Source organism: Candidatus Poriferisodalis sp. (genome assembly GCF_965208485.1).
Lineage (GTDB): Bacteria > Actinomycetota > Acidimicrobiia > Acidimicrobiales > Poriferisodalaceae > Poriferisodalis.
This window is the reverse complement of record NZ_OZ242344.1, coordinates 980418-1038088: the sequence shown is the minus strand read 5'-3', so window position 1 is coordinate 1038088 and position 57671 is coordinate 980418. Positions and strand designations below refer to the sequence as shown.

Sequence of the window (57671 nt, the reverse complement as noted above, 5' to 3'; positions counted from 1 at the left end):
GACACTCAGCGCAGGCGACAACACGATCACGGTCACGTCGTCCTATGACGCCGACGGCGACGCGGACACCGACAACGCCGATGTGCGCACCTATACGGTCACCGTCACCGTGCCCCCCGCAGCCGACGACTGATGAGGTGCCGGGCACATGAGGTGCCGGGCACATGACAACCCGACAAATACACCGGGAAACCAGGCGATCCGTGGACGGCCAACCCACCCGCACCGATCAATCCGCGCTGCCTGTCAAGGCTTAAGGCGCGGCGGACCACACCCCTTGGAACCAACCATCTAGCTCACAGCGTGCGGGCGGCTCAGCCGAAGTTCATGGCGGCGGGGTTGCCGCCGTCGACCACCACGGTCTGGCCGGTGATGGATTCGGCTTGGCACAGCATCACGGTGGCGTTGGCGATGTCGATCGGGCTGCCTACCTAGCCGAGCAGCGCTCCCCGCCGGGCGCCTTCGGAGATCTCGTCGGGCAGGCGTGCGCGCGGAGATCTGGATGATCCCGGTGCCCAGGCCGATGCGCTCGGTGTGACTGCCCCACCACGCCAACGGCGTCAGCGCGTCCGAGCCGTACGCCTCCGCCGTCCAGAACGAATGAAAGCCGAGCTGCTCGGCGAGCAGCAGCGTCTCCAACGCATCCGGCGGCGGACCAGCCGCCCAGTAGCCGACCCCTGTCGCAAGCCTCATGTCACGCCGCCTTGCCGTTCCGCAGGCGTCGCACCGAGAAACCGGCCCGGGTGTGGACCCGGATGCGCCCGTGATCTGGCTCCGCCCGGTTGGACATGACGGCCTGGGGGTCGTAGTCGGCCGCCGCCAGCACGTCTGCCGCTTCGGGCGCCAAGGGGAAGATCGGGTCCTGCACGTTGGACGAGGCATACGTGTCGGGATCCAGGAACACCGCCTCGATGTCGGCCATCCGCGTCACCACGACGTGGCCCATCTCGGCGGCATAGAAAACGGGGTGGTCCTCGCGCAGCTGTGCGGCGATGGGGTACGGATCGGCGTTGCAAGCCCCTGACCTGCGGGTTTGCAACTGGGCACCGCCCGAAAACCGACTTTTTCAGCATCCTGCTAGCTGACGGCCCAGGAGAGCCAGCGTCCGTCGCGTTGCTCGAGCCGGAGCTTGTGCGAGAAGCACTCCGACAGCGACTCCGCCGTCAGCACCTCGTCCAGCGCTCCACATGTCAGCGGCACGCCGTCGCGCAGCAGCAGGCAGTGAGTGAACGACGGCGGAATCTCGTCGGTGTGGTGGGTGACCAGCACAGTCGCCGGCGTGTCGGGGTCCGCGGCCAGCGATTCGAGACTGGCCACGAGCTGCTCGCGGCCGGCCAAATCCAGACCGGCCGTCGGCTCGTCCAGCAGCAGCAGTTCGGGATGGCCCATCAGCGTGCGGGCCAACTGCACCCGCTGCTGCTCGCCCGACGACAGGGTGGCGAACGCTCGATCAGCCAGCCGACCAGCCCCCACCCGCTCGAGGCATGCCCGAGCGTTCGACCGGTCAGCATCGGAATAGCTGTGCCACCAGATCTCCAGCGCAGCGAAACGCGCTGTCACCACGATGTCGAGGGCGCTGATGTCGGGCCGGAACTGGTCTCGCAGCGACGAGCTCGCGAGTCCGATGCGCCGACGGTGCTCGCGCACATCCACCGCACCCCACCGCTCACCGAGCACCTCCACGGTACCGGTGGTGGGAAAGCGGTACAGCGACAGGACCTTGATCAAGCTGGTCTTGCCTGACCCGTTGGGTCCGAGCACGATCCACCGCTCATGTGGTGCGATGTCCCAGTCGAGCGGACCCAGCACGGTGGTGCCGTCATACACGACCGACACGTTGCGCAGCGAAACGGTCGAGCGCTCGCTCACGGGCGACCTCGCCCGCCCTCGCCGGTGTGAGACACCCAGGTGGCGTACATCTCGGCATAGCGACCGCCGAGCGCGACCAGTTCGTCGTGGGCACCCAACTCCAACACGCCGCCCTCGTCGATGACCGCGATCCGGTCAGCACGCATCGCCGTCGCCAGCCGGTGCGCGATCAGCACGGCCGTGCGGCCCTCGAGCAACAGGTCCAGCGCGCCCTCGATCTCGGCCTCGGTGCTGAGGTCCACGCTGGAGGTGGCCTCGTCGAGCACGATCACCCGGGGCCGTGCCACAAACGCCCGGGCCAGCGCCAGCAGCTGCCGCTCGCCGGCTGACAGCGACACGCCCCGCTCGTGCACCTGAGTGTCTGCACCCTCGGGCAGGCTGTCAATCAAGCGGCGCAGACCGACCAGGTCGAGCGCCGCATCGATGTCGGCGTCGAGTTGCGTGTCACTGTCGCGCCCCGCACGCCCGGCACGGTCGCGCATGCCGAACGCCACGTTGTCGCGGATGGTGCCGTGGAACAGGAACGGCTCCTGCGGAACTACCCCCAGCTGGTTGCGCAGCGACGACAGCGTCACCTCGCGCAAGTCCCAGCCGTCGATGGTGATGCGCCCGTCGGTCGGGTCGTAGAAGCGGATGATCAGCTTCGCGATCGTGCTCTTGCCGGCGCCCGTCGGCCCGACCAGCGCGAACGTCTCGCCCGGGCGGATCTCCAGGTCGACCTCGCTCAACACCTCCGGAGGGTCGTCGTCCGCCAGCTCACCTCCCTCCCCAGCCGCACCGCCATCGACGCTGTGAGCAGCTCCCGTGCCGCCGTCATCGGCTCTGCCACCAGCCCCACCGACGCCGTGACCTGCCCCAGAACCGTTGCTCATAGAAGGCATCGCCACCGGATCGAACGCTGCTCCCACGGCACCCGCAGGCATCCTTGCAGCGCCAACGGCACGGGTCCCGCCGTTCCCGCCAGTACCGCCGCTCCCACCCGTCTCGTCGCCGTTCTCCTCAGCTGTCGCAGCATCGTCGTCGTAGGCGAACGACACGTTCTCGAGCCGGATGTGACCGCTGATGGGTGGCAGCTCGGCCGCGCCGGGACGCTGTCGCAGGGTCGGCTGTGTCGCCAGGACCTGGCTGATCTTGCGGAGACCGGACTGGCCCTGCTGGTAGGTGCTGTAGAGCTGCGCGAGCTGCTGGATCGGGGCGAAGAACGTCGTGACATACAGCACGAACGCGCCCAGCTCCCCGACGGTGAGGCTGCCGTCCAGCACCATCGCCCCGCCGATCGCCAGCACCAGTCCCTGTGCGGCAATGCCGATCGCCTCGGTGCTGGGCCCGTAGATCGCCTGCACCCTGGACATGGACAGGTTGGCGTCGCGGAAACGGGCGGTCACCTTGCGGTGCCGCATGGCGTTCTCCAAGCGCCGCCCTGTTGCCGCGATCACCCGGATCCCCGCCAAGTTCTCGGACAGGTCGGCCAGCACGTCGGCGATGCGGTCGCGGATCTCGGCGTAGCCCGCCTCGCTGCGCGCCCGGAACCACAACGTCAGCGCCACCAGCGGCGGGATGACCCCCCCGAGCAGGATCACTGCCAAGAGCGGGTTGTAGGTGAACAGCACCACCGTGACGACGCCTACCGTGAGCACCTGGATCAGCAGGTTCACGAAGCCCTCGTTGATGAGCAGTGCCACGTACTCCATGTCTGAGGTCATGCGGCTGAGCAGCACCCCGGACTTGGACGTCGTGTACCAGTCCAGCGAGAGCCGCTGGTAGTGGCTGAACAGGCGCAGCCGCAGGTCGAACATGACCTGTTCGGCAATGCGCCCGTTCAGGCGTTGACGCAGCCGGCTGAGCACGATGCTCACCGCGACGACGCCCACAAAGATCAGCACGATCATGTTGAGCGCGAAGCGGTCGTCGGCGCGGATGCCGCGATCGATGCCCTGCTGGAAGAGCACTGGCACCGCCTGCATTGCCGCGGTCTCCGCGCAGAGCAGCAGCAGCGCTCCCGAGACGCCCCAGCTGTGCGGCACCAGCAGGTGCCGAAGGCCGAACGGGCGCTCCCGCCGGGGATCGGCGCGCTCAGCCACATGGTCGAACTCGATGTCCGGCTCGAGGTGTTCAGGTTCGAGTTCGAGCAGTCGGTTGGCGCCTTGCTGCATCTCGGTCGGTACACCGGCGAACGGCAATCCGGCCGCCGCGCTTGCCTGCGTCGCGGTCGGCCCCATGTGGCCCGGGCCGCCGACCATCACCATGATCTGCCGCTCCCGAGCGTGCCGTCGTCGGCGGAGGTGAGTGGGGCGAGCCCATTTGTGTTGACAGCCGTGTCGCCTGCTGCAGCCAGCACCTCGGCGTAGCGGGGTTCGGTGGCCAGCAGCTCTGCGTGGGTGCCTTCGGCCGCCGCCCGCCCGCCGTCGAGCAAGATCACCCGGTCCGCCAAGCTGATCGTGGACAGCCGGTGGGCGATGACGATGGTCGTACGGTCGGCGAGCAGCCCGGTGAGGGCGTCGTGGATCCTTGCCTCGTGCGCCACATCGATGGAGCTCGTGGCGTCATCGAGGATCAGCACGGCGGGATCGGCGAGGATCGCTCGTGCAATGGCGATGCGCTGGCGCTGGCCGCCCGAGAGGTCGTACCCGCGCTCGCCGACCACCGTGTCGTAGCCCTCGTCGAGCTCGCTGATGAACCCGTGGGCCTGCGCTGCGGTGGCGGCGGCAACCACCTCGGACCGAGCGGCATCGGGTCGTGCGTAGGCGATGTTGTCGTGAATGCTGGCCGAGAACAGGAACGGCTCGTCGGGCACGAGGCCGACGGCCCGGCGCAGGCTGTCGCCGGTGAGGTCGTTCACGTCGTGACCGTCGACGGAGATCGCGCCGCCGCCGAGGCTGTAGAAGCGCATCAGCAGCCGGGCGAGTGTCGACTTGCCGCAGCCGGTCCGCCCGACGATCGCAACCCGCTCGCCGCCGCCGATGCGCAGGTCCAGCCCGTCGAAGACCAGCGGCGCGTCGCGTTCGGCGCTAGCAGTTCCCGCTACGCCGCCGACCGTCTCGGTGCCGTAGGCGAACCGCACATTGTCGAATCGCACCTCCATGCCCGCAGGCCCGCCAGGCCCTGTTTCCCGTCGCAGAGGCAGATCGACAGCGCTTGGGCGGTCCGCGACCAGCACCGGCTCATCAAGCACTTGGAAGACGCGTTCCGCAGAAGCCTTGGCCCGCTGGCCGAAGATGAACAGCATCCCGATGAAGCGGAACGGCGCCTGCAGGAGCAGGATGTACAGGTAGAAGGTGGCCAGATCGCCGACAGAGAGCGAGTCGCCGATGATCAGGTGCCCGCCGGCCAGCAGCACCATCGCCATCGCCAGACGCGGGAGATTCTCGATGATCGGCGTGTAGTGCGCCCTCGTGTTGTGCTGCAGCATGTTGGCCCAGCGCAGCCGTTGAGCTGCCAGAGCCATCTCGGATACCTGCCGGCCTTCCGCGGCGAAGGCCTTCACGACACGCACACCGTTCACGCTCTCGTGGGTCACGGTGGCGACCTCGGCGTTGCGCGACTGGATGATCCACGACAGCGGGAACATGATGTGGCGCAGCCGCTGGCCCAGCACATAGACGGCGGGCATGATCAGCATCGTGATGGCGGTGAGCGGCAGGCTGATCCACGCCATGACCGAGATCGCCACCACGAAGCTCAGCAGCTGGATCGACACGATCGGTGCGAAGGCCAGATACATCTGCACGGAGCGGATGTCGGAGTTGGAGCGGGAGATGATCTCGCCGGTCTGCACCCGGTCGTAGAACGCGAACGACAGCCGGCTGAGGTGAGCGAAGAGCAGCGTGCGCAGCTGGAACTCCACCCGGTGGCCCATCGAGAAGAGCCCGTTGCGGTAGAGGTAGGTGAAGATGCCGCGGGCGAGTCCGAGCCCCACCAGGACGATGACGAACGCCCACAGCGAGCCCGAGCGGGTGCCGTCGGGACCGGGCACTGCCGCGTCCACGGCGTAGCCGGCCACTCTCGGCGCAACGGCCCCAGCGCCGGTCGCCAAGATGGCCGCGATCACCGCGACGACGATGCGCGCCCGTTGACGTCGCAGCAGCGGCCCGAGCCGCCGGATCCAGCTCAGCGATGAGTCGGCTCTGATCCACTCGGCATCATGCGCTGTGTCGGGATCGGGCTGCGCAGCGGACTCCGCGGGCGCAGTCGGTGGGCCTACCCGCATCCCGGCGAGGCTACCGCCGCCCCCAGAGGCTGAGCCGAGGCGAAGCCGTGGCCCGAGCGGCCCGTGAACCCATATCGGATCGGGATCGGGATCGGGAGCAAGAGCGTGAGACAAGGGTGGCGCAACGGGAACCTCCGTCGATCAGCGCACCTGCCAAGGGCCGAGCCGGGGCGAACCGGTACCGTACACACAGCCACTGGGGCGCTCGGGGGTGCACGGCACCGGCATGACGCTGGGACTCATCGCAGGACTCGGAATCGTCGTCGCGCTCATTGTCTTGAACGGCGTGTACGTGGCAGGCGAATTCTGCCTGCTCGCCGTCGACACCTCCCAGGTCGACGTTCTGGCAGGCCAAGGGCAGCGGCGGGCGCGCGGGGTGCGTGCGCTGCTGCGACGGCTCAACTTTCATCTGGCCGGCGCCCAGCTCGGCATCACGCTCACCTCGCTGGTGCTCGGCATCATCGCGGAGGACACCATCGGCGGCCTGATCGAATGGTCGCTGGGCGGCTGGGGCGAGACGTTGGCATCGGCCGGAGCGGTCGCCGTCGTGGCCATCGCGCTGGCTGCCGCCATCCAGATGGTCTTCGGCGAGCTGCTCCCGAAGAACCTCGCTGTGTCGCGCCCGCTGGGGACCAGCCTGGCGTTGGCGCCGATCCTGCGCCTTTACGGGACGATCGCCGCGCCGATCACGCTGCTGTTCAACGGCATCGCCAACGCCACAGTGCGAGGCCTCGGTCTCGAACCCACCGAGGAACTGCGCATCGTGCGCACCCGCGACGAGCTGGAGTACGTGGTGCGCTCGTCGCGTGAGCGGACGCTCAGCGACAGCCAGGCCGACCTGCTGGTGCGAACCCTGCGCCTCGGTCGCAAGGACGCAGCCGACGCGCTGACGCCGCGCACGGCGATGTCGGCCATCGGCGCCGCAGCGTCCTTGGCGGAACTGGCGGAGCTGGCGCGCACCAGCGGCCACTCTCGATTCCCGGTCCTCGGCACGAGCTCCGACGACGTGCTGGGCGTTGCCGAGGTGCGCGACATCTTCCGCGTCGATGCCGGCGAGCGAGCACAGACATCGGTGGAGTTCATCATGCGCCCCGTGGTGGCCGTGGCCGAGAGCCGCAAGCTCGACGGCGTCCTGGCCGACATGGCTGGGTCCGACTGCCGGCTGTGCGTGGTGGTGGACGAGCACGGCGGCACCGCAGGGGTGCTCACCCGGGAGGACATCGCCGAGGAGCTCGTGGGCGACATCGCCGACGAGTTCGACGAGCCCGCTGCGCTCACCTCCCGGCGACCGGGCCAGCCGGTGACGCTCACGGGCACCGCCACCCTTGACGAACTCGAGGAGGCCGCTGGTCTGGTGGCCCCGCCGGGTCCGTATGAGACGCTGGCGGGCTTCGTGCTGGAGCGCTTGGGCGAGATCCCCTCGGCGGGGGCAGTCGCCATCTGGAACGGCTGGCGCCTCGACGTCACCCGAACCGACGGGCTTCGGGTGGCCGAGGTGCGCGTCAGCCCACCGCCTGAGGCCGCCGGCGACAGCGCAGCCGGGGCGGGCGACGCGTCGTGACCACGCTGGCCATCGCCGTGGGCCTCGTGCTCATTGTGTTCAACGGCGCATTCGTCGCGATCGAGTTCGGCCTCATCGGCGCGAAGCGCGCCGCCGTGGACAGCCAAGCGGCGACCGGCAAGCGCTCGGCGCTGGCGGCGCAGCGCATGCAGTCCGACGTGCTGACCACCCTCGGGGGAGCGCAGCTTGGCATCACGCTGTGCTCGCTCGCCGTCGGGCGCCTCACAGAGCCGGCCATCGCCGGCCTCATCGAGCGGGCAGTGCACGGGATCGTCGAGATCCCCGATGCCGTTCTGCACGCCATCGGCTTCGGCGTCGGGCTGGGCATCGTGACGGTGCTGCACATGGTGTTCGGCGAGATGGTGCCCAAGAACCTGGCGCTCATCGGACCTGAGCGCACGCTGCTCGTGCTGGCCCGCCCCATGGCCGCGTATCTCGCCGTCTTCCGTCCGATCGCTCGGGCGCTGCAGTGGGTGGCGAACGGCTTGACCCGGATGCTGCGCGTCGAGCCGACGACGGAGCTGGCCGATGTGGCGACACCCGCCGAGCTGACGCTCATGGCACGTGATTCGCTGGCCGAGGGCCATATCGCACCGACAGACGTGGCACTGCTGGAGCGAGCCATGCGGTTCGAGGCAGCGAAGGTGAGCGAGATCATGGCCCCGGCGGGCGCAGTCGCCGCCGTGCGCCTGGCTGATCCGGTCACCGAGGTCGAGCAGCAGTTCGCCCGCACCGGCCGGTCGCGGCTGGTTGTGCTCGGCGACGGACCCGACGATGTGCGAGGAATGTTGCACAGCAATGACTTGGCGACGTCAGCCGTGCGCGACGCCCGCGATCTCGCGGAGGCTGACCAAATCGTCGCTGCCGACCGTCAACCTGGACGAGGCTTGGTCCGCCGGATGCTTCGCTTCAGTCCCGACGCAACGCTCGATGAGGCGCTGCGAGTCATGCAGCGCAGGCGTATCCATCTGGCCGTGGTGGCCGACGCAGCGGGTCGAACGCTGGGAGTGTTCGCGCTGGATGATCTGCTGCGCCGCCTGATCGGCGAGCCTGATGACGGCGTCGAAGAGAGGCTGCCTTGACGAGCGGGTCCCACAAGCAGTGTGTTCAGGAAGCTCGGCGAACGGTCCGAGGTGAGGAATGCGTGCAACGGCTGCTCCGTTCAGCTCATGCCGACGATCTCGCCGTCGGCGTCGAGGTCGATGTGGCGTGCGGCGGGATTGCAGCCCGCGAGGCGCTGCTCGCCGCCCAGCTCTCGATGCTGCGGTTCGACAGCCTGCGCTGCGTCGCCGGGCCGCCCGCTCCCAGACCGGTGATCACCCGCACCCGCACCCGCATATTTCAGCATCCTGCTAGGCGCCGATGGCGTGGTAGCCGCCGTCCACGTGCACGATCTCGCCGGTGGTGCCGCCGAACCAGTCCGACATCAGCACCAGCGTGCTGCGGGCCACCGCCTCGCTGTCGTTGATGTCCCACCCCAGCGGTGCACGCTTGACCCAGGCGTCTTCGAATTCGGCGAATCCGGGGATCGACTTGGCAGCCATCGTTCGGATCGGCCCGGCCGAGACCAAGTTCACACGAATGCCTTGGGGACCCAGCGACTTGGCCAGATAACGGGCAGTCGACTCGAGGGCGGCCTTGGCCACGCCCATCCAGTCATAGACGGGCCACGCGACGCTGGCATCGAAGGTAAGGCCCACCACTGATCCCTTTGCTGCGGCCAGCAGCGGTGCCATCGGCGCGCTCAGCCCGGCCAGGCTGTATGCGGAGATGTGCACCGCGGTAGCCACATCGTCCCAAGGGGCATCGAGAAAGCTGCCGCCGAGGCAGCTCTCGGGAGCGAAACCGATGGCATGCAGCAGGCCATCCAGGCTGCCCCAGCGCTGCTCGAGATCGGCGCGCACAGCTTCGATCTCGTCGGGGACGGTGACGTCGCAGGCCAGCACATCGCAGGGCTCGGGGAGCTTGCGAGCGGTGCGCTCAGTCAGCCGCAAGCCCCGGCCGGCGCCCGTGAGCACCACCTCGGCGCCCTGTTCCTGGGCGAGGCGGGCCACGTTGAACGCCAGCGAGGCGTCGGTCAGCACGCCGGTGATGAGGAACTTCTTGCCTGCCACGATTCCGTCTCCGGCCATCGGCGTGCCTCCGCTCCCGTTCACGGCTCAGCAGCCTGACGTGCTGTTCCTGACGTGCATTCCTCCGGGGGACGCTACTGCTGCAGCGCCCGGCGGCAATCGCTCCCGTAACCCAAGAGCACGCCAGTAGCGTGACGGACGTGCCGGCGGATGCGACAGGCAACGGAACTGCAGGCGGGATTGCCGCAGCGGCCTCGGGCACTGTCGGCGAGCCGACCCGTCTCGGCATCATCGGCGGCACCGGCCCGGCCGGCGCAGCGCTGGCGGCCCGGCTGGCCGACATCGGCTGCGAGGTGACCTTGGGCTCGCGCTCGAAGTACCGGTCGATGGAGGTGGTCGACAACATCATCGACCGCTGGCCCGATCGGGATCTCCGCATTCACCCCGGCGCCAACAGCCTCGCCGCCACCGAGCCCACGGTGGTGATCGCGACCCCGTGGGACGCCGCTGCCATCACGGCGCGCGGCGTGGCCGAGCACCTGCGGGGCAAAGTCGTGGCGACGATGTCCAATGCGTTGGCCAGGGTGGATGACGAGTTCGTGCCGCTCATCCCGCCCCGTGGCTCGGTGGCCGCCTCGGTGCAGGCCACCCTGCCCGATTCGCGGGTCGCCGCCGCGTTGCAGCATGTGCCGGCGACCGAGTTGGGCAACCTCGACGAGCCCGTGCACGGCGACATCCTCATCTGCAGCGATCACCGCGAGGCCACCTGGCACATCGCCGAGATCGTCGACCGCATGCCCGGCGCTCGCGCGCTCGACTGCGGGAACCTGTCCAACGCCACGGCCATCGAGGCATTCACCGCGGTGCTGATGCAGCTCAACACCCGCTACCGGACCCGGGTGGCGCTCCGTCTGGTCGGCCTCGACCATGTGCCGATCAGCGTGCTGGGCGGCGGTCCCAGCAGCGCCGAGGCGGCTCCGGCCGCCGCCGAGACCGTCGGGGACTGAACCCGGCGGCTCGGGCTCTGGTTGGGCTCAGAGCGATGGATCTGTACGACACTCAGCAGGGGGCTGTCGTGCCGCTTCGTGCAGTTCCCGGCGAGACCGTTCGGATGTACGTCTGCGGCATCACCCCCTACGACGCCACCCATGTCGGCCACGCCGCGACCTTCCTGGCCTACGACGTGCTGCAGCGGCGGCTGCGAGACCAGGGGGCGCGCACACGCTGCGTGCGCAACATCACCGACGTCGACGACGATCTGCTGGCGCGGGCTCGTGCGGGCGGCGTGCACTACCTGGACTTGGCCGCGGGATCGCTGGCCGCCTTCGATGCGGACATGGACGCGCTCGGCCTGCTGCCGGCCGACAGCGAGCCCCGGGCCACCTCTGCCATCCCGGACATCCGCCGGCTGATCGGCCGGCTGCTCGAAAGCGGCCACGCCTACCGCAGCGGGGACGGCGTGTACTTCGACATCTCCACGGCGCCGTCCTTCGGCAGCCTGTGCCGGCTGAGCCGTGACGAGATGATCCGCACGGCCCGTCGCCGCGGCGGCCGGCCCGACGACCCCCACAAGCGCCACCCGCTGGACTTCGTGCTGTGGCAGCCGGCTGAGCGGGACGAACCGCAATGGTCGTCGCTGTGGGGCCCGGGCCGGCCCGGCTGGCATGTCGAGTGCTCGGCGCTGGCGCTGACGCATCTCGGCGAGACGATCGATGTGCACGGCGGCGGCAGCGACTTGGTGTTCCCCCATCACGAATGCTCCCGGGCACAGTCCGAAGCCGCGACAGGCCACCAGTTCGTGCGCCACTGGATGCACACATCGATGGTGCGCCACGACGGGGCCAAGATGTCCAAGTCGGCCGGGAACCTCGTCTTCGTTGCCGACCTGCGAGAGCGATGGGAGTCCATGGCGGTGCGGCTGGCGCTGCTGGGCGCGCACTACCGCTCCGACTGGGACTGGACCGAGAGCCGGGTTGCCGAAGCGGCTCACCGGCTGGAGCGCTGGCGAACCGCGGGCCGCGGCGACGGCGCTCTGTCACGTGTGCGAGCACGACTCGACGACGATCTGGACGCGCCGGGTGCACTGGCTGAGATCGACGCTGCCGCAGATGCCGGCGAGCCGGTCAGCGACGCAGCGGCGCTGCTGGGCGTCGCTTTGTAGGCTTCTGCACAGAACGAAGTGCCCATTCGTGTCTCGTCATTCAGGAGAGGGCGGGTTCGCTGTGTCGCTTGGCAGAGCCAGCGGGCCAGTCCCTTCGGCACCCTGGTGGCATGTCTGAGGCTTGCTCGCGGGGCACCACCCGTTGTTCGCGCAGTTCAGAGGACCAGCGCATTGTGCAACGAAACCCGCGACGCACCCTAGCGCCGTGCTGCAGTCGGCCCCGGTCGATGTTGTCTCGCTGGCTATAGGGCAGCAGGGCCGACGTGAGGGCGCCGGTAGCGTTGGCCCCGATGACCGAGCCCGAAGAACTCGGTGAGGTGCGCGACGAGCTGCCCGCAGATCTCGACCGGGGCTTCGTCGGCGCCTACAAGTTCCCCGACAATTCCCGCAGGCGCATCACCGGCGCGCTGTGTTTCGCTGCGGGCGTCTGGGCCGCCACGGCGGCGCTGGCTGCTGATTCCGGTGCTGTGCTCCTCAACAGTGGTGTCACCGCCGGCGGTGTGCTGCTCGCGCTCTTCGGCCTCTACCAGTACGCCGCCGGTCGCCGATTCGCCGTCAACGAGAACGAGGCGCTCGTGGCGGCGACGGCCGATGTGGGCTTCGCGGTGGGCCACGCCAGCGCCCAGCTCGGCTGGCGGGGCTGGCTGAGCCGCCCCACATGGCGGGTGCTCGTGTACTCGGCCGAGGATCCGCCGGCACAGCGAGGTCTCGTGCTGGTGGACGCACTGAACGGCTCGGTGCTCGAGCACTGGGTGGAGGACAATCCCGAGACTTGGATCTCCACAGCGTCGGGACCCGTTGCCGATGCCGGTGCTGAGACCGATGCCGATTATGCCGCCGCCGAGGGACAGCCGGGTTCTGACGCCACCACCCCCGACGGGGGCTGACGATGTTCGACGGCATGTTCCGCAAAGGCGTCGACAGCGTCACGGCGCCGATCGGGCGCAGCCTTGCCGCGATCGGACTGAGCGCGGACGTGCTCACCGGGTTCGGGTTGGTGATGGCTGCTGCAAGTGCCGTCGCCATCGGCGCGGGTCGCCTCGTCTGGGGCACCGTGCTGCTGGTGCTCACTGCGCTGTCCGATCTTCTCGACGGGCCGGTGGCCGTCGCCCGGGGGACCTCGTCGAGCCGTGGCGCCTTCTTCGACTCGACGGCCGATCGAGTCACCGACGGGCTGCTGCTCGGCGGCATCGCCTGGTACTTGGCCTCCGAGCACGGCGCGCAGTGGGCAGTGCTGCCGATGGCCGTGCTGGGCGTAAGCGCCGTGATCTCCTACGAGCGAGCCAAGGCCGAGCTGCTGGGTTTCTTGGCCAAGGGCGGGCTGATGGAGCGGGCTGAGCGCACAGTGGTGCTGGCGGTGGCCGTGGCGTTCGAGGTGCTGCTCATCCCACTGCTGTGGGTCTTGCTGGCGCTCTCGACCGTGACCGCGGTGACCCGCTTCGTGAAGGTGTGGCGGCAGGCCAGCGCCGACACATCGAAGTGAGCACCGCGCCACGCCGCTTTGCATGGCGGGACAGGGCTCGTCGCCCGCGAGGGCGGGACAAAGCAATAGTCCTAGGCTACCAACTGGGCTCGGCTGCGGCCCGGCTGGTGCCGCTGCGGCTGGGCGAGCGTGTGGCCACGCTGGCGGGACCGGCGCTGGCCCGGCTGATGCCGACGAAGGCGGCGATGGTCCGGCGGCACCAGGCGAGAGCGCTGCGCTGGAAGGCGAGCCGGACAGGCGACCCTGCGTCTCAGCCGTTCGACGAGCAAGCCATCCAGCGAGCGACGGTGTGTGCGTTCAGCTCCTACGCCCGCTACTGGATCGAGTCGTTCCGGCTTCCGGCGCTGGAATCGGTGACGTTGGATCGCGGCATCGACGTACCGGCGTATTTCCATGTGGAAGAGGCGCTCGAGCGGGGCAACGGCGTCATCTTGGCGCTGCCGCACCTAGGCGGCTGGGAGTGGGCTGGATTCTGGATGGCGACGGTCAACCGGCTGCCGATCACGGTCGTGGTGGAACCCCTCGATCCGCCGGAACTCTTTGAGTGGTTCGTCCGGTTCCGCGAGCGGCTGGGCATGCGGGTGGTGCCGTTGGGTCCCGACGCGGGCCGCGAAGTGCTCGGGGCGCTGCGACGAAACGAGATCGTCTGCCTCCTGTGCGACCGTGACCTGAGCGGGGACGGCGTCGAGGTCACCTTCGGGGATGAGCGCACGACGCTGCCGGCCGGCCCTGCGATGCTGGCACTGCGCTCCGGTGCAGCCCTGCTGCCCACGGCGGTGTACTTCAGGCCCGGCGGCCGGCACCTCGGCACGGTGCGCCCGCCGCTCGATGTCACCCGGCACAGCCGTCTGAGAGAAGACATCGCAAGCGTGACGCAGCAACTCGCCGACGAGCTGGCTGCCCTCATCGCCGAAGAGCCGCACCAGTGGCATCTGTTCGGCCCGAATTGGCCGTCAGACTGATTGCCCTTTCCTCCGACGCATCGGCGCGCCTAGCGTCGCGTCAGCAGAGGAAATCCCTGCGTGGATCGTCTGTGAGGTTCGGCCCATGAGGCACGGTCCGTGAGAATCGGGATCATCTCGCCGTACAGCCTGACCAGTCCGGGCGGCGTGCAGGTACAGGTGCTGGGTCTTGCCCGCGCGCTGGCTGGCCATGGCCACGAGACGCGGGTGCTGGCCCCGTGCGACGGCGCCCCCCCGCAGACCGGGGTCACGCCCCTAGGCGCCAGTATTCCCACGTTCGCGAACGGATCGACTGCTCCGATCGCACCCGACTTCGCCTGCACACTGCGCACGGTCCGGGCATTGCGGGACGAGGAATTCGACGTCCTGCATCTCCATGAGCCCCTGTGCCCAGGGCCGACGCAGACGGCGCTGTTCCTGAATTCGGCGCCCATCGTCGGCACTTGGCATGCAGCGGGGGGCAGCCTCGCCTACCTGGTGCCGGGAACCCAGTGGCTGGCATCGCGAGTCGACGTGCGGGCGGCAGTGTCCGCAGACGCCGCCAAGATGGCCCGCGACGGTCTGGGCGGCGAGTACGAGCTGGTCTTCAACGGCGTCGAGCTGGATCACTTCGACAGCGTGGAACCGGTGCTCAGCGCGGCGCCGACTATCGCCTACATCGGACGTCATGAGCCCCGCAAGGGCCTCACCGTGCTGCTGGACGCCATGGCGCGGCTGCCCGAGGGAATCCGGCTGTGGGTCATGTCGCGCGGTCCCCAGACCGAGGAGTTGCAGCGCCGCTACCAGCGCGACACCCGCATCGAGTGGCTGGGCAGGGTCAGCGAAGCCGAGAAGCTGGCGCGCATCAAGGGCGCCGATGCGGTCTGCGTCCCGTCATTGCACGGCGAGAGCTTCGGTGTGGTGCTGCTGGAAGCGATGGCGGCCTGGACGCCGGTGGTCGCCAGCGACCTGCCCGGCTACCGCAACGTGGCCCGCATCGGGGACGAGGCGGACCTGGTGCCGCCGGGCGATGCGGCCGCGCTGGCCGACGCATTGCTGCGCGTGCTGCAGCGCCCCGATCACGCAGCCGATCTCGTCGCCGCCGGACGTCAGCGTGCCGAGCAGTTCTCCATGGCCCGGTTGGCCGAGATCTACCTCGACATGTACGAGCGCGCGATCGCACGACGCACCGCCAAGTAACGCCGCTCGTCCAATAGGACGCTTCCCGCATCGGAGTGAGCGGCAACTGGTTGTGGTCGCCGTGTGTTGCCGCGCGAGGATGGGCCAGTTGCGCTGGGCGGGTAGGGCTGGCGGTGGGTAGGTACGCTCAGCATTCGCATGCCTGAGTACTGCGTGTCCGAACGGTGACTGCTGCACTCGACCCGTCGCATCTGCCATACCGGGAAGCCGGTCATGAGCAACTTCCTCACGTTGTGCGCTTCTCAGGCGGTCGCAGCTCAGCGATGTTGGTGTTGCAGCTCGCGAAGGACGGAGTCCTCCAGCACGACCGCGGTGATGTGGTGCTGTTTGCAAACACGACGGCTGAGCATCCAGGTACCTATGAGTTCGCTCGAAGTGTGTGCGAGGAGATCGAGACTCGCTTCGGCGTACCGTGCCTGTGGTACGAAGGGTGCGCGGTCGAGGTAGCGACACGATCCGGCTACACCCGTTCGCGGACCTTCAGGTTGGTTCGTCGGGATCCAGCCGACGATCGAGATGATCCACGCTGGCCCGGTTACCGTTCCCGGGGGGAAGCATTCGAAGAAATGGTGTCGTGGACTCGTTTGCCGTCGAGGTGGCGGCGCATGTGCACGACAGAATTGAAGGTTCGACCCGGACACGATCTTGTCGCTGAATGGCTGTACGGCGGGCCCGGGCCGGCGAGACAGGGGCATCATCGGGATACCTCCTTGGCCACCGCTGCCGTTGTGGCAGATCGCTACAGGGGACTGCTGGATCGCAAGGAGCGCGAATCGCGCCTTCGGGCGGCATGTGCTGAACCGTGGGCGCGTCCACAGCAGGATTGGCAGGACTTCACTTCGGTGGACTTGAAGCGTCCGGTAGGCGGTCCCCGGGGCTGGGCTGACATTTGGGGCCGCTTCGGAAATGCACAGCGATTCGTATCGGTGCTTGGCTTGCGAGCGGACGAGGCTGAACGAGTACGGACTGCGATGTGGCGGTCACTCATGGCTGAGGGCGCTGCTGGCACGCATTGCCGCGACCGCATTCAACCCGCTGGGGGAGCTGGTGTATGGCCCGTTGAGCGACGCCGGCGTCACCGAGGAACACGTACGACACTTCTGGTCGAGCCGACCCTATGACCTAGGCATTCCCGACGGAGCTGGTAACTGCGTCTATTGCTTCCTGAAGGGGCCCGCAGCGCTCGCGCGCCTTGCCGCCCAGATGAACGGCCGAGACGACGAAGTCGAGGGCACGCCGGTGGACATTCGTTGGTGGTCGCGCCTCGAGGAAGCGTACGGTCGACCGTCGACGAATCAAGATGGCCGCATCGGCATGTTTCATGACACCGACTACGAGAGCATCATGCGTCGCGCGGCGAGCAGCGACCTCTTGAACACGAACGGTTGTACTTCGGACGGCATCGATCTCCGCGTGCCGTGCTCGTGTACGGACTAGGTAGCTAGCCCTGATTGTTCACGAGAGTTCTGTTGAGCCTCTTTTGGGCGTGTTCTTTGCTCGCTTTTGCGGTCTGGGCGTTTTGGGGTGCTGGTGGGTGCGTCGTGGGTGCGTTGATGGCTGCGGTTGGGGCGTTGGGGCGGGCCGGGTGTGTGTTCGGGCGCGGCGGGGCTGCCCCGCTGGGCGGGGAGCTGTGCTGGCTGGGTGCGCGGAGGGGGTCAGCGGGGGTGTGCGATGGCGAGCAGCGCTCGGGTGCCGGGGTGCTGTTCGGGCAGGCGCAGCAGGGTGCGCCGTGCGCTGGTGCACACGAGCGCTGGCAGGTGCCACATCTGCCGGCGGAGCCGTTTGGGCGCAGCTTTGGCGAGGGCGCCTTGGAGGCAGGCGTTCTGGAACCATCCCACGAGCGCGAGGCTGGTCATGCGCATGGCGGCCCATGCGCTGTTCGCGTTCCACGCGGTGAACGCCATGCGCGACAGGCCGCTGTCCTTGAGGCGGCGCACGGCGTCGGCGTGCGAGCGCATCAGGCGGTCGAGCTGCGCGGTGTCGCCTTGCTGGTCGCTGTAGAACCCCCAGCAGCGGAAGTTGTCGCTTTCGAACAGGCTTCGCTGCGCGCCGGGGTGCCGCGGCTCGCGGCGCACCACCAGCCGTGTCCCCTCAGGCCACCCCGACAGGTCGGCGAGGTCGGTGAGGTCCGCGACCTGAGCGCGGCTGCGTTTGCGCTGCTTGGACCGTTCGGGGCTGTTGTGCCAGCGGCCCGGCTCGCCCACGCAGCGGCCGATCGCTGCGGCGATCGCCGGCGCGGAACGCGCTGAGACCGCGAACCCGACGTTGCGCTTCGCGAGTCCCGCCGCGAGCGTCGCTGAGCAGCCGCCGGCGTCGATGCGCACCACCAGCGGGCGCTCTGCGAGCTCTTTGTCGTCGCCTTCGCGGTGGCCTGCCGCGTCGCGCTCGGGCAGCGTCCCCACGGCCGCGTCGAGCACTTCGAGACGATCGGCGATGCTGTTCGCGGCGGCGTTGCCCGCCCGCAGCTTGACCCACAACGGCTCCCCGTCCGCGGTGGAGCAGATCATCGGATGAAACCCGTAGCCGCGCTTGTAATGCGGCGCCGCGCCGGCTTTGTTCTCCGAGTGGACCACCCGCCAGCGTGGAGTCGATGCCGGCCACCAACGGGCCGCTGCGGTCACGGCCGGCCCACACCGATTCGCGCACCTGCGCTGCGGCGCCCAGCAACGCCTCGGGGCCGTTTGCGCCCAGCCCGGTGATCGTGCGGTACAGCGTCGAGTCCGACGCCACACCGCCGAACAGCTCCCGCTGGGCGCGCAGATGCTCGATGTCGCTGCACGCCTCCCCGCCAGCAGCCACCGTCAACAACGCGTGCACCAGCACCGCGCCCCGGTCATGGACCGGAGCGCGCTCCCCCCACCATGGCACCGCCGCCGACAGCGCGCCGGTCAGCCCGACACCGTCCGCGAAGCCGCCCAAAGCGAACAGTCCCGCGCCCCACACGACCCGGTCCCCGCCGCCTGCCAGACGCGCGTTCGTGACACTGATAGACTTCACCTCGGAGATGCCCCCCTGAACCCGCCGATGCGTTCCTTGCAGACATGCATCGTCACAGGTCAGAGGGGCTTTTCCGCGGACCCCAACAGCCCCGAACACCAGACTCGTGAATAATCAGGGCTAACCCCTTGGAACTAACCATCTAGCAGGATGCTGAAAAAGTCGATTTTCAGGCGGTGTCCAGTTGCAAACCCGCAGGTCAGGGGCTTGCGTTTCCGGCCAGACCTGCATATTTCAGCAGCCTGCTAGACCCCACGCTGTCGGGGGCGGGATGTCATTGAACGAGCGACGGGAGCGAACCGGGATCTCATGGCTGGCACGACCGTCCGATGACTGGCTGCCGCGCTCATCGCTCAGTGATTCTTCTGGCAGCACCGCAAGTTCGGCATCACAGGGGGGCGGCGAACACCTATGTTGGATCCGCGTCGGTGACCGGCACCGTGCTCAACCAGTACGCGATGTCCGAGCACGAGGGTCACCTGAGAATTGCGACCACCACCGCTCCGGCGTGGCAACCGTGGCGCACAGAGAGCGGTCCCGAATCCGAGAGCTTCGTGACGGTGCCGGCCAAGAAGCAGCCGATGAGAGCCGGACGCTCGGCACGCAGGTGTCGCTGTTCGACACCGCCGACGCCGAGGTGGTCTCCAGGCGCAGCAGCATGCCTGACTTCCGCGAGTTCGCGTCCATCGCGGGCGGCGCCACGAGGTTCTCGGTCGTGGTGCCCAGCCAGTTCGGCTACGCTACGATGCACACGGCTTGGCCGCAAGGGGACCAGCATGGCCGGGGCCATGCTGTCGGCAGGAGGGCTGCAGTGAACGATGAAGACAATATCTCTACAACATCGGCATCTCTACAACATCGGCGGCCATGCCGTCGGCAGGAGGGCTGCAGGCTTCTGCATGCCGGTGGTTGCCGCGGCGTTCGTCTTGGTCGCTTCCGCCGCGGGCGCGGCGGGTGCCTACGATGCGTCGACTCGCAGCGGCAGCGTTCCCGATTCTGGGCAATCAGCGGATCCGTCCGACAGGGCCGCCAAGCACATTGGATCTGAGCCTCGCATCAGCACCTGCTACAAGGAAAGATATGTCGTCAGCCGGACCAGGGTGGGTCTCGGGAATCGGAGCTACGCCGGAGGCAACCGCTACTATTCAGAGACGGATCCGGCGCTGAGATTCTTCAATGCCCACTGGATCTACGATTGGGAGTGGGTGGAGTCCACTCGGAGTTGGACGGGGAGCTGGAGGTATCTGGAGGATTCCTTGGACACCAAGGACGGCGAGATCCTGACCGGATGGATCTGGCACTCGACGTACACCTCCTCCGACCGCTTCACCACGCGGCCCGTCGAGTACGAACTTGCCGAACGACGCCGCTGCGGGCGATATCTCGAATTGCACAGGCATTTGCACGACAGGCTCTTTGAGGTGGGCTGTGTCATTCTCAGCGCCGCAGCTATTGTAGTAACAATTGGGAGTACGGTTCCTAGCCTTGGAACTACCGCACCATATGTTCCGACTGTCGCGATTCTTGCAGGAAGTGTTTGTCTCGTGGACGCGATCAATGACTTCTTTGATGCCGCCCCGTCATCGGTTCTCTATGATCACGGCAAAGATCACTGGATCATAGAGACTGGCTCACCCAGCAAGCGCGTGTTCATCCCGGACGGTTCTTTGACTATTCAGGTCTACGGAGAATGACTGACACCGGCGGCATGGCAGGCCCCGATGAGTCCACCGCCGACGTGGAAGACCACGATGGGTCGGTGGTTGACACGCCATATTCGGACGATACACGGTTAGCAAAGCTGGCAGCGCTACTTGAGCCTCCCGTGGCAGCTCTCTTGCAACTCAGGGTTATAGCTGTGATCATCGCTTCAATCTCTTTTGCGATATTGCTAGCTCGACTCACCGCACGAGCGAGCGACATGAGCGAATGGGTGTATTACGGATATGCTCTTCCGGTGATGCTTGGGTTGGTTTATCTGGTGATAATGCCGGAAATGGAACGATTCCATGCCATCCAAGAAGGACAGCGCGTCCGTGTCACATTTAGTGCATGGAGCGGTTTTCGCCACAGGCACGCGCGGCTGCAGCGGATCTCGCTGGTTCGGGGGCGGCTGTACTTGGCGAGAACTGTTGCGGGTGTGTGCGTGATGCTGGCGCTGCTGACCGTCGCGACCGTCGGACTGGTCCGGTATCTCGCGCACGATCCGTCTGCCCCTGCGATCCCCTCAGGACCGCCGCCTCCCTCGGTGCCTTCGATGCAGCCGCCGGCCCCGGCATGACCCACGCGCGCGGCTTCTGAGCGGGGCAGGCAGCGGGACGAGCTGTCCGTGGGCGGCATGACCCACGCGCGCGGCTTCTGAGCTGCGCCGTTGACCTGAATCGTTCGGGCGCCCTGCCCGCCTGACCGGCCAGAGACCGACGACGACGGCGCCCCGGGGCGCCTCTCGTCTCCGCCGTCGCGTGCGAACCGGTTCGTGTGCCGCGGGGCGGACGGCTATGGTGACTTCAGCCTCGTTGCCCGGCTTGTGCGGCGACCGGCCCAGAACCAGATGCGCGCTCTGCAGCGCTGCAATGATCAGCGAGGCCCGATGCCCAGCCCCGTCGAGTTCAACGCCCGGCGTCTTGCGCGCCGAGACGACATAGCCGATGTTGACGACATAGCCGATGTTGCGGTTCCTCAGGCTCTTGGCCAGCTCGGGCGAGCACCCAGCGGCGTCGATGCGCACCACCAGCGGGGCGTTCCGCGAGGCTGCCGTCGTCGCCGTCGCGGTGGCCTGCCGCGTCGACGGGGGCAGCACCCCCACGGCTGCGTCGAGCACTTCGAGATGATCGGCGATGTCGTTCGCACCGGCGCCGGTGCCCCCAGCAGCGCCGCCGCGCCCTGCGCGTTCAGCCCGACCAAGGTGCGCCACAGCGTCGAATCCGACGCCACGTCCCCGAACATCTCCGGCTGGGCGCGCAGACACTCGATGTCGCTGCACGCCTCCCCGCCAGCAGCCTGCATCAACAACGCGTGAACCAGCACCGCGCCCCGGTCATGGACCGGGGCGCGCTTCCCCCCTCTTGGCACCGCCGCCGACAGCGCGCCGGTCAGCCCGACACGGTCCGCGAAGCCGCCCAAAGCGAACAGTCCCGCGCCCCACACGACCCGGTCTCCGCCACCTGCCAGACGCGCGTTTGTGACACTGATAGACTTCACCTCGGAGATGCCCCCCTGAACCCGCTGATGCGTTCTTTGCGGACATGCATCGTCGCAGGTCAGAGGGGCTTTTCCGCGGACCCCAACAGCCCCGAACACCAGACACGTGAATAATCAGGGCTAGCTGCCGCCATCAAGGAGTGCGAGACCGATTCGCACCTTGAGATCAAAGTCTCGCAAGCGCCGGGAAACTATGGCGCGTTGACCCAGCAGGGCTTACAGGCAGTGCAGGACGCTCTCAAAGAGGCCGTGGGCGAGCTAGAAACCGACGAATGGGTACCCGACGTGCTGCGCATCTTCGATGCCGAAGACATGCCGAGCAAGATCGAACCGGCACCGCCGCGGCGGCGTCCGCCTCAGCCCGCATCACCGCAGCCGCCGCTGCCCCAGCCGGAGCCGGAACCTGGGCCGGCACCACCAGGTCCCGGTCCTGGTCCTGGTCCCGGTCCCGGTCCTGGTCCGGGCCCCCGTCCAGTAAGGCCACAGTCGTGGCGACCCGGCAGTGTCGAAGGAGTACGGCGATCGCTAGTTCCGGTGAACGGCACGGACGCGGTCGTGGAATGGGATTTCACGGGCGAGAGTCGTCGGCCATCTAACGTCGGTGTGTCGGTTGTCGTGGGATCCGGTTCACAACCGTCGGACCGCAGGCCGGCCCCCGACCGGGCACTGCTGATTCGGCCCGAAGGTGGCGATGATGACGAATGGGCTGAGGAACTGAAGGTAGCCGCGGGTCAAGGCACCATCCGTGTTGAGGTGCGAGATGTTCCACCGGGCTGGGAAGCTGTGACGGCGATAGTGAGCAGGCGCGCATGAGCATCGTTCCAGTGCTCGATGACCGTGTCGATGCCCTGTCGCGCGACTGGCCCGAGGCCAGATATCGCTGCAACATGACGACGGTGCGCAATGGGCAGGCCATCACCGCGCATCACGTCCTTGAGGGAGCGGATGGGCTGGACGCGTTGGTCGCCAGTGGCGCCGCGCGCTTTGCTGTTGAGATCGTTTCCTCAGCCACGTTCAGGAGCAGCTTGGAGCGAGCACCTGAAGGCACCCGGACTCACACTCTTGATCTCGACGCCGCGACATTCGCCAAGGATGGTGCCCAGGCTCGCCCGGGCCTCATCGCCGTCCGCGACTGCACGCTGCCGGTAGCTCACCTCAGCCCAGCTTGGCAAGGGCTCGGGGACATCGTCGAGGTGCAAGCCGGTCAATGGCTCGCTCGAGGCCAGCATGCAGAACTGACATCGCCGCAAATGAGTCTGCTCCGGTTCGTCCCGGACAGAGCCCTGCGCAGATTTGAAATGCGATGCCGATACGCCCATCCCATCTATGAGATCGTCATGCACCCTGATGACCTGGCCGAGTGTCAGCAAAACGAAGGTCAGCCTGCGGCCAAGACCGTCATGCTCGCTGCGTGGGCGTCGGCTCTGGCTGATGCGAAGCAACGAAGCGCGTTCGCTGGCAGCGGCGACGGGGAGGACGATGTCAGCAGTGAGCAGAAAGAGCAGATCGGCTATCAGCTGGAGGCCAAGATCAAGGCTCTAGACCCAGAGTGTCCAGCACCAGGTGATGAAGATTACGACCCTTTGAGGGCCGCCACGGTGCTGCTCGGCGAGGACTTGATCAAGTTCGACACCGAAGGCGACGCGGCGTGAACGCGAACGGCTACATCGTTCCCGGACACGTGGAGCGCAGCTTCAGCGAATGGCAGCAGTCACTCGTAGAGCAGAAGAGGTCCAAGAACCCTGCGCCAACGCTCATCCAACGTCAGCAGGAGCTTGTCGCAGCGGCTACATCGTCAGATCGACTGGCCACTCTCCTGCGACAGAAGCTTGGTGCTGCGCCTGAGCTCCTGGAGGAGGTGCCGCCACTGCAGGGGGTTACGGCCGACGAGATGCTGACCAGCAACTTCGAGTGGGAGCGCCACGTCGGACTGCAGCTTGAGGCCGTTACACCGCAACAAGCCCTATCGAGTCCTTGGTGGTACATATGTCACATCGCTTGGCTGAGGGCGGACACATTCCCGAACCCGCCTGACGTCGCGTTCAACGCACGAGTCAACCCCAAGGTGCTGTCGACCGACCCCGCCTCGATGCCCAATTCCGCGTCAGAAACGCTCGATAGGGCCACGAGAAATCTGCTACGTCGGCTGGGCGGCCTACCGCATATTCGTCGCCTCTACCGCGTTGCAATCGACCCGCCGATCTCACGTGCCTATTGGAGGTACCGCCTCGCTGCAGACGCGGTCGCAAATGCCCCAGCCGGTGCCAATCTGACCGCTGAGGATTGTCACCGGACACTCCACCGCAGCTCTTGGGACCGCTTTATGGAGCGTTCACAAGGCACCTACAGCGCCTTGCTTGCTCCGCGCGCACTGGCGGCCGTCTGCGCCATAGCCGAGTCCAGTAACAGAGGCGTGCGCGACGAGCACCTACAGGCCATAGCCCAACGGTGCCTGAGGTCGCACCTGGAACTCATGGACTGGGCCACGCTGACTCGTACCCCCGATCCAGTGCCTTCTGAGCCGGCACAATCCGGCGAGTTTGCACCGGCCGCAGGCAATCGTCAGGCGCGGCGGCGACGAAGGCGCTGACGGCAGGTCCTCGACAAAGCGAATGACCTCTGAGGTGTTCGCTGGGGCGGTCGGCACCGGGCTGTCGCGTCATGACTGAGACGAAATCGGTGTCGCTGCCTGCGTTGACGCCGTGGCAGTGCCCACGACATGCAAGAGCGAGCGGGCACGGAGCGCATGATGAGTGGTGTTGCTGGAAGGGGTGGCAACCAGCGCTGGTCGTCCCACTGACCTGCCCGGTTCCGCAACGTGGTTCGCACCGGCGACCAGGCAGTGCTAAAAGCGCCGGACACCAGCGTGCCGAGCAGATGTCTACGGCCGAGATCTACGGCGACATGTACGAGCGCGCCTTCGTCATGCGCTGAGCTCGTCCAGCTTCTCGGCTATTCCCACCAGCAGCTCGGTATGGCCGGTCAGCGTCTCGGCAACTTCGCGCTGCGATGCCTCAAGACCGCGCTGCGATGCCTCAAGACCGCTCTGTGATGCCTCGACCCGTTGCAGTGCTGCCCTCTGGACCTCGAACGCTGCATCGAGTGCTTCGCCGGCCGACGGCAGGGAATCGGGTGCTTCGTCATCTGGCACGACAACACGGTACTGCAGCGCGTGATCGTCAGCGAAATCCTTTTCTGCAGAGAGGGAGGTGTTGCCGGCGAGCGCGGGCGGTTGAATGCAGCGGTGGATCCGCTGTTCGCCATCTACCGCAGTCGAGCCGACAAGCTGCTCGTCGAGCTCTGGGCGGTCCATCTCATAGCCGGAGCGATCGCTGGCCTGCTCTGCGCCCTGTTCACGTCGCTGGGTTGGTGGGCGATGCCGATTGCGCTGGTCGCCGCATGCGGGCTGGCCATGTTCTGGCTGGGTGTCGGTGAGCGCCGTCTGCGGTCGGTGATGGTTCCCGCCGGCTCGACTCAGTGCGGTCCCGCTGACGAGCCCCGGCTGGCGAACATCGTCGACGGCATCTGCCTGCTCGTCGGTGTGGAGCGCCCGACGCTCGTCATCCACCCGGCGGCGGTTGCAAATGCGTCGGCATTCGGCCGTCGGCCGGACCGCACGACGGTCGTCGTCACCCAGGGGCTGCTGGACGAGCTGGGTCGCATCGAGTTCGAGGCCGTGATCGCGCGGCTGCTGACCCAAGTGCGCGACGGCCGCATCGCGTACCTGACCACTGCGGTGACCACGGTGGGATTGCCGGCGCTGCTGTGGCGATCGCTGTGGCCGTTGGTGCAGGTTCGGCTCGAACGAGAGGCCAGTACCGGCAGCGACTTCGATGACGATGCGGAGGCCGTGAAGCTCACCCGCTACCCGCCGGGCCTCGCCGATGCGCTCGAGACGATGTCGGGTGTTGGGGTGAGCATGTCCACCCCGAAGGCGACATGGCCGCTGTGGCTGGCCGACCCGCGGGCCGCCGACGCCCGGCAGCCCGACGAGCTGCCCGACTACCGGGCCGATCTCGAGACACGGGTCGCCGTTCTGCGGGAATTCTGAGGACAGCGCGAGGGCCGCTCCCTACACTGGGTTCATGAATTCTGGGTCCATGACTTCAGGCTCCACACCGACGGACCAATCTGGCGCCTCGACAGCTTCCGATTCGCAGCCAGCAGAGACCCAACTGGTCGGAACCGTTCTGGTCAAGCGCGGACTCGCCGACATGCTCCGCGGCGGCGTCATCATGGACGTCGTCACCGGTGAGCACGCCAAGATCGCCGAGGACGCCGGCGCTGTCGCCGTCATGGCGCTCGAGCGTGTGCCGGCAGACATCCGGCGCGACGGCGGTGTGGCACGCATGAGCGATCCTGCGATGATCGAGGGCATCCAGGCTGCGGTGACCATCCCGGTGATGGCCAAGGCCCGCATTGGCCATTTCGCGGAGGCGCAGATCCTCGAGTCGCTCGACGTCGACTACATCGACGAATCCGAGGTGCTCACTCCCGCCGACGAAGCCCATCACATCGACAAGTGGGCGTTCACCGTGCCGTTCGTGTGCGGGGCCACCAACCTGGGCGAAGCGCTGCGGCGCATCTCCGAGGGCGCCTGCATGATCCGCTCCAAGGGCGAAGCCGGCACCGGCAACATCATCGAGGCGGTGCGGCACCTGCGGGCCATCACCGGCGACATCCGCAAGATCACCCAGGCCGACTCCGCCGAGCTGTTCGACTGGGCGAAGCAGCTGCAGTCGCCCCTCGGGCTGGTGCAGGAGATCGCCGAGACGGGCCGCCTGCCGGTGCCGTTGTTCTGCGCCGGCGGCATCGCCACACCGGCCGATGCGTCGCTCGTGATGCAGTTGGGCGCCGAGGCGGTGTTCGTCGGGTCGGGCATCTTCAAGAGCGAGGACCCGGCGCCGAGGGCCGCGGCGATCGTCGAGGCCACGACGCACTACCGGGATCCGTCGGTGGTGGCCAAGGTCAGCCAAGGTCTCGGCAGTGCAATGCCGGGTCTCGAGATGGAGAGCCTCGAGACCAAGCTCGCCGAACGCGGCTGGTAAGAGGCTGAGCCGGATGGTGAAGCCGTGGCCCGAACGGCCTGTGAGCCCAATCGCATGAGCTATGGGGGCAAGAGCGGGCTGCAATGGCGGCGCGCCGCCGAATAGCGATGTGGTGACCGTCATCGACGGGCTGCCGCTGGTCGGCGTCGTGGCGCTGCAGGGTGCCGCCGCTGAGCACCTCGGCGCATTCCGGCGTCTCGGGGCGCGGGCGGTGGAGGTGCGCGTGCCGTCTGATCTCGATGGTGTCGGCGCTGTCGTGATCCCCGGCGGCGAATCGACCACGATGTCGCACCTGCTCGGCACAAGCGGGCTGTTCGATCCGCTGGCGGAGCGTCTGGCGGACGGCCTGCCCGCGTTCGGCACGTGCGCCGGCATGATCCTGCTCGCTGCTGAAGTGCTGGACGGACGGGAGGACCAGCGGTGCTTCAGCGCCATTGACATCTCAGTTCGGCGCAATGCCTTCGGCCGCCAAGCCGCCAGCTTCGAGGCCGTTCTCGACGCCGAAGGACTCGACGCGCCGTTTCACGCAGTGTTCATTCGGGCCCCGTGGGTGGAGCGAACCGGCACTGGCGTCGAAGTGCTCGCGACGATGAGCACGGGTTCGGCCTCGCACGGGGCTTCGGGCAGCGAACGGCACGAACAGCATCGAGGCGACATGCCGGTGCTGTGTCGGTCCGGCCCGATCCTGGTTTCGAGTTTCCATCCCGAACTGACTGCTGACGACCGCATCCACCGCATGTTCCTGGACATGGTCGTCGCTTCGGATTCCTGTGAAGCTCACATCATGTGAATCGGCATGTGACTCCGCGGTGACGCTCAACATGATCGAGGACGTTGCCTGCAACGCTGGGTGGCTGGTCCTGCCCTTGGATGCGAGCACTCCCAACATCACGGAACGGCTCGAGGAACGCATCGAGTGGGTCCGCGACGAAGACGAGTCTTTGGCCTCGGCGCCACGGGGCGGAACCGAGGCGACGACGAAAGGGGTGCGTGTTCTGGGCGCTGAGTGGCAGCGACAGGTGGTGCGAGCCATTGAGCCGAAGTGGGGCATTCGCCGGCAGTTGACGACTCTGGCGGAACATGCCGCGGCGAATGGCTCGGCGGTCCTGTTGACGATCGACGAGTTGCACAGCGGCAACCTCGAAGAACTCCGGCGTCTGTCATCTGATGTGCAGCACATCACCAAGCGCGAGCAGCGGCCCCTCGCCTTTGTCGGCGCAGGCCTCGCGGGGATGCGCCACATGCTGCTTGAGGACAAGAAGATGACGTTATCGCGCCGGAGCTCTCGTAGGGGATACGGCTCCCATCGCAGCTCGTCAGTTTCGGTCATATCTGTGCAGACTGGTCGGGCACATGCGGGTGGAACCGCGAGACGAGCATCCACTTGTTGCCGCGAGTGCGCGGGTCGGCGCGGGTGGGTGCCACGATCTCGTCGTCCCTGAGGCGGCGGAGCCAGTTCAGCACCGTCTGTTTCGAGGTGCCGAGCGCTGCTGCGAGGTCGACGCTGCTGAGTGGGCCAGCCTGAAGCAGCTGGATGACCTCGGCCGGGGTGCCCTCATACAGCGGCTGCAATTGAGCCTGCTGCCGGGCATCCGGCTTCGGCGGTGGTGCCCATGGATCGTGATCGAACCTGCCAGCGAGCCGATCGCCATCGCCGAGCGCCGAGACGCCGGGGCGGAAGCACTGGTCACGAACGGTGACGACCAGCTCTCGTACTCGGTCGTCCAGTTCAGGCCGTCCTGTCCCCACCCGGTCGAGAGCCTGCACCGCCGCACGCAGTCCCGAACCCCGGTTTTCGCACACAGGCCTGCCGGTGCCCGGGATGACCACATCTTCGAGCAGTCGTGCAAGCAGCGCATTGCGGGTGCTGTTGATGCTCGAGTCGATGAGCTGCGCGACATCGGTGCGTCCTGCGTGGATGCCGTGCAAGCCGCCGGGGCTGGCGACCTCGAATCGATCGGGATAAAGAGAGATGCGCACCTGGGTGCCCTGTGTGGCGGGGTGGTAGTCGCGGTGCATCAGTGCATTGGCGACAATCTCGCGGATGGCCTCCGTCGGGTAGTCCCAGATGTCCTGGCGACCGGCGCCTTCCACGACTGACCGCCGGCGCATGTTGCGCTGCATCGCCGACACTGCCTGCGCCACGATCGCAGGTATTGGCCCGTCGAGCGGCTGGTTGTCGATGAAGCGCGTTCCGTCCGCTAGGGCAGACCCGTCCATCGTCGGCAGCACGATGAATGAGGCGGCCAGTTGGGGCACGAACTGTTGCGGGTAGCGGCCGAGTGCGAGCAAGCCTGCGAGCGTGACCGATGAGTCGGGCTGCTGATCGGTCAGCACGCCGAGCATGTGCAGCACGTCGTGATCAGCGAGATGGGTGAAGATCTCGCCGCGCCGCTAGCGAAGCCGTCTCAGCAGGTCGCTCACGAGCGCATCGTCCAGATGCTCCAGGCGGGCGCCGTCGACTGGCTTCGCGTCGTCGGTCGGCTGACCGCGGCCCGACACCATCACATGTATCTCGTAGTCCGTCAGGCGCCGGTTGCCGTCATGAACCCGGACGTAGGAACCCTGGTTCATGCCCTCGACCCGGACATAGCAGGGCCGGTGTTGGTGCCCCAGCGGCGGGACACGGGCTGCAACCACTGGGTTGCCGTCGACATGGCAGATGCCGACGGTCGGCCGCACCTTGGGCTCAAGGTCGTCCGAGCAGGCCGAAGCCAAATCCGCAGCGAGCTTGGCAATGTCAATAGGCGTCGGCAGGAAATCGGCGTCGCTCAGTCCGAAGATGAGCAGTCCCCCTCGGCCATTCGAGAACGCCGAGATGGATTTCAACACGCTGTCGGGAAAGCCTCCCGCCGCAGACTTGACTTCCACCGATTCGAGATCGGTTGCGGCCGCCCGAAGCTGCGGCACGACGGTGTCCACTTCCGCTTGCAGCTCTGCGGATGCGGCAGTGTGCCCATCAGTTCCAGTATTCACAGCACCCACTTTAGCGAAAATGCGCACATTGCAGAAATTTTGTGCACAAGTAACGCTGTTATGTCAGGCAATGCGGAAAGTTTGCGGAAATTTCCGCAAAGGGTGCTGGGTGCGTGGCGTCCTCGCGGTGCGTCGGCGGGCGGTGGGGAAGCCGAGGCCGACGCCGCGGTCGGCGGGGCCGGGCCAATGCTCAGTCACTGCGCCGGATTGGCATCCGTGGTCTCATGGTCTGGCGATTCGATTGCTTGGACGATGCGGTGGACACTCGATGAGGGGTTGCCGTCGGGGAATCCGGTTCCGTCCCGCTCATGCATTTCCGCAAGTCGCAGCGCTCTGCGAGAGGCCGTGTCGCGGCGTTGCATGTACTCGCGTGTATCGAGGCCTTGGCCCTCCGAGCCGTCGAGTCGTCGGCGCTTGCTTCGGGCCTCTGATGTGTCGAGCCAACGTGAGTGTTCGGCATAGTGGAGGATGAGCCACAGCTCAAAGCATGGGTTCGAGACCGCTATGTGGATGCCATTGTCACGGGCCATCTGAATCGCGTCGTTGAGTCCGTGGTGCGGCTCAGGAGCCTCCACGTCGAAGACGCACCAGTACTCGACCTGCCGAGATTTGGCTTCGGCGTCCTGGCGTTGTGCGTTTTGGGCTTCGGTCACCAGTCGGCGGGGGCCGTAGCCCAGACCGCGGATGTCCAGCGCCGCTGTTCGTCGAGTCTCGGGCAGCGCGGCAAGCGCATTGAAGTACATCGGTTCGGTCACTTCGCCCTCGCAGTAGACGACGAACCGCTTGCGCTCGTCCGTTTGAGGCCGACGTCGGCGCAAGGGTCTTGTGCTGCGGCGACGAGACACCAGGACGCTCGCTCAGGCGCTGAGGCCGAGGGCCTCGCGGACGACAAACTGATCAACAACCGGCACGCCGCCGAACCTGCCTTGGAGGTATCCCCGTTCGAGGTTGGTGGATCGGCGGACGCGATCGCCCCGAAAATCGGACAGCGGCGTCAGCGCGGTGCTGCCGTCGACTTGCTTGTCGGTGAGCCAAACCTCGTCGCGGTTGAGGTGCCCAAGCAATGTCGTGTCGTGGGTGGTGAAGATGAGCTGCGCGTCATGCTGATTGGTTTCGGGGTCCTGAAACATCTCGACGAGCTTGCCGGAGATCGCAGGGTGAAGGCTCGAGTCCAATTCGTCCACGACGAGAATGCCGCCGTTCCGGAGGACCGCGAGGAGGTCTGGCATCAACCCAAGCCAGGTGAGTGTTCCTCCTGACTCTTCGCCGAGTTCCAGCGGCATCGGTGTGCCGGCGACGTCATGCAGCAGTCGCAGGCGCCGTCCGCCGTACCCGTTGTCTTCCGATGCGACTGCAACCTCCACATCGCGCACCCCGAGATCGGCGAATCGCAACATTGCCAACGCCATGACACGATCGGCATGACGGTCTGGAGGAGTCGTCTCGTCGCCTGCCGCCTGGTGCCTCCGACGATCGTCGTCGAAGACATCAAGAAGAAACTCCGGCCAGTCGTGCCGCCCCCAACCCATGCTGTAACGGTGCAACCGAAACTCTGTTGGCACGAACGAGTGCGGCCACACGCCGACAAAGTTGATGTCGCTCAGCGCGGTGGCGACGGCATTGATCTCGGGCGTCAGGCGATCGGCGACGGACAGCACCAGCGTTGTTGGCGTGATCAGCTCGCGTCCTCCGCCGCTCAGCCGCGTCCCCCGCCGGAACTCAAGTTCGTCGCCGTCGCGCTCGAAGAGCGTGCGGCGACGTCGCTGCGGGTAGCTGTACAGCGCTTCGAACTGCACGGCGTCGTCGTCAACCTCTAGCTCATAGCGATGGTGCACCCCGCCAACCACCATGTCGACGTTGAAGCCCGAGTCCTGCTGCCCTAGGTCTCCGAAGGCAAACGGGTCGCGGGGTATCTTCCGCTTCCAACGCATAAGCGACGCCTGCACCGCTTGTTGAAGCCACGCGATGCCATCCAGCAGGTTCGTCTTGCCAGAACCATTGGCGCCGTACACACCTGCGACTGTCAGCGCCTTCTCGTCGGTCCAGCCGAGAGGCCGCGCGGCGTCTCGGTCCTTGTCGACTGCGATCATCGAGAGTTCCACCGGCTTGCTGATGGATCGATGGTTGGAGACCTCAAATCTCAACAGCATTGCAGACATTGCACAGCCACCTTGCTTTCCTCGTCATAAACCTGCGAGAACTAGAGAATAGGTGCAGAAAGAAGGATATCTCACCTCTACGCGTCTCATGAAGGGCGACTGTCGACGACGCATACTTGGCGTCTCCCGGGCTGCGTGCCGGGTTAGCCGATGCGCTTCGTGGGCGATGAGGTCGGCCGCAGAGAGGACCCCGATGTGCTGCCGGCGTAGCGTTCGGCGGGGCCGCTGCCTGTGGCAACGTCGGCCAAGCCATCAGCAGGCACGAAGGGGGACTGCGTGAACGCTCAGACGCACAGTGAGCTGGCGAACTTCATCTGGAGCATCTGCAAACCTGAATCACCCCGGTTTTGGTGGAGGCTCTGTTCCTTGAGAGGATGGAGCGATGCCAGGAAATGGGAGATATCCAGTCGAGCTGCGTGAGCGCGCGGTGAGGATGGTGCTGGAGAACCAGCGTCTGTATGGGTCTCAGTGGGAGGCGATCTGCTCGGTCGCCGGCAAGCTGGGTCCGACGGCGGAGACGGTGCGCAAGTGGGTGCGTCGTGCTGAGATCGACGGCGGCGTCCGCCCGGGGGTGAGCTCGGCGGATCGTGCTCGGATCACCGAGCTCGAGCGCGAGAACCGTGAGTTGCGCCGGGCGAACGGGATCTTGAAGGCGGCGTCGGCTTTCTTCGGGGCGGAGCTCGACCGCCAGTCTCAGAGATAGTGGCGTTCGTGGACGTTCACCGGGACCGGTTCGGGGTCGAGCCGATCTGCGCTGTGCTCGCCGAGCACGGTGTCGGGATCGCCCCGTCCACCTATTACGCCGCCAAGGCCAGGCCGCCGTCGGCTCGGGCGCTGCGGGACGCGTGGCTGCGCGTCGAGACCGCCAGGGTGCACAAGGCGAACTACGACGCTTATGGGGCGGCGAAGGTGTGGGACCACCTCAACCGCGTCGAGGGCGTGCGGGTGGCGCGCTGCACTGTGGAGCGCCTCATGGGCGAGCTGGGCCTGCGGGGCGTGCGGCGGGGCGCAAAGGTGCGCACCACCGTCGGCGGTCCCGACGCCGAACGCCCCGACGACCTCGTCAAGCGGGACTTCGCGGTGCCGGCCCCGGACCGGCTGTGGCTGGCGGACCTCACCTATGTGCGCACCGCAAGCGGCTTCGTGTACGTGTCGTTCGTGATCGACGCCTACAGCCGCCGCGTGATCGGCTGGCAGGCGTCGCGGTCGATGCGCGCCGACCTGGCCCTCGACGCCCTGGAGATGGCCATCTCCGCTCGCCGCCGCGACGGGCGCTGCATCGAGGGGGTCACCCATCACAGCGACATGGGATCGCAGTACCTGTCGATCCGCTACAGCCAGCGGCTCGCCGACAACGACATCGTCGCCTCGGTCGGCTCCAAAGGCGACAGCTACGACAACTCCATGATCGAGAGCCTCAACGGGCTCTACAAATGGGAGCTCATCTACCCACGCGGACCCTGGCAAGGACTGTCCGACGTCGAGTTCGCCACCCTCGAATGGGTCGACTGGTACAACCACCGACGCAGCCACAGCGCCCTGATCGCCGGCCGCGGCAACTACACCACCCCCGCCGAACACGAGACCACCTACTACCGTCAACACAGCACAGCCACCCCGGCCGTGACACAACAACCCGAGTCTCTACAAAACACGGGGTGATTCACTGCTTGGACCGCGGCAAGACCAAACGAGAAGCCATCCGGGCCCTCAAGCGACGCATCTCAGACCGAATCTGGACACACCTCAACACCCACGCCTTGACATAGGAGCTCATCTAGAACGCTTGCGAATGGCCTGCTCGTGTGCGCGCCGGCCTTGTGGGGTGGGGCACTTGCGGATGTGCCCCACGTACTGAGCTGGAATCAGGCATGGCCACTCGATCGGTTGCGCGACTGTGTGACCCCCAAGTGCTCCGGCGGGTAGTGCGATGCCTCGTGTCAGGTCGCACACATATCGCCCAGCGTGTGACACCCGACGCCTACTGTCGTTCGCATGATCTCGACCGCTCCTCGCCGCGCATGACCCTGCTCCAAAATGTCGACTCGCCCATGGCGCGGCGCGGCTCGAGCCCCGGCTGCGATTCCCGCCAGATGAGGCTGTTCCCGACCGCTGTGCAAGAGATGGGACCACGGGCAGCCGAGTTCTTCGCTGGCATGGGGTTGGTGCGCGCCGGTCTGGAACGCTGCGGCGTCCGAACAGTCTTTGCGAACGACATCGACGAGACCAAGGCAGCGCTCTATCGGGCGAATTGGGGCGACGAATCTCTCGTGGTTGGGGACATTCGCGACATTTGCGGTGAGCAGATTCCCGATATCGAAGTGGCTACGGCCTCGTTTCCGTGCGTAGACCTCTCGCTTGCGGGTGCCCGTGCTGGTCTCGCAGGCGAGCACTCCGGATTGATCCACCATTTCGTCCGGATCCTCGCTGAGATGGGTGACCGGGCTCCGCGTGCTGTGCTCGTGGAGAACGTCCCGGGTTTTCTCACGGCCAATGGCGGCGAGGACTTCAGGACGGTCGTAGAGCTTCTTGGTGATCTTGAGTATCAGGTGAGTGACGCGACTGTGGACGCCGCTGCATTCCTGCCGCAGAGCCGGCCGCGGGTATTCCTTCTCGCGGCGAAGGGCACCCCGGCCATCGCGGTCGAGCCGCCGCCACGGCGCAGCGACACTCGTCTTGCCGATGTCGCGGACGACGATGGCGAGTGGTGGAGCGGCGAGAAACGCGATGCATTCTTCGACTCGCTTTCCGACCTCCAGCAGGCCCGGCTTCGCTGCTATCGGGAATCAGCAACGGTGAGCTGGCGAGGCGCCTACCGGCGTACTCGCGGCGGTCGCGCAGTATGGGAGATCCGTGGAGACGAGATCGCAGGCGCGCTCAGAACGACTCGCGGTGGCTCGTCCCGGCAGGCCATCGTCCGGGCGGGACAAGGCGCTGCGGATGTGCGATGGATGAGTCCAGGCGAGTACGCCAGGCTTCAGGGTGCGGGCGACTTGGACTACGGAGCCGTCACAGAGCGACAGGCGATGTTTGCCTTGGGCGATGCTGTTTGCGTACCGGTCGTCGAATGGCTTGGCCATCATTGGCTCGCAAGGGTGTTGGCCTGATGCCAGACGAGCCACTTGACGTCACGGAGCTCTACGACGGCGTCGACCGTGTCCTCGGTTTGCTCGGAACGGACGGGCGAGCCGCTGGTGACTGCAAATTCGGCGTATACCTGTTCAGCGACTACGACGGAGAACCGATCTACGTCGGTCAGACGAGAGAACAGCTGCGAACAAGGATCAGGCGACACCTCACGAATCAGCGGACCGATGCCGTTGCGATGAGAGTCCTTGATCCGTTTGAAGTCGCGGCGATCGAAATGTGGCCATTCTGGGATCTGCACGAAAAGACTGACGAAGTCATCAAGGACACTCTCGACCGAGCGGAGTTCACCGTGTACCAGCAGGCGCTCGCAGACTCTCTCTTCAACGCCGTGCTCAATGAAGGCGACATTCCAGAGGCCGAACTGATAGAGCTGCCAACTTCGGTTCGAGGAGAAATCCTGTCCGACGCTTCCCGCACCAAGCGCGAGCACCCCGACATTCGAATAGCGCGTCGAGCTCGAACGATCGCCGATTTGGCGCGTGTCATAAGCGAACGGAAAGTTCAAACGGGGATTCGCCGGACGCTCTGGGTCCAAGCACAGCGGCTCGAGTACCTTGCACGCAAACGACTCGGGGACGTCAGCTGACGCGTCGCACGCCGAGAAGGCCCTGAAGGGCTAGGCGGCGGGGCAACAATTCGAGCTTGTGCGCTTGGTCCTGTGCCCAGCCGGCGTCCGTCTCACGCTGACCTGGCATGCGATCGCCATTGACAATTGGGAGACACATTGAACGCGAAGGGACCCAAGCGAACCGCAAGTGATGGCCGGGGGCCAATGATGAGGACTATGAGGCTGTCCTCGCTACGACCCATCTTGTGCAGTTGGCGGGAGACCAACACTCCACGCGCGTGACGCGGGGTGCGTTGGAGGGCATGGCGGCGCAGATAAACGCGCGAGGCGTCCCATTCATCAGTGAGCATCTCGGTTTTCTGCCAACGCTGGGATACTTCAACAGGGCCCGAGTTCGTGAACTTGACGACGGCGAGTACGAGTTGCGCGCTGACCTGACGATGTTGCCGCAAGAACGGGGAGCCGTGGGGCCCAGCCTCGAGCTCAGCGAGCCCGCACATGCTTGGAACGTGAAGCCAGGTGTCGAGATCACATTTGATCGCCGCAACTTCGATCCGGAGGTCTCGCGCCAGATCGATCTTTCGACGAGCGATGTAGTCCGTCCGGCGGAGCGTTGGGCTGAGCTGCCACCGCTCTACTACGCGTTCGTTGTGCCTGTGTTGTTGAGCCTTCGTCTTTTGTTGGGATGGGGACTGCTGGGTTCGGCGGGTTCGGGCTATGAGTGTTCCGCGGGCTTCGAGGTTCGTGTGGTTGGTGAAGCCGTGGGCTTTGCGGCGTAGGACTCGGGTGGGGGTTGTTGGTGCCTTCGATGCGGCTGTTGCTGGGCTGGCCGGTTTGGTGCCAGTCGAGGATCTGGGGATGCCAGGCGAGGAAGGTGTCGACGACGTCGCTGAACTCGGGTATGTCGCCGGTGCGGTAGATGTCGGCGAGCCGGTCGAGCGCTTCGAGGGCGCCTTTGCGGTCCTTGGCGAGATAGAGGCCGTGCAGCTCGCCGAGCGCGTCTCAGGCTGCTTTGAGCCTCGGGTGGGTCTCGAAGAGCGCGTCGAGCCGGGAGCGTTCGTCTGCGCCGAGGGTGTCGGGGCGTTTCATGAGCACGAACCGTGCCCGGAACACCTCGGGGTCGAACGCCGGCTTGGCCCCTTCGGGGCGGCGCTGCACGTCGCGTCGCACCGCGGTCAGCCCGGCTGCGAACCAGCCGATCACGTGGAACCGGTCCAGCACATGGCGGGCGTGGCCGAGCCGCTCGGCGATCGCCGCCGCATAGGACTTGGACCCGTCCGAGACGACGACCTTGACGCCGCGGCGCCAGCGGTGCCCCTGAGCAGCCAGGAAGCCGCTGAGGGCCGCCTCGCTGCGGTGGGGCACCATCCGCGGGCACCTCCCCGGTGTCGCCGTTCACCAGCACCGTCACATACCGGTGCCGCTTGCGGATCGAGGTCCCCTCCACCAGCAGCACCCCCGCAGCGCCGGCGGCGGCGACGCGAGCCGACCAGGCCCGCATAGGCGACCACCAGCGCGTTGACCAGCTCCCAGCTCAGCCCATGACGCTTCGCAGCAGTGTTCACCGTCATCTGGCGGGCGTCTTGGACCAGACGCCGCGCCAGACGAGCCGTGACGCGGCCCTCGAACGCCGGACGGGTCTCAGCAAAGCGCCGCCCGCACGGCCCGCACACCATGCGCCGCCGCTCCCACACCAGCGTCACCGGCCGGCCCGACACCTCCAAGTCCCGCACCTCGTCGCCGCGGCGGTCGTGCACCCGCCCGCTCGGCGTCCCGCAATCCGCACAGCACGGGCGGCGCACCGTCGAGCACACCCGCACCACCAGCACCTCGGGCGCGCCGACGATCACCTCCACCACCTCAGTCAGCGACAGCCACAGCCGCACCGACACAACACCACGCCTCATCGAGGCCCCCCAGGGATCGGCGTCAGACACACCGATCCCAGCAGAGCCTCGACCCCTACCCGAGGACCCTCAACCCGACCCCATCCCAACAAAAGACGAAGAGCCAATTGCCGACGCACGCCTAGCCGCGGCAACCGGCTCAATATCACGCGAACGGTCGAGGTGCCCCGACGGCGACGGCGACAGCAGCAGAAGCGCACCCTGCACATTCAGGTGCACTACTCCGGAGATGGGCAAGAGGCCGCACGGAACACGATCAGCGATATCCGACGCGAACTCGAACTTGACGAAGCTCACGATGTCGACTCAGCCGCCTTCTACGAAGCGAAAGCTCTGCCTGACGACTTCGTGAAGACCTACGCCAAGACCCTTAACAGGCTGCTGAAATATGCAGGTCTGGCCGGAAACGCAAGCCCCTGACCTGCGGGTTTGCAACTGGACACCGCCCGAAAATCGACTTTTTCAGTATCCTGTTAAGCGATTAGGCCGCATCTAGTGGTGCGTCGCTGAAATGGCTGGGGCTGAAGCAAGCCCATTCTTACAGGTCAGCGAGTTGCATGATGCCCGGAAGAAAACTGCGACACACCACTAGGAGACGCTGCGCGCGAGTCGGCGGGCATGTTGGTCAATGCAATGCAGTGCTCGACCGTCGAAGGTAATCGCGCTCAGGTCTCGGGCTGCCCTAGTTGGTGAAGGGCCCTTCGCACCTCCGGCGACAGTGTGTCGTGCATCACGGTGAAGCTGATCTGGTAACCACCAAGATCGCTCTTGTAGTCGAAGCGGTCGATTGCTCGGTCCACTCATTCGACTGTGAGGTTGTCAAAATCGAACGACGCGCGCACGCTCGCTTGCACGTCGCCAAGCCCTGCGAGAGCGGAACGAAGATGGCGCACGCGTTCGTCGTGCCTCCTGGATTCGTCTTTCCTGACCTCAGTGTCTCACCCACTCGCCCTGCGCGGACTCTGGACGGCAGACATATGCCGGACGTCGCATTCTGTAACCGCGGGATGCGCCATTGACGCGCCTCGTCACGCTGCAGATGGTGTCTCTGGCCTGGGCAACCGGCCTTGCAGCGACGTTGGAGTGTTCAGCGGGCGGTGGGGAAGCCGAGGTCGACGCCGCGGTCGGCGGGGTCGGGCCAGTGCTCGGTGACTGCCTTGAGACGTGTGTAGAAGCGGATGCCTTCGGGGCCGTGCATGTGGTGGTCGCCGAACAGCGAGTCCTTCCAGCCGCCGAATGAGTGGTACGCCATCGGCACCGGGATGGCCACGTTCACGCCCACCATGCCCACCGGAGCCTCGCGCCGGAACCGTCGTGCCGCACCGCCGTCGCGGGTGAACAGCGCCACGCCGTTGCCGAACTGGTTGTTCTCGATGAGCTCCATCGCCTCTTCGAACGATTCCACTCGCACCAGGCACAGCACGGGGCCGAAGATCTCGTCCTCGTACACCTTCATCTCGGTGGTGACCTCGTCGAGCAGCGTCGGGCCAACCCAGTAGCCGTCCGGATGGCCGTCCACCACCAGCTCACGGCCGTCACGCTGCAACACGGCGCCCTCGGATTCGCCCAGGTCGATGTAGCTCAGCACCCGGTCACGGTGCTCAGCGGTCACCAGCGGACCCATGTCCACCGGCTCCGCGCCGAGGCCCGGACCGATACGCAGCGCATCGATCCGTTCGCAGATCGCATTCGACAAGTCGTCGGCAATGGCGCCCACCGCCACCACCACCGAGATCGCCATGCAGCGCTCGCCGGCCGAGCCGTACCCGGCCGACACTGCGGCGTCCGCAGCCTGGCCGATGTCGGCATCGGGCAGCACGATCATGTGGTTCTTGGCCCCGCCGAGCGCCTGCACCCGCTTGCCGGCCATCGACGCCGTGCGGTGCACGTGACGGGCGATCGGCGTCGAGCCCACGAAGCTCACCGCGTCAATCCCCGGGTGCTCGCACAAGCCATTGACGGCGTCGGCGTCGCCGTGGAGCACGTTGAACACACCGTCGGGCAGCCCGGCCTCAGCAAACAATTCGCCGATGCGCACCGCCACCGACGGGTCCTTCTCGGACGGCTTCAGCACGAAGCAGTTGCCGCACGCGATGGCCACCGGGTACATCCACATCGGCACCATCGCGGGGAAGTTGAACGGGGTGATGCCGGCGACCACCCCGACCGGCTGCCGCACTGTGTAGGCGTCGTGGGAGGTGCTGATGTCGTCGGTGCGCTCGCCCTTGAGCAGCTGGCCGACACCGCAGGCGAACTCCACCACTTCGATGCCTCGCCGCATCTCGCCCAGCGCGTCCTCCCGCACCTTGCCGTGCTCGGCCGAGACCATCTCGGCCAGCTCCAGGCGGTGCTCGGTGAGCAGTTCGCGGAATGCGAACATCACCGCCGCCCGGGACGAGATGGAGGCCTCCCGCCAGCCGTCCCAGGCCGAGCGAGCAGCACTCACGGCAGCGTCCACATCGCTCCCGGAGGCCATCGGCACCTGGGCGATCACGCTGCCGGCGACCGGGTCGGTCACCTCGAACATCGTCTTCGGCGAGCCCTGCGTTCGCTGACCGCCGATCCAGTGGTCGACTTGCCTCATGGGAGTCCTCCCCGCCGGCAGCGCTCAACGGGGAGCGACCGCGCCGAACCTCTGTCTTGTGCAGGCCTTGATTCTCGCAGCCCTGCGGAGTGAACGGGAACGCTCGGGCGACCGCGTTGCGGCTCGCAAGGTGTGGCTAGAGTCCGCGCCTATGAGTGACGTCAATCCGATTCCCCCAGACCGGCCATTCGTCGTGCCCTACATGACGATCGGCGCCCGCATCGACGGCTCTCCCGGCGGGGCGGCCGATGCCATCGAGTGGTACACGGCTGCCTTCGGCGCCCAGGAGACCAACCGTCAGATGGCACCGGGCAGCGACAAGCTGATGCACGCCGAACTGGTGCTCGGCGACGGATTGATCTTCCTCGCCGACGATTTCCCGGAATGGGGAGGCGAAGCCTCTGCGCCGGCTGCGCTGGCTGGCTCGACGGTCACAATGCACCGATACGTGGCCGACTGCGACGCGACCATTGAGAAGGCGGTGGCCCTGGGCGCCGAAGTCCTGATGCCACCGGCGGACATGTTCTGGGGCGACCGCTTCGGCAGCATTCGCGACCCGTTCGGGCACAAGTGGTCGATCGCGACCCATGTGCGTGACGTCACTCCCGAAGAGATGGAAGCAGCGGCAGCGGCGATGTTCGCCGAGGGACCAGACCAAGAACAATCAGGGGGTTGAGCAATGGCCGTTATTGATCTTGCGGGACGCATCGCCGTAGTGACCGGCGGCGGGACTGGCATGGGGCGCGAGCTGGTGCGCCAGCTCGCCGCTGCCGGGTGTCATGTGGCTGCGTGCGACCTGAACGCGGAGGAACTGGCACGAACAGCAGAGCTGGCGACTGGCGGCTCAAGCGGTGTGCGCATCACCATGCACGACTGCGATGTGACCGACGCAGATGCGGTCGTGGCATTCGCCGCCGAAATGGCAGCGTCGCACGACACCGACCACATCAACCTGCTGTTCAACAACGCCGGTGTCGGCGGCGGCGGCAGTTTCGTGATCGACGATCAGCGCGACGCTTGGGACAAGACCTTCGCGGTGTGCTGGAGCGGCGTGCTCAACTGCGCGCGGGCGTTCATGGACATGCTGGTGCGCTCAGATGCGGGCGCAATGGTCAACACCAGCAGCATCAACGGCTTCTGGGCAACGATTGGCCCCGGCGCCCCGCACACGTCGTACTGCGCTGCGAAATTCGCGGTGAAGGGCTTCACCGAGGCCCTCATGCAGGACCTGATCATGCACGCTCCGCACGTCAGCGCTCACGTTGTGATGCCCGGGCACATCGGCACCTCGATTGCGCTGAACAGCTTCTCGGTCCACGGCGTCGACATACCCCTGATTCGCAAGAACATGGCAGCTCGCGGAATCGACCTCGATGCGTTCAGCGACGAGGAAGTCGAAGCGCTCGTCACCGACCGCAACACCCGATTCCGCGACGACGCGCCCACCTCGGCAGCGCAGGCCGCCGAGATCATCCTGTCGGACGTGCTGGCAGGCCGGTGGCGCATCCTCGTCGGAGACGACGCCTACCGCATCGACGAGCGGGTGCGAGCCGATCCGGAGTCGGCCTACACGCCAGAGTTCTTCGACGCACTCCTCGAGGAAGGTCATTTGGGGGCCTTCCCCCCTCGCTAGCCGGCCTCACCCATTCCGGTCCCCAACACCGCACCAGAGGCCACCGCCGCAGGCCGCTACCCTCGGCGCTCGCTGCGGACGTAGTTCAATGGCCAGAACCTCAGCCTTCCAAGCTGATGATGCGGGTTCGATTCCCGTCGTCCGCTCGCTCGGACCTGTGCCGTTCAAGCTGATGATGCCGGCGGCGCATGGTGTGCTGCGGGGGGCGCAGTGATTCCTGTCGTCCGCTCGCTCGGACCTGTGCCGTTCAAGCTGATGATGCCGGCGGCGCATGGTGTGCTGCGGGGGGCGCAGTGATTCCTGTCGTCCGCTCGCTCGGACCTGTGCCGTTCAAGCTGATGATGCCGGCGGCGCATGGTGTGCTGCGGGGGGCGCAGTGATTCCCGTCGTCCGCTCGCCCTAGGCAGCGCGAATCGGGCCGTCCTCCAGTACTTGGCGGTTCGCGATCACCTCGTCGATGATCCCGTACTCCTTGGCCGCCTCAGCGTCCATGATGAAGTCGCGGTCAGTGTCGGCGTGGATCCGCTCGAGGTCTTGGCCCGTGTGGTGCGCGATGATCCGCTCGAGCCGCTCGCGCATTCGGTCAATCTCGCGTGCGGCCAGTTCGATGTCGGTGGCCTGGCCTATCGCCTGGCCGTACGGCTGGTGCAGCAGCACCCGCGCATTCGGCAGCGCCATGCGCTTGCCCGGCGTGCCTGCGGCCAGCAGCACCGCTGCAGCAGACGCTGCCTGGCCCAAGCAGATTGTCGTGATGTCGTTGCGGATGTACTGACTCGTGTCGTAGATGGCGAACAGCGAGCTGATGTCCCCGCCGGGGGAGTTGATGTAGATGTTGATGTCCTTGTCGGGGTTCTCCGACTCGAGGTGAATCAACTGCGCGCACACCAGATTGGCGACGACATCGTCGATTGGCGTGCCCAGGAAGATGATGTTCTCCTTCAGCAGCCGCGAATACAGGTCGTATGCACGCTCGCCCCGGTTGGTCTGCTCCACGACCGTGGGCACGAGATAGTTGTGAGCGTTGTGCCGCTCAGCGCTCTGGCCGGATGGATCCGCCCTTGGGGAGAACTCGGTCGTCACGGTGTTGCCTCAGTTTCGTCGGAATCAGTGTTCTTGCCGTCGATGCTGCCAGCGCCGTCGGGCGACGGAAGCTCGAGCGCCGATCGATCGATCGCGTCGCCGTCCGGTCCAACGAGTGTGGCGGCTTTGACGGCCCATTGCAGCGCCTTGCTCTTGCAGATCGCCGCCGTGAGGTGTGCCAGCCCATCGTTGTCCGACATGACCTCGCGCAGCTGCTCGGCGCTGCGGCCGTCGGTGGATGCCAGGCGCTCCAGCTCGTCCTCGACGTCGGCCTCCTCGGCCTGCAGTTCCTCGGCGGCGGCCAAGGCACGCAATGCGAGATCCAAGCGCACCCCTCGCTCAGCGTCATCGCGCAGTTCGCCAATGAATGAGGCCGGTTCCTGGCCCGTCGCCTCGAGCCAACTCTCGATCGTCATGTTCCGCTGCTGCAGTCCGCTGCCCAGCTCGTTCATGCGGTCTGCAATCGCCCCGCTCACCATGGCGTCGGGAACCGGACCCTCCACGAGGCTCGCAAGCTGCCTCTGCACTTCCTCGCGGAGCACCATGTTGGCCTGCATGATGAGCCCGAAGCTGAGTTGCCGGGCAGTCGCATCGCGGAGTTCCGCAATATCGTCGTGCTCGGTGTTCTCGTCCACCCAGTCGTCGGTCAGATCGGGCAGCACCAACTCCGACACGGCGTTGACCGTGATCTCGAAGTCGATCTCCATGTCGGTCTGCACCGGATGGGTTGCGCTGAACGACAGCTCGTCGCCGGCCTCGCAGCCGACCAATTGCCCGTCGACCTCGGGTACGATGCCGCCGCTGCCCACCTCGTAGAGGTAGTCCTGAGCAGAGAGTCCGGGGAGCGGCTTGCCCTCGACGGATCCTTCGATGTCGATCGTGACGCGGTCGCCGTCGACGGCCGGACGGTCCACCTCGGCGATGTCGGCGAATTGGCGCCTCGTCTCGTCGATGCGAGCGTCGACCTGTTCGTCGGACGGCTCGGGACTCGGTATCTCCACCTGCATGTCCCGGTAGCCCGAGATCGCCACCACCGGTCGGATCTCGACGGTCGCCTCGAACGCCACGGGTCCCTCGCTCCCGTCGAGCGTCAATTCCAGTTCGGGTTGGCTGACCACGTCGACCTGGTTGTCACGCACGGCTTCGGCGTAGTACCGCGGCACAGCTTCCTCGAGCGCCTGAGCGCGCCCGATCTCCGGGCCGAAGTGCGATTCCAGCACCCGGCGCGGCGCCCGCCCTGGACGGAATCCCGGAATGTGCACCTCACGAGCGAGCTTGCGGAAAGCAGCGTCGACATCAGCGTCGAATGTCTCCGCATCGACTTCGACGGTCAGCTTCACGCGCGGGCCGATGAATTGGCCCGGAGCAGCCTCGTCGGTGCCCGAATCGTCTGCGTCCGCGGCGACCGGCGATTCGTCGGCAGGCGGGGAGTCGGGTTCGGAAACCGGCGCGGGCCCGATGAAATCCGCTGGATCCAGCGTCGTCAGCGTCGTCTTCACGAAGCGTGGAGCCTACCGGTGCGCCCCGACCGCTCCCCGTGCGCTGACGCGGCGTTCACGCAGCGGCAGACGAACCGGATCGCGCCGCGCGGTCCCCGATGTGCCATCCTTGGCGGTCAGTCTGAATCGACCGGCGCTGGTCCGTGCCTAGGTCCGCCGTGTGCGAGCCTTGTGGGGCCGTCGACTGCGGACGCTCAGCGGAAGGGAGGTGCAACGTGGCGAGGTTCGGCGAGGGAGGCGAGCTGCTGAAGTGCTCGTTCTGCGGCAAGTCCCAGAAGCAGGTGCGAAAGCTCATCGCAGGCCCCGGCGTCTACATCTGCGACGAGTGCATCGACCTGTGCAACGAGATCATCGACGACGAGGTCGAGGCGGCGCCGCAGACGCCATTCGAGTCGGTGCCCAAACCGCGCGAGATCTTCGCCTTCCTCGACGACTACATCATCGACCAGGACCGGACGAAGACGATCCTGTCAGTGGCCGTCTACAACCACTACAAGCGGATGCGCCTCGAACCCTCAGGCCCCGGCGCCTCTGACGACGTCGAGATAGCGAAGTCCAACATCCTGCTGATCGGCCCGACGGGCTGCGGAAAGACGATGATGGCGCAGACCCTTGCTCGCCTGCTCAACGTGCCGTTCGCCATAGCAGATGCCACGGCGCTGACCGAAGCGGGCTATGTGGGCGAGGACGTCGAGAACATCCTGCTCAAACTGCTGCAGGCGGCGGACTTCGATGTGAAGCGTGCCGAGACCGGCATCGTCTACATCGACGAGATCGACAAGATCGCTCGAAAAGCCGAGAACGCCTCGATCACCCGCGATGTGTCCGGGGAAGGCGTCCAGCAGGCGCTGCTGAAGATCCTCGAGGGCACGGTTGCATCAGTACCCCCGCAAGGCGGCCGGAAGCACCCTCACCAGGAGTTCCTGCAGATCGATACCAGCAATGTGCTGTTCATCTGCGGAGGCGCCTTCGACGGCCTCGAGCGTCTCATTGCCGACCGTGTCGGGGAGCGGGGAGTCGGCTTCGGTGCGCGGCTTCGCCACGCAACCGACGGCTCGGCGCTCGACATCTTGCCTGATGTGCTGCCGGAGGATCTGCGCCACTTCGGCTTGATCCCTGAGTTCATCGGCCGGTTGCCGGTGGTCGGAGTCGTCGATCCCTTGGGTCCCGACGCGTTGCGCCGGATTCTCACCGAGCCGAAGAACGCGCTCGTTCGCCAGTACTGCAAGATGTTCGAACTCGATGACGTCGAGCTCGAGTTCACCGACGACGCACTCGAGGCGATCGTGGATCAGGCGATGCTCCGCAACACGGGTGCTCGAGGGCTGCGGGCCATCCTTGAAGAGGTCCTGCTGGGACTGATGTACGACCTGCCGAGCCGCGACGACGTGGCACGGTGCATCGTGGACCGCAGCGTGGTGCTGGACAAAGTGAATCCCACGCTGGTGCCCCGCTCGACGGTGACGCGTCGGGCCTCCTGAGCCGCGCATCTTGAGCCGTCGGCCGCGAGAGACTGGGGCGCCAGACGCAGGACCGAACAGCTCGGCGTCGGGTCCGTTGCGCGACTACGAGGCTGCGCTCGACTGGCTCGATTCCCACATCGATCTTGAGCGCCTGCTGGGCAGTCCCGAGGCGACCGCGCCGACGCTCGATCGCATGTGGACGCTCATGGGAATCCTGGGCGATCCGCAGGACAGCGTCCCGGCCATCCACATCACCGGAACGAACGGCAAAGGCAGCACAGCCCGGCTTGCGGCAGCGCTGCTCGGTGCCTGCGGTCTGGCTGCGGGCAGCTACACCTCACCGCACATCGAACGTGTCAACGACAGGATCTCGGTGGCGAATGAGCCGCTCGACGACGAGTCGTTCGCGCTGGCCGTCAGCGAGATAGCGGTCTTCGAGCCGATGGCGATCGACCGCTGCGGGGAACGGCCGAACTATTTCGAGGTGATGGCGGCCGCCGCGTACAACTGGTTCGCCTCGACGGCGCACGTGAATGTGATCGAGGTCGGCATGGGCGGGCGCTGGGACGCGACGAACGTTGTGGATGCGGCTGTGGCGGTGATCACCAATATCAGCGCGGACCACCTCGAGATCATCGGGCCGACGCTGGCAGACGTGGCTTCGGAGAAGGCGGGGATCATTTCGCCTGGAGCGACTGTCGTCTGCGGCGAGACCTCTCCCGATCTGGTCGAGATCGTGGCGGGTGTTGCGGCCGAGACCCGTTCGGAGCTTTGGCGCCGCGGCGTCGACTGGGATGTGACTGCCCGCCGACCGGCGATCGGCGGGCAGCTCGTCACCGTGTTCACACCGTTCGGGGAGCGCAGCGACCACTTCGTGCCGCTGCATGGCGCACACCAAGCGGTCAATGTCGCAACCGCCATCTGCTCGGTCGAAGCGTTCTTCGGCCGGAGGCTCGATGACGATGTCGTCGCGGCAGCGCTCGAAGACGTCACGTTGCCGGCCCGTTTTGAGATTGTTGCGGGACAGCCGACGGTGGTCATTGACGGGGCGCACAACCCTGCTGGTGCTGTGTCCTTGCGAGACACGCTGGCCGAGACGTTGTCGATCTGCGCCGACGCCACGGCCGGCTTTGACGAGTCCGCTCCGACAAGTCGGGGATCGGCGCGTGTGCTCGTCATCGGAGCAAACAGGCCGCATGATCCTGCTGCATTCTGCGAGGCCCTTGATCTCGGCGTCTTCGATGCCGTGGTGGCAACGGCCGCGTCCTGGCCGCGTGCGACGCCGCCGAGCGATGTCGTCGATGCAGTGGGGCGGGCGGCAATTGGATGTGACCGGCCGCCCGAGATCGTCCCCATCGCAAGCGTCGACGACGCTGTGCGGTGGGCCGCCGATCGGGCCGGCGCGGATGGCACTGTCGTGGTGAGTGGCTCGTTGTACGTTGCCGCCGAGGCCCGGCGACTTCTGGGGGGCGACCCGCATTAGCCTCGGTCGTGCAGCCGCTGGCGCGACGCGTCGGCGCACGGCGACAGACCGAAGGAGACCGCGATGGGCCACACGTTGGTGATCTGCAAGCCCGACGCGGTCGAGCGGGGCCTTGTCGGAGAGATCATGGCCAGATTCGAGCGGAAAGGTCTCACCATCGCTGCTTTGGAGCACCGATGCATCGACCGTGAGACAGCCGAGCGGCACTACGCCGAGCATGCTGGCAAGCCGTTCTACGAGCCGTTGCTCGAGTTCATCACTCGGTCGCCGTCGGTCGTGATGGTGCTGGATGGGCCCGACGATGCCGGCGATGACATCTTCGCCGTCGTCCGCGCCCTGGTGGGGGCCACCAATCCGGCGAAGGCAGCGCCCGGCACCATCAGGGGTGACTACGGGATCTCTCCGACCGAGAACTTGGTGCACGGATCGGACAGTCAAGCCTCTGCCGAGCGGGAAATCGCCCTGTTCTTTGGCACCCTCGTCTCAGCCAACAGCAAGGCTGAGCGCTGATCGTCATGAATGCGCCGGGCCGGCCTCGCAAGCGCGGAAGCGTTCTCGGCGGCCGGGACATCGCCGTGGACCTCGGCACTGCGAACACCATCGTGTTCGTGCGCGGCCGGGGCATCGTGCTCAACGAGCCGTCTGTCGTCGCCGTCGATTCCATGACTGGCAACTCGCTGGCCGTGGGCCACGAGGCCAAGCGAATGATCGGCCGGACGCCCGGCAACATCACAGCGATCAGCCCGCTCAAGGACGGCGTGATCGCAGACTTCGACATCTGCGAGAAGATGCTCCGGCACTTCATCAACCAAGTCTCCCAAGTGCGATGGCCCAAACCGCGCATGGTGATCTGCGTGCCCTCGGGGATTACTGGCGTCGAACAGCGCGCCGTGCAGGAAGCTGCCGAGTACGCGGGTGCCCGCCAAGCATACATCATCGAGGAGCCGATGGCAGCAGCGATCGGCTCGGGCTTGCCGGTTCAGTCGGCGCAGGGCAGCATGATCGTCGATATCGGGGGCGGCACGACCGAGGTAGCTGTGATCTCGCTCGGCGGGATTGTCACGGCGCGTTCTGCCCGTGTCGGCGGCAACATGATCGACGCGTCGATCGTCGCCCACGTCAAGAAGGAGCATGGTCTCATCGTGGGCGAGCGCACTGCGGAGGAGATCAAGCTGGCACTCGGATCGGCGTGGCCGCTGCAGGAGGAGATCTATGCAGAGGTTCGCGGTCGCGACATGGTGAGCGGGCTTCCCGAATCAGTGAGCGTCAACAGCATGGAGATTCGTGAAGCGATTGCGGCCCCAGTTGCCGCCATTGTCGACTCGGTCAAGGCAACACTGGACGACACTGCGCCAGAACTCGCCGCCGATGTCATGGACTACGGCATCACCCTCGCCGGAGGCGGTGCCATGCTCCGAGGAATAATCGAACGGCTGCGTTCTGAGACGGGCGTCGCAGTCCACATCGCGGAAGATCCGCTGTTCGCCGTGGTACGCGGCTCTGGACAGACGCTCGAGGAATTCGACGTGCTGCACGGTGTGCTGTATTCGTCCACCGAGGGGCGCTGACGCCCCCGGCCGTGGCCCGCCGCGCCGGACTCCGGCGGCGCACTTGGCTCCGCTTGGCCCTGCTCGTCGTAACGGCCATAGCACTGCTGACGCTTGATGCCCGCGGGTCCGCAGGTGTTCTCGGCGCGGCGCGCGGAGCGGTGCTGGACGTGTTGGGTCCGGTGCGGTCCTTTGGAGACTGGGTGACCGGGCCGATTCGGAACGCTTGGCGCGGCGTCGTCAGCTACGACGACCTGGAGGCAGAGAATGCGCTGATGCGCAGCGAACTGGCTGAGGCGGAGGCATCCGTTCTGCGGGTCGGAGAGTTGGAGCGGGATCGTCAGGAGTTGCTGGCGCTGCTTGGCGCCCGCGACACGGCACGGGCCATCCCCCGGGTCACCGCGCGGGTCATCGATGCACCGGTGTCGAATTTCGAGCGAACGATCGTCTTGGAGGTGGGCCGTCGCGACGGCATCCGAGAGGGGATGCCCGTGGAGAGCGGCCACGGTTTGGTCGGCCGGGTGGTGGAGGCCCACACGAACCGGTCGCGAGTCGAGCTGCTGACCGATCCCAACTTCGATGCCGGCGTTCGCATCGTGCGTTCCGGAGACGCCGGCCTCATATCGGGACGGGGGCCGGACCGCGACTTGGAGGTGAGCTATATCGAACTGGAGACCGTGGTCATCCCGGGGGAGACCGTGGTGACTAGCGGATTCGAGGGGAGCACGTTTCCCGCAGGCTTGCTCGTGGGCACGGTCACCGATGTCGAGCCCGATGCGGTACGGGGGGCGCAGCGGGTCACGGTTCACCCGGCAGCGGACCTGACGCGGCTTCGCTGGGTGCAGGTGCTGCTGTATGAGACAGATGTCCCCGAGCCGGTGATCGTCGACCGGGAACCTGATCCGGGGAGCGATGCGTCGTGAACGGAGATCTGCGGTGATGGCGAGCGCGGGTCCGCTGGCCCGATCGGTGGTGCTGTTGGTGGGTACCGTCGTGATGCATGTCGGTCTGCTGGTTCACATGACGCCCGCAGGGGTCATTGTCGACCCGCTCGTTCTGCTGGCCGTCGTTGGCGGGGTAGTGGGGGGCCGGGGAACCGGTGTGTCATTCGGCGCCGGCTGCGGTTTGGCGACCGATCTCATCCTGCACACGCCCTTCGGCATGTCGCTGCTGGTGCTGACGCTCGTTGGCTACTTGTCGGGCATCGTCGCTGAGCAGACCGGGTCGGCGCGCGGGCTGGCTCGTGCCGCCTTGGCGTCGGTGCTTGCGGCCGGCGGCATCGGGCTGTTCGCATGCGCAGGCTGGCTGATGGACCTCGAATACGTGACCGATGCGCCGATCGTGCGCATAGCGATCGTCACCGCAATCGCTGCCCTGCTGGCGAATCCGCTGCTTGAGCGCGCAGTTCGATGGGCGCTGGCCATTCGTCCGCGAGTGTCGGCGACACGAGTCCCGAGGTCCCGCAGTGGATGAGACGGTCCGTCGCCGGATGGCCTTTCTGGGCATCGTGATCGTGGGACTGTTCGGAGCGCTGTTCACACGCCTGTGGTACCTGCAAGTGCTCGAAACCGAGCAGTTCACGGTGGCTGCGGAGTCCAACCAGGTTCGCATCATCATCACGCCGCCGACGCGTGGCCGCATCCTCGACCGTCACGGAGTCGTGCTTGCGGACAACAAGCGCACCGGTGTTGTGACGATCGACCAGTCCAGCTACACCGACGATCAAGCAGAGTCAGTGCTCGTCGCGCTGGCTGACCTGCTTGACATTCCGGTGGCCCGGCTCAGTCAAGGCCTCGACGACCTGCAAACGCACCCGCTTGCCCCGAAGGTCGTCGCGACCGGCCTGGACGAGGACGGCTTGCTGCGGGTGGCCGAGCGGTCGATCCCCGGCGTCGAGGCCAAATGGGATTGGGTGCGGACCTACCCGCAGAATGAGGTCGGCGCGCACATCGTCGGGTACGTGGGGGCGATGTCGGAGCGCCAGCATCGTGAGCTGATCGACGACGGCTACCTTCCCTACGAGCGAGTCGGTCGGGCAGGCATCGAGGGTCTCTTCGAGGCAGAGCTTCACGGCGAGCCCGGTCGCACCAAGCTCGAGGTGGACCGGCTCGACCGGGTACAGCGCATCTTGGCTGACGTCCCGCCTCAGCCCGGCCATGACATCGTGCTCTCCATTGACGTCGAACTGCAGGCGGCAGCCGAGTCGTACTTGCGGCAAGGCCTGATCGCAGCGCGCAAGAACGTGAGCGAGGACTCCGGGTTCTTCTACCCGGCGCTCACCGGTGCTGCCGTCGTGATGGACGCCCGCAACGGCGATGTGCTGGCGATGGTGTCGCATCCGACGTACGACCCGAACTGGATGGTGGAGGGTCTGAGCCTGGCCGAGTACCGATCGGTGTTCGAGAATCCCTACGCGCCCGGAGCGCTGAACAATCTGGCGGTGCAGGGCATCTATTCGCCGGGATCGGTGTTCAAGCCCGTGACCGCGCTGGCCGGACTCGAGGCCGGGCTGATCTCGCCCCGCGCTGCGTTCCACGATGTCGGGTACTACCGGATTCCTGAAGCGCGGGGATGCACCGGCCGATGCACGTTCTTCAATGCAGATCGTGCTGCGCTCGGAACCTTGGATCTCTCCGGGGCGCTGACGCGTTCGAGCGATGCCTACTTCTACAAGGTGGCCGATGACCTCTACTGGGTCGACGGCCCCGAGCAGTGGGCCATCCAGGACATGGCGCGCTCGCTTGGACTCGGTTCGCCGACTGGCGTGCAGCTTCCGTTCGAGAAATCCGGCCGGATTCCGGACGCCGATGTCAAGAAGACGCTGTTCGACATCAGCCCGGAGGCCTACAACCCCTACAACGAGCCAAGCCGCTGGTTTCCCGGCGACAACATCAACACGGGCATAGGGCAGGGTTTCGTCGCAGCGACGCCGATTCAGCTGGCAAACGCCTACGCCACGATCGCCAACGGCGGCACCTTGTTCTCGCCCAACGTCGTCGAGGCGGTCGTCTCGCGTCAATCCGAGACGTTCGGCGAGGCGGTGCTGGAGTTCGAGCCGAGAGTTCTTGGTGTCGCAGACTTCCCCGACGGGAGCGCGGTGGTGCGCGAGGGCTTGGGCAATGTCACCAATTCCAGGCTCAGGGGCACTGCGGCCAAGGCGTTCGAGGGATACGACCACGAGGGCTACCGGGTATCCGGCAAGACCGGCACGGCCCAGGCGCAGGGCCTCAACGCTGTGCTGCGGCGCAAGAAGGAGGACACGGCGGTGTTCGTCGCGTGGGCGCCGACACACGACCCTCGGTATGTGGTGGCCGTGGTCATGGAGGAGGCCGGGTACGGCGGTGAAGCGGCTGCGCCCGTGGCACGACGCATCATGGAGGCGGTGCGTGCCTACGAGCAGCGTTGGCCGGAACCGCAGATTGCGTTCGTGCCGCCGCAGCCGGAGTGTCCCGAAGTGCCTGAGGCGTTGCGCGGCGATCCAGCGTTCCTCGGCTATGTGCCCGAGGGCTGCCCTTGGGGAATCCAGCTGCCGCGCGCCAACACGCCTGCGGACGCAGACGGTGACGGCATCCCCGATGTAGACGAGATCACCGGCGCGCCGCAGAGCGATATGCCGCGCCGCGGGGCGGCACTGCGGCGCCGTGAGACCCGTCGCGGGGCGGCACTGCCATGATCGCCCGGCTGCTGAATCGCACGCACACACGGCGCGAGCTGCGGTCACCGGCATGGTTCGCCGACTACTCGCTCGGACTGGCGGCAATAGCCGTTGCCTGTGTGGGCATCGCCATGAACTACGCCTCCACTTGGCGCAGCCTGACGTTTGATGGCGATGACCCTTGGACGGTGGCTCGCCGACAGGCCATTTTCGTCGGCGTCGGCATTCTGGTCATGATCGTTGCGGCGGTCGTCGACTACCGGGTGCTGCGCTTCTACGCAACGACCGCGTACCTGATCGTGCTCGTTGCCCTCGGGGCGCTGTTGCGCTGGGGTCCCGAGATTCGCAACACCCGCTCCTGGTTCGAGCTGCCGTTCTTCGGGTTCCAGGTGCAGCCTTCGGAATTCGCCAAGCTCATCGTGATCGTGTCGCTGGCCGCGTTCGTCGCCAACCACGAGGGCTACCTGCGCTTCGACACGCTGTTCAACGCAGGATTGCTGCTGTTGGTGCCGATGAGCCTGATCTACCTGCAGCCCGACCTCGGCACGATGCTGGTCTTCGTGGCTGTGGCGATGGGCATGCTGCTGGTCGCCGGCGCCCAGCTCCGCCACATCGTCGTCATCACGCTGGCCGGCATCCTGGCGCTGGTGCTGGTCTTCAGCATTGATGCGCTGCAAGGGCCGCGCCTGCTGAACGAGACGCAGCGGAATCGCTTGACGGCGTTTCTGGACCAGGATTTTGAGCCTCTCGAAGCCTCGTACAACTTGCGCCAGAGCCAGATCGCGATCGGTGCCGGCGGCATCTGGGGCCACGGCTGGAAGCAGGGCACCCAGACGAATCTGGACTTGGTGCCCGAGCAGCACAACGACTTCATCTTCACGGCACTGGGGGAGGAGTTCGGCTTGGTCGGCGGCTCGATCCTGCTGGCTCTCTATGCGTTCATGTCGGTGCGCATCTGGCAGACAGCCCGCAGCGCGAGCGACCCCTTCGGACGACTGCTCGCCGTCGGCGTGCTCTCTATGCTGCTGTTCCAGGTGTTCCAGAACATCGGCATGACCGTCGGCATCATGCCGATCACCGGTATCCCGCTGCCGCTCATGAGCCACGGGGGCTCGGGGACGGTGACTGCATTCGCCGCCGTCGGCATCGTCATCAGCGTCGGCGCCCGTCGTTACGCCGTGTGACACGTTCAGCCACGAGCACAAACCCGTTCGAGGGGAACCTGTTGTCTCCCGCTCCTGTTACCGATTCTGATTGGATGCGGACTCACGGGCCGCTTGGGTCCAGGCCTCTTTATCCACAGGTGCCGGTAGCGTTGACCGCGCAATGACGACACTGTGGCCACGGCTCGAGTCCCTGCTGCCACGCGTCTCCAAGCCGGCTCGATACATCGGCTGCGAGGACGGGATGCAGCAACCACGTGCTGGTTCTCACATCACTTCGTGGCTCTTGGCCTATCCCGACACGTACGAGATCGGCCTGCCGAACCAGGGACTGCAGATCCTCTACGAGCTGCTGAACGAGCGACCCGACGCGAGCGCCGAGCGGGCGTACGCCCCGTGGATCGACCTCGAGGCCGAGATGCGCGCTCATGGGCTGCCGCTGTTCTCGGTGGACACCCATCGGGCTGCGGGTGAATTCGACATCATCGCATTCAACGTCTCGGCTGAGCTCGTCTACACCAACGTGCTCAACTGCATCGACTTGGCCGGTGTGGCGGTGCGCTCGGCGCAGCGCCGCGACGCTGACCCGCTGATCGGAGCCGGCGGTCATTGTGCGTTCAACCCTGAGCCGCTGGCCGATTTCGTGGATTTCTTCGTGATCGGCGACGGCGAGGAAGTTGTCGGCGAGATCACTGACGTCGTGGGCGCCTGGAAGCACTCCGGCAAGCGGGCCGGCACTCGTGAGGGTCTCCTGCGTGAGCTTGCCGGCATCGAGGGCGTCTATGTGCCGTCGATGTACGTGGTTTCCTACGACGGGGCGACGCTCGTCGAGGTGACCCCCAAGCATTCGGACGTGCCGCCGCTGGTCGCCAAGCGGATGGTCGCGGATCTCGCCGACTGGCCGTACCCCCGTCGGCAGCTCGTGCCGGTCACCGAGGTGGTGCACGATCGACTGTCCGTCGAGGTGTTCCGGGGCTGCACTCGGGGGTGCCGCTTCTGCCAAGCGGGCATGATCACCCGACCGGTGCGGGAGCGCCCTGCTGCACAGGTGCGAGAGATGGTGTCGGTCGGCCTCGAGCACAGCGGGTACGACGAAGTCAGCCTGATGTCGCTGTCCACGGCGGACTACAGCGGCATCGCCGAGTTGGTCCGCGACACGGTCTCGCTTGGCGGCGCCGGTTTCTCGGGCACAGCCGGCGGCGAGTCGGATGTCGGCCGTATCAGCGTTTCGCTGCCGAGCTTGCGTGTCGATGCGTTCACCGTCGACGTGGCGGCCCAGGTGTCGCGCGCGCGCCGTACGGGGCTGACGTTTGCCCCGGAGGCGGGATCGTGGCGCCTGCGCCAGATCATCAACAAGCTCATCACCGAAGAAGACCTGTACGGCGCAGTGCGTTCGGCCTACAGCCAAGGCTGGCATCGCATGAAGCTGTACTTCCTGACGGGTCTGCCTTCGGAGATGGACCCCGACACCGAGGCCATTGCACACTTGGCCGACACGTGCGCTCGCATCGGGCAGGAGTACACGAAGCGGGCGTCGGTGACGGTGTCGCTGGGGGGCTTCGTGCCCAAGCCGCACACGCCGTTCCAGTGGTTCGGGCAGAACCCGCCCGACGAGTTGGCCCGCAAGGTGCGGTTGGTTCGCTCCGCGCTGGGCCGAAACCGTCGCGTCCAGCTCAAGTGGCACGATCCGGCCGCTTCTGCTGCTGAGGGCATCGCCAGTCGCGGAGACCGGCGCGTGGGAGCAGCCATCGAGTATGTCTGGCGCAAGGGCGGCACGTTCCAGGAGTGGAGCGAACGCTTCGACCTCGCGCTGTGGGAAGAAGCGATGGCAGCGTGCGGCCTCGACATGGATTGGTACGTGTACCGCCATCGAGGCGAACACGAGGTGCAGCCGTGGGATCACATCGGTGCCGGGCTGCACCGCGATTTTCTCTGGCAGGACTGGCAGGACGCCTTGGCTGGGTACGGCCTGCCTGACTGCCGATGGACCCCGTGCTACGACTGCGGGGCCTGTACTGAATATGGGATCGAGCACATGGTCGCGTCCCCCGTCGCCCCCAACGGCGGCAGTCAGGGGACGGGACAGGATCTCGCGACCGGCCATCTGGTGCCGGTCGAGCTGCGTCCCCGCCAGCTGGCGGGCGCAGGAGCATCGGTTGGAGGCGGCGCATGATGCGCTGCCTCGATGCGCCGGTGCTGAGCCGCAGTGCCGCTCCCACCCTCGTGGGTGGGAGACGGTGTTGAGGCTGCGCGTCCGCTTCTCCAAGGCCGGCAAGATCCGGTTCATCGGTCATCGGGATGTGGCCCGGGTGACCGAGCGTGCCGTGCGCAAAGTGGGACTGCCCGTGGCCTACAGCGAGGGCTTCTCGCCTCGGATGCGGATGAGCTTCGGCTTGGCGCTGCCGACGGGGTACGAATCCGAGGGTGAGTACGTCGAACTGCCGCTGGTTGCCGAAGCGCTGCTTCCCAGCAGCAGCGGGAGCGGCGCAGGCGCTGAGGGCACAGCTGCGGGGCCGGTGATCGTCTGCCGCGGCGGATCTCACGCTCCTTGCCCGCACGAGCCGATCTCGGCCGGCCCGAGTTACTGCACCGTTGCCGAAGCGCTCTCCGAGGCCCTGCCCGTCGGCATGGAGGTGACGGCGGCTGTGCTCACCGACGGCAGCGGGCCGTCGCTGCAGGCCGCGATTCGCTCGTGCGGTTGGCAATTCGAGATCGTGGGTCTGGGGGCGACGTCGGCGACGAAAGCGGTTGCGGAGTTCCTTGCTGCCGGTACCGTCGTGACAGAACGGGTGCACAAAGGCAAGACCGTGAGTTCAGATGTCCGCCCCAGCGTCAAGTGGCTGCAGGTGGTCGAGTGCCCGGATCGGGGGGCCTTGCTGAGCACGGAGTTGTCGGCCACGCCTCGCGTGGTGCGCCCCAGCGAACTGGTGCCGGCGCTCGCTCCGACGCATGACATGGGCATAGCCCGAAGAACACATCAATGGACGTGTGGCGCCGAAGGACGAGCCGAACCGGCCGGGCCTTCTGGATGCGCCCAGAGACAGAAGGAAACCTTCAGTGGATGAATCAACACTGAACGAGACAAAAAACAACACAGCAGACCGGAACAGGAACAAATCAGCACAGAACAACTCACCGGGCAACAGCTCGGCCGAGAATCAACCAGCGGAAGCGGCGCCCGCGGTTCGCAAGCGTCGGCTTGTAGCGCCCACGACCGAGCCTGCACCCAGGCAAGCGGCGGGGTCACCGCGGAAGACAGGGCCGAAGCAAAGGGCTGGATCCCAGGCAAGTCCTAGGGCCAAGGAGAAGGCTGAACCCAAGGGCAAGACGAGAACAGATGCAGCCGAAGCCGGGACCGCGTCGGCGAAGCCTCCTCCTCCGGTGCCGCCGCCGGCACGCAAGCCCAAGCCGCAAATCGGCGACAGCCGACCGGCACCGACCTCACAGCCTGCCGAGGGCGAAGGCGCCACCGGACGTCGCCGCCGCCGTCGAGGCGGCAGGGGACGCGGCGGGCGCAGCCGGTCCAGTGAAGCCCCGACGCCCGCGAACGAGGGGCGCAATGGTTCCCGCGCTCCAGTCGAGGCGATTCTGGCCGATCAGCAGCCGGTAGAACTTGACGACGAGCAGCTCTCCGAACGCCGCGGGAAGTACCGCAATGGCAAGCCGATCGGCCGCCACCGCATGTGCGTTCACGTCGCGGAAGGCGCCACGCACATTGCCGTGCTCGAGGGCCGATCCCTCATCGAGTACTACGTCAGCCGCCCATCCGATGACGCATCCGAGATCTACGGCAACCTCTACCTAGGTCGGGTGCGGCGTGTGCTTCCGGGCATGGAGGCTGCGTTCGTCGACATCGGCACGCCCAAGCAGGCAGTGCTCTACCGGGGCGATCTGACCGTCAACACCGACGACAGCGACGATGACTCCAGCCCCGAGCGCAAGCGGACCGGCGGGCGTCGGGGCCGCGTTGTCGAGGGACCGGCAATCGGCGAGCTGATCCGCAACGGCCAGACGATCATGTGCCAGGTCATCAAGAATCCGATCGGCCACAAAGGAGCGCGCTT

At 66.5% G+C, this 57671-nt stretch carries 53 protein-coding genes, 1 tRNA gene, 3 pseudogenes and 1 other annotated feature (2 of these 58 cut by a window edge); of the genes and pseudogenes, 37 read left to right on the top strand and 20 right to left on the bottom strand.

The window, feature by feature from the left end:
* On the top strand, positions 1–133 hold the 3' end of the coding sequence (locus tag ACOGXQ_RS04770; protein WP_419946300.1) for a cadherin-like beta sandwich domain-containing protein. 2378 nt of this gene lie to the left of the window's left edge; only the last 133 of its 2511 coding nucleotides appear in the window; its start codon lies off the left edge, out of view; it ends in the stop codon at positions 131–133.
* 347 nt (positions 134–480) lie between these two features.
* On the opposite strand, the pseudogene ACOGXQ_RS04765 reads toward ACOGXQ_RS04770, so the two are convergent.
* From ACOGXQ_RS04765 to ACOGXQ_RS04745, 5 genes and pseudogenes are all read right to left on the bottom strand, one after another.
* A pseudogene (locus ACOGXQ_RS04765) lies at positions 481–693 on the bottom strand (LLM class flavin-dependent oxidoreductase); the annotation flags it as partial.
* 1 nt (position 694) lies between these two features.
* On the bottom strand, positions 695–946 hold the full coding sequence (locus ACOGXQ_RS04760; protein ID WP_419946299.1) for a hypothetical protein: 252 nt from the start codon (positions 944–946) through the stop codon (positions 695–697).
* Positions 947–1077: 131 nt separating this feature from the next.
* Positions 1078–1869, bottom strand: a complete 792-nt coding sequence (locus ACOGXQ_RS04755; RefSeq protein WP_419946298.1) for an ABC transporter ATP-binding protein — start codon at positions 1867–1869, stop codon at positions 1078–1080.
* On the bottom strand, positions 1866–4115 hold the full coding sequence (locus ACOGXQ_RS04750; RefSeq protein ID WP_419946297.1) for an ABC transporter ATP-binding protein: 2250 nt from the start codon (positions 4113–4115) through the stop codon (positions 1866–1868). Before ACOGXQ_RS04750 ends, ACOGXQ_RS04755 begins: the two co-directional genes overlap by 4 nt.
* Positions 4109–6076: an ABC transporter ATP-binding protein gene (locus ACOGXQ_RS04745; protein WP_419946296.1), complete on the bottom strand. Its 1968-nt coding sequence runs from the start codon at positions 6074–6076 to the stop codon at positions 4109–4111. Before ACOGXQ_RS04745 ends, ACOGXQ_RS04750 begins: the two co-directional genes overlap by 7 nt.
* Positions 6077–6302: 226 nt before the next feature.
* Here ACOGXQ_RS04745 and ACOGXQ_RS04740 point away from each other — a divergent pair, with 226 nt between their 5' ends.
* Both ACOGXQ_RS04740 and ACOGXQ_RS04735 read left to right on the top strand, forming a co-directional pair.
* Positions 6303–7637: a hemolysin family protein gene (locus tag ACOGXQ_RS04740; RefSeq protein WP_419946295.1), complete on the top strand. Its 1335-nt coding sequence runs from the start codon at positions 6303–6305 to the stop codon at positions 7635–7637.
* Positions 7634–8719: a hemolysin family protein gene (locus tag ACOGXQ_RS04735; protein ID WP_419946294.1), complete on the top strand. Its 1086-nt coding sequence runs from the start codon at positions 7634–7636 to the stop codon at positions 8717–8719. Before ACOGXQ_RS04740 ends, ACOGXQ_RS04735 begins: the two co-directional genes overlap by 4 nt.
* Before the next feature lie 80 nt (positions 8720–8799).
* Here ACOGXQ_RS04735 and ACOGXQ_RS04730 read toward each other — a convergent pair whose 3' ends face one another.
* A complete protein-coding gene (locus ACOGXQ_RS04730) occupies positions 8800–8985 on the bottom strand; it encodes a hypothetical protein (RefSeq protein ID WP_419946293.1) in 186 nt (61 codons plus the stop codon).
* A gap of 4 nt (positions 8986–8989) precedes the next feature.
* A complete protein-coding gene (gene fabI / locus ACOGXQ_RS04725) occupies positions 8990–9769 on the bottom strand; it encodes an enoyl-ACP reductase FabI (RefSeq protein WP_419946292.1) in 780 nt (259 codons plus the stop codon).
* A gap of 140 nt (positions 9770–9909) precedes the next feature.
* On the opposite strand from fabI, the gene npdG reads away from it, so the two are divergent.
* The 7 genes from npdG to ACOGXQ_RS04690 all read left to right on the top strand — a co-directional run bounded on the left by npdG (position 9910) and on the right by ACOGXQ_RS04690 (position 16931).
* Positions 9910–10716, top strand: coding sequence for an NADPH-dependent F420 reductase (gene npdG, locus ACOGXQ_RS04720; RefSeq protein WP_419946291.1), 807 nt, complete (start codon positions 9910–9912; stop codon positions 10714–10716).
* Positions 10717–10751: 35 nt separating this feature from the next.
* Positions 10752–11870, top strand: coding sequence for a cysteine--tRNA ligase (locus ACOGXQ_RS04715; protein WP_419946290.1), 1119 nt, complete (start codon positions 10752–10754; stop codon positions 11868–11870).
* Positions 11871–12160: 290 nt separating this feature from the next.
* Entirely contained in the window at positions 12161–12757 is a 597-nt protein-coding gene (locus ACOGXQ_RS04710; protein WP_419946289.1) for a hypothetical protein, read from the top strand.
* A 2-nt stretch (positions 12758–12759) separates the two neighbouring features.
* Positions 12760–13353, top strand: a complete 594-nt coding sequence (locus ACOGXQ_RS04705; RefSeq protein WP_419946288.1) for a CDP-alcohol phosphatidyltransferase family protein — start codon at positions 12760–12762, stop codon at positions 13351–13353.
* 107 nt (positions 13354–13460) lie between these two features.
* Complete coding sequence (locus ACOGXQ_RS04700) at positions 13461–14315, top strand: phosphatidylinositol mannoside acyltransferase (protein ID WP_419946287.1); 855 nt, start codon at positions 13461–13463, stop codon at positions 14313–14315.
* A 99-nt stretch (positions 14316–14414) separates the two neighbouring features.
* Positions 14415–15494 carry a glycosyltransferase family 4 protein gene (locus ACOGXQ_RS04695; RefSeq protein ID WP_419946286.1) on the top strand — a complete coding sequence of 360 codons (1080 nt, stop codon included), beginning with the start codon at positions 14415–14417 and terminating at the stop codon, positions 15492–15494.
* Positions 15495–16424: 930 nt separating this feature from the next.
* Positions 16425–16931 carry a hypothetical protein gene (locus ACOGXQ_RS04690; protein ID WP_419946285.1) on the top strand — a complete coding sequence of 169 codons (507 nt, stop codon included), beginning with the start codon at positions 16425–16427 and terminating at the stop codon, positions 16929–16931.
* Positions 16932–17149: 218 nt separating this feature from the next.
* Here the strand turns inward: ACOGXQ_RS04690 and ACOGXQ_RS04685 are convergent, their stop codons facing one another.
* Entirely contained in the window at positions 17150–18115 is a 966-nt protein-coding gene (locus tag ACOGXQ_RS04685) for a transposase (RefSeq protein WP_419946284.1), read from the bottom strand.
* A gap of 705 nt (positions 18116–18820) precedes the next feature.
* Between ACOGXQ_RS04685 and ACOGXQ_RS04680 the strand changes: the two genes are divergently transcribed.
* The 5 genes from ACOGXQ_RS04680 to ACOGXQ_RS04660 all read left to right on the top strand — a co-directional run bounded on the left by ACOGXQ_RS04680 (position 18821) and on the right by ACOGXQ_RS04660 (position 23344).
* A complete protein-coding gene (locus ACOGXQ_RS04680; protein WP_419946283.1) occupies positions 18821–19306 on the top strand; it encodes a beta-propeller domain-containing protein in 486 nt (161 codons plus the stop codon).
* Positions 19307–19309: 3 nt separating this feature from the next.
* Positions 19310–20185 carry a hypothetical protein gene (locus ACOGXQ_RS04675; RefSeq protein ID WP_419946282.1) on the top strand — a complete coding sequence of 292 codons (876 nt, stop codon included), beginning with the start codon at positions 19310–19312 and terminating at the stop codon, positions 20183–20185.
* Positions 20182–20772 carry a hypothetical protein gene (locus ACOGXQ_RS04670; protein WP_419946281.1) on the top strand — a complete coding sequence of 197 codons (591 nt, stop codon included), beginning with the start codon at positions 20182–20184 and terminating at the stop codon, positions 20770–20772. Before ACOGXQ_RS04675 ends, ACOGXQ_RS04670 begins: the two co-directional genes overlap by 4 nt.
* A gap of 309 nt (positions 20773–21081) precedes the next feature.
* Complete coding sequence (locus ACOGXQ_RS04665) at positions 21082–21510, top strand: hypothetical protein (RefSeq protein ID WP_419946280.1); 429 nt, start codon at positions 21082–21084, stop codon at positions 21508–21510.
* A 991-nt stretch (positions 21511–22501) separates the two neighbouring features.
* Entirely contained in the window at positions 22502–23344 is an 843-nt protein-coding gene (locus tag ACOGXQ_RS04660) for a hypothetical protein (protein WP_419946279.1), read from the top strand.
* Positions 23345–24615: 1271 nt separating this feature from the next.
* Here ACOGXQ_RS04660 and ACOGXQ_RS04655 read toward each other — a convergent pair.
* A complete protein-coding gene (locus ACOGXQ_RS04655; RefSeq protein WP_419946278.1) occupies positions 24616–24843 on the bottom strand; it encodes a hypothetical protein in 228 nt (75 codons plus the stop codon).
* Between the two features lie 93 nt (positions 24844–24936).
* On the opposite strand from ACOGXQ_RS04655, the gene ACOGXQ_RS04650 reads away from it, so the two are divergent.
* The 3 genes from ACOGXQ_RS04650 (at position 24937) to pdxT (ending at position 27530) form a co-directional block, all read left to right on the top strand.
* Positions 24937–25743 (top strand): hypothetical protein, encoded by an 807-nt coding sequence (locus ACOGXQ_RS04650; protein WP_419946277.1) that lies wholly within the window; start codon positions 24937–24939, stop codon positions 25741–25743.
* Between the two features lie 49 nt (positions 25744–25792).
* A complete protein-coding gene (pdxS, locus tag ACOGXQ_RS04645; RefSeq protein WP_419947338.1) occupies positions 25793–26740 on the top strand; it encodes a pyridoxal 5'-phosphate synthase lyase subunit PdxS in 948 nt (315 codons plus the stop codon).
* 130 nt (positions 26741–26870) lie between these two features.
* On the top strand, positions 26871–27530 hold the full coding sequence (pdxT, locus tag ACOGXQ_RS04640; protein ID WP_419947337.1) for a pyridoxal 5'-phosphate synthase glutaminase subunit PdxT: 660 nt from the start codon (positions 26871–26873) through the stop codon (positions 27528–27530).
* Between the two features lie 536 nt (positions 27531–28066).
* On the opposite strand, the gene ACOGXQ_RS04635 is transcribed toward pdxT, so the two are convergent.
* The 4 genes from ACOGXQ_RS04635 to ACOGXQ_RS04620 form a co-directional block, all read right to left on the bottom strand.
* A complete protein-coding gene (locus tag ACOGXQ_RS04635; RefSeq protein WP_419946276.1) occupies positions 28067–29086 on the bottom strand; it encodes an ATP-binding protein in 1020 nt (339 codons plus the stop codon).
* A gap of 48 nt (positions 29087–29134) precedes the next feature.
* Complete coding sequence (locus ACOGXQ_RS04630; protein WP_419946275.1) at positions 29135–29716, bottom strand: helix-turn-helix domain-containing protein; 582 nt, start codon at positions 29714–29716, stop codon at positions 29135–29137.
* A gap of 194 nt (positions 29717–29910) precedes the next feature.
* Positions 29911–30471 carry an RloB family protein gene (locus tag ACOGXQ_RS04625; protein ID WP_419946274.1) on the bottom strand — a complete coding sequence of 187 codons (561 nt, stop codon included), beginning with the start codon at positions 30469–30471 and terminating at the stop codon, positions 29911–29913.
* 102 nt (positions 30472–30573) lie between these two features.
* Positions 30574–31866, bottom strand: coding sequence for an AAA family ATPase (locus ACOGXQ_RS04620; protein WP_419946273.1), 1293 nt, complete (start codon positions 31864–31866; stop codon positions 30574–30576).
* A 391-nt stretch (positions 31867–32257) separates the two neighbouring features.
* Between ACOGXQ_RS04620 and ACOGXQ_RS04615 the strand changes: the two genes are divergently transcribed.
* From ACOGXQ_RS04615 to ACOGXQ_RS04600, 4 genes are all read left to right on the top strand, one after another.
* A protein-coding gene (locus tag ACOGXQ_RS04615) for an IS3 family transposase (protein WP_419946272.1) occupies positions 32258–33537 on the top strand; the annotation gives its coding sequence in 2 pieces (ribosomal slippage) (positions 32258–32537 and positions 32537–33537; 1281 coding nt in all).
* Positions 32536–32664 (top strand) — a sequence feature (AL1L pseudoknot). Its footprint overlaps the gene before it by 129 nt.
* A 359-nt stretch (positions 33538–33896) precedes the next feature.
* Complete coding sequence (locus ACOGXQ_RS04610) at positions 33897–34982, top strand: DNA cytosine methyltransferase (protein WP_419946271.1); 1086 nt, start codon at positions 33897–33899, stop codon at positions 34980–34982.
* The gene (locus ACOGXQ_RS04605) at positions 34943–35611 is read left to right on the top strand and encodes a GIY-YIG nuclease family protein (RefSeq protein WP_419946270.1); all 669 of its coding nucleotides are present in this window, start codon (positions 34943–34945) and stop codon (positions 35609–35611) included. The genes ACOGXQ_RS04610 and ACOGXQ_RS04605 overlap by 40 nt, the downstream gene beginning before the upstream one ends.
* A gap of 275 nt (positions 35612–35886) precedes the next feature.
* Positions 35887–36372 (top strand): hypothetical protein, encoded by a 486-nt coding sequence (locus tag ACOGXQ_RS04600; RefSeq protein ID WP_419946269.1) that lies wholly within the window; start codon positions 35887–35889, stop codon positions 36370–36372.
* A gap of 25 nt (positions 36373–36397) precedes the next feature.
* Here the strand turns inward: ACOGXQ_RS04600 and ACOGXQ_RS04595 are convergent.
* The 3 genes and pseudogenes from ACOGXQ_RS04595 to ACOGXQ_RS04585 all read right to left on the bottom strand — a co-directional run.
* Positions 36398–36580, bottom strand: a pseudogene (locus ACOGXQ_RS04595) (hypothetical protein); the annotation flags it as partial.
* Positions 36581–36595: 15 nt separating this feature from the next.
* Entirely contained in the window at positions 36596–36961 is a 366-nt protein-coding gene (locus ACOGXQ_RS04590; protein ID WP_419946268.1) for an ISL3 family transposase, read from the bottom strand.
* 356 nt (positions 36962–37317) lie between these two features.
* Positions 37318–37500: pseudogene (locus ACOGXQ_RS04585) on the bottom strand (hypothetical protein); the annotation flags it as partial.
* 162 nt (positions 37501–37662) lie between these two features.
* Between ACOGXQ_RS04585 and ACOGXQ_RS04580 the strand changes: the two are divergent.
* Entirely contained in the window at positions 37663–37920 is a 258-nt protein-coding gene (locus ACOGXQ_RS04580; RefSeq protein WP_419946267.1) for a hypothetical protein, read from the top strand.
* 245 nt (positions 37921–38165) lie between these two features.
* Here the strand turns inward: ACOGXQ_RS04580 and ACOGXQ_RS04575 are convergent, their stop codons facing one another.
* Positions 38166–38300 carry a hypothetical protein gene (locus ACOGXQ_RS04575; RefSeq protein ID WP_419946266.1) on the bottom strand — a complete coding sequence of 45 codons (135 nt, stop codon included), beginning with the start codon at positions 38298–38300 and terminating at the stop codon, positions 38166–38168.
* Between the two features lie 287 nt (positions 38301–38587).
* Positions 38588–40084, bottom strand: coding sequence for a CoA-acylating methylmalonate-semialdehyde dehydrogenase (locus ACOGXQ_RS04570; protein WP_419946265.1), 1497 nt, complete (start codon positions 40082–40084; stop codon positions 38588–38590).
* A gap of 151 nt (positions 40085–40235) precedes the next feature.
* Between ACOGXQ_RS04570 and ACOGXQ_RS04565 the strand changes: the two genes are divergently transcribed.
* The 3 genes from ACOGXQ_RS04565 (at position 40236) to ACOGXQ_RS04555 (ending at position 41863) form a co-directional block, all read left to right on the top strand.
* Entirely contained in the window at positions 40236–40760 is a 525-nt protein-coding gene (locus ACOGXQ_RS04565; protein ID WP_419946264.1) for a VOC family protein, read from the top strand.
* A 3-nt stretch (positions 40761–40763) separates the two neighbouring features.
* A complete protein-coding gene (locus tag ACOGXQ_RS04560) occupies positions 40764–41717 on the top strand; it encodes an SDR family NAD(P)-dependent oxidoreductase (RefSeq protein ID WP_419946263.1) in 954 nt (317 codons plus the stop codon).
* A gap of 74 nt (positions 41718–41791) precedes the next feature.
* Positions 41792–41863 (top strand) — tRNA-Gly (locus ACOGXQ_RS04555).
* Between the two features lie 253 nt (positions 41864–42116).
* Here the strand turns inward: ACOGXQ_RS04555 and ACOGXQ_RS04550 are convergent.
* On the bottom strand, positions 42117–42722 hold the full coding sequence (locus ACOGXQ_RS04550; protein ID WP_419947336.1) for an ATP-dependent Clp protease proteolytic subunit: 606 nt from the start codon (positions 42720–42722) through the stop codon (positions 42117–42119).
* A 71-nt stretch (positions 42723–42793) separates the two neighbouring features.
* Entirely contained in the window at positions 42794–44296 is a 1503-nt protein-coding gene (tig, locus tag ACOGXQ_RS04545; RefSeq protein WP_419946262.1) for a trigger factor, read from the bottom strand.
* Positions 44297–44511: 215 nt separating this feature from the next.
* Between tig and clpX the strand changes: the two genes are divergently transcribed.
* The 11 genes from clpX to ACOGXQ_RS04490 all read left to right on the top strand — a co-directional run.
* Entirely contained in the window at positions 44512–45777 is a 1266-nt protein-coding gene (gene clpX / locus ACOGXQ_RS04540) for an ATP-dependent Clp protease ATP-binding subunit ClpX (protein WP_419946261.1), read from the top strand.
* 10 nt (positions 45778–45787) lie between these two features.
* A complete protein-coding gene (locus tag ACOGXQ_RS04535) occupies positions 45788–47242 on the top strand; it encodes a bifunctional folylpolyglutamate synthase/dihydrofolate synthase (protein ID WP_419946260.1) in 1455 nt (484 codons plus the stop codon).
* Between the two features lie 63 nt (positions 47243–47305).
* On the top strand, positions 47306–47752 hold the full coding sequence (gene ndk / locus ACOGXQ_RS04530; protein ID WP_419946259.1) for a nucleoside-diphosphate kinase: 447 nt from the start codon (positions 47306–47308) through the stop codon (positions 47750–47752).
* Positions 47753–47757: 5 nt separating this feature from the next.
* Positions 47758–48810 (top strand): rod shape-determining protein, encoded by a 1053-nt coding sequence (locus ACOGXQ_RS04525; protein WP_419946258.1) that lies wholly within the window; start codon positions 47758–47760, stop codon positions 48808–48810.
* An 11-nt stretch (positions 48811–48821) separates the two neighbouring features.
* A complete protein-coding gene (mreC, locus tag ACOGXQ_RS04520; RefSeq protein ID WP_419946257.1) occupies positions 48822–49712 on the top strand; it encodes a rod shape-determining protein MreC in 891 nt (296 codons plus the stop codon).
* A 16-nt stretch (positions 49713–49728) separates the two neighbouring features.
* Positions 49729–50262: a hypothetical protein gene (locus ACOGXQ_RS04515; RefSeq protein WP_419946256.1), complete on the top strand. Its 534-nt coding sequence runs from the start codon at positions 49729–49731 to the stop codon at positions 50260–50262.
* The gene (gene mrdA / locus ACOGXQ_RS04510) at positions 50255–52462 is read left to right on the top strand and encodes a penicillin-binding protein 2 (RefSeq protein ID WP_419946255.1); all 2208 of its coding nucleotides are present in this window, start codon (positions 50255–50257) and stop codon (positions 52460–52462) included. Before ACOGXQ_RS04515 ends, mrdA begins: the two co-directional genes overlap by 8 nt.
* Positions 52459–53628 (top strand): rod shape-determining protein RodA, encoded by a 1170-nt coding sequence (rodA, locus tag ACOGXQ_RS04505; protein WP_419946254.1) that lies wholly within the window; start codon positions 52459–52461, stop codon positions 53626–53628. The genes mrdA and rodA overlap by 4 nt, the downstream gene beginning before the upstream one ends.
* A 142-nt stretch (positions 53629–53770) precedes the next feature.
* A complete protein-coding gene (locus ACOGXQ_RS04500; RefSeq protein WP_419946253.1) occupies positions 53771–55780 on the top strand; it encodes a TIGR03960 family B12-binding radical SAM protein in 2010 nt (669 codons plus the stop codon).
* 67 nt (positions 55781–55847) lie between these two features.
* On the top strand, positions 55848–56672 hold the full coding sequence (locus tag ACOGXQ_RS04495) for a TIGR03936 family radical SAM-associated protein (RefSeq protein ID WP_419946252.1): 825 nt from the start codon (positions 55848–55850) through the stop codon (positions 56670–56672).
* A protein-coding gene (locus ACOGXQ_RS04490; RefSeq protein ID WP_419946251.1) for an Rne/Rng family ribonuclease crosses the window boundary here: on the top strand, positions 56665–57671 show its 5' portion. 916 nt of this gene lie beyond the right edge of the window; 1007 of the gene's 1923 nt are visible here — the first part of the coding sequence; it begins with the start codon at positions 56665–56667; its stop codon lies off the right edge, out of view. Before ACOGXQ_RS04495 ends, ACOGXQ_RS04490 begins: the two co-directional genes overlap by 8 nt.

Bases quoted from the DNA above. Each gene is read 5' to 3' on its own strand.
- fabI (WP_419946292.1), bottom strand. From the start codon at position 9,769: ATGGCCGGAGACGGAATCGTGGCAGGCAAGAAGTTCCTCATCACCGGC.
- ACOGXQ_RS04740 (WP_419946295.1), top strand. From the start codon at position 6,303: ATGACGCTGGGACTCATCGCAGGACTCGGAATCGTCGTCGCGCTCATT.
- ACOGXQ_RS04665 (WP_419946280.1), top strand. From the start codon at position 21,082: ATGCCCAGCCCCGTCGAGTTCAACGCCCGGCGTCTTGCGCGCCGAGAC.
- ndk (WP_419946259.1), top strand. From the start codon at position 47,306: ATGGGCCACACGTTGGTGATCTGCAAGCCCGACGCGGTCGAGCGGGGC.
- ACOGXQ_RS04750 (WP_419946297.1), bottom strand. From the start codon at position 4,115: ATGGTGATGGTCGGCGGCCCGGGCCACATGGGGCCGACCGCGACGCAG.
- ACOGXQ_RS04670 (WP_419946281.1), top strand. From the start codon at position 20,182: ATGACTGACACCGGCGGCATGGCAGGCCCCGATGAGTCCACCGCCGAC.
- ACOGXQ_RS04745 (WP_419946296.1), bottom strand. From the start codon at position 6,076: ATGCGGGTAGGCCCACCGACTGCGCCCGCGGAGTCCGCTGCGCAGCCC.
- ACOGXQ_RS04605 (WP_419946270.1), top strand. From the start codon at position 34,943: ATGGCTTGGCCATCATTGGCTCGCAAGGGTGTTGGCCTGATGCCAGAC.
- rodA (WP_419946254.1), top strand. From the start codon at position 52,459: ATGATCGCCCGGCTGCTGAATCGCACGCACACACGGCGCGAGCTGCGG.
- ACOGXQ_RS04715 (WP_419946290.1), top strand. From the start codon at position 10,752: ATGGATCTGTACGACACTCAGCAGGGGGCTGTCGTGCCGCTTCGTGCA.
- ACOGXQ_RS04760 (WP_419946299.1), bottom strand. From the start codon at position 946: ATGGGCCACGTCGTGGTGACGCGGATGGCCGACATCGAGGCGGTGTTC.
- ACOGXQ_RS04590 (WP_419946268.1), bottom strand. From the start codon at position 36,961: ATGGTGCCCCACCGCAGCGAGGCGGCCCTCAGCGGCTTCCTGGCTGCT.
- ACOGXQ_RS04675 (WP_419946282.1), top strand. From the start codon at position 19,310: ATGAAGACAATATCTCTACAACATCGGCATCTCTACAACATCGGCGGC.
- ACOGXQ_RS04515 (WP_419946256.1), top strand. From the start codon at position 49,729: ATGGCGAGCGCGGGTCCGCTGGCCCGATCGGTGGTGCTGTTGGTGGGT.
- ACOGXQ_RS04610 (WP_419946271.1), top strand. From the start codon at position 33,897: ATGACCCTGCTCCAAAATGTCGACTCGCCCATGGCGCGGCGCGGCTCG.
- ACOGXQ_RS04710 (WP_419946289.1), top strand. From the start codon at position 12,161: ATGACCGAGCCCGAAGAACTCGGTGAGGTGCGCGACGAGCTGCCCGCA.
- ACOGXQ_RS04680 (WP_419946283.1), top strand. From the start codon at position 18,821: ATGACTGGCTGCCGCGCTCATCGCTCAGTGATTCTTCTGGCAGCACCG.
- ACOGXQ_RS04660 (WP_419946279.1), top strand. From the start codon at position 22,502: ATGAGCATCGTTCCAGTGCTCGATGACCGTGTCGATGCCCTGTCGCGC.
- ACOGXQ_RS04730 (WP_419946293.1), bottom strand. From the start codon at position 8,985: ATGCTGAAATATGCGGGTGCGGGTGCGGGTGATCACCGGTCTGGGAGC.
- ACOGXQ_RS04620 (WP_419946273.1), bottom strand. From the start codon at position 31,866: ATGCTGTTGAGATTTGAGGTCTCCAACCATCGATCCATCAGCAAGCCG.
- ACOGXQ_RS04635 (WP_419946276.1), bottom strand. From the start codon at position 29,086: ATGCTCGGCGTGCTGACCGATCAGCAGCCCGACTCATCGGTCACGCTC.
- ACOGXQ_RS04560 (WP_419946263.1), top strand. From the start codon at position 40,764: ATGGCCGTTATTGATCTTGCGGGACGCATCGCCGTAGTGACCGGCGGC.
- ACOGXQ_RS04565 (WP_419946264.1), top strand. From the start codon at position 40,236: ATGAGTGACGTCAATCCGATTCCCCCAGACCGGCCATTCGTCGTGCCC.
- ACOGXQ_RS04705 (WP_419946288.1), top strand. From the start codon at position 12,760: ATGTTCGACGGCATGTTCCGCAAAGGCGTCGACAGCGTCACGGCGCCG.
- ACOGXQ_RS04570 (WP_419946265.1), bottom strand. From the start codon at position 40,084: ATGAGGCAAGTCGACCACTGGATCGGCGGTCAGCGAACGCAGGGCTCG.
- ACOGXQ_RS04525 (WP_419946258.1), top strand. From the start codon at position 47,758: ATGAATGCGCCGGGCCGGCCTCGCAAGCGCGGAAGCGTTCTCGGCGGC.
- ACOGXQ_RS04500 (WP_419946253.1), top strand. From the start codon at position 53,771: ATGACGACACTGTGGCCACGGCTCGAGTCCCTGCTGCCACGCGTCTCC.
- pdxS (WP_419947338.1), top strand. From the start codon at position 25,793: ATGACTTCAGGCTCCACACCGACGGACCAATCTGGCGCCTCGACAGCT.